40 protein-coding genes and 6 pseudogenes (1 of these 46 only partly in view) are annotated in these 44,969 nt (G+C 59.8%); 28 read left to right on the forward strand and 18 right to left on the reverse strand.

Annotated elements, in window-relative coordinates:
• Positions 1-2,067, reverse strand: the 5' portion of a protein-coding gene (locus NKI50_RS25480) for a TrlF family AAA-like ATPase (protein ID WP_352717993.1). The gene continues 930 nt to the left of window position 1, outside the view; 2,067 of the gene's 2,997 nt are visible here — the first part of the coding sequence; its start codon is at positions 2,065-2,067; its stop codon lies beyond the left edge, outside the window.
• Between the two features lie 361 nt (positions 2,068-2,428).
• Between NKI50_RS25480 and NKI50_RS25485 the strand changes: the two are divergent.
• Together NKI50_RS25485 and NKI50_RS25490 are read left to right on the forward strand one after the other, a co-directional pair.
• A pseudogene (locus NKI50_RS25485) lies at positions 2,429-2,695 on the forward strand (5-demethoxyubiquinol-8 5-hydroxylase UbiM); the annotation flags it as partial.
• Positions 2,696-2,920: 225 nt separating this feature from the next.
• Positions 2,921-4,828, forward strand: coding sequence for a putative bifunctional diguanylate cyclase/phosphodiesterase (locus tag NKI50_RS25490; RefSeq protein ID WP_352717935.1), 1,908 nt, complete (start codon positions 2,921-2,923; stop codon positions 4,826-4,828).
• Between the two features lie 95 nt (positions 4,829-4,923).
• Here NKI50_RS25490 and NKI50_RS25495 read toward each other — a convergent pair whose 3' ends face one another.
• Entirely contained in the window at positions 4,924-5,193 is a 270-nt protein-coding gene (locus tag NKI50_RS25495; RefSeq protein WP_023722036.1) for a DNA -binding domain-containing protein, read from the reverse strand.
• Between the two features lie 117 nt (positions 5,194-5,310).
• On the opposite strand from NKI50_RS25495, the gene NKI50_RS25500 reads away from it, so the two are divergent.
• The 15 genes from NKI50_RS25500 (at position 5,311) to NKI50_RS25570 (ending at position 17,860) form a co-directional block, all read left to right on the forward strand.
• Positions 5,311-5,544: a helix-turn-helix domain-containing protein gene (locus tag NKI50_RS25500; protein WP_023679646.1), complete on the forward strand. Its 234-nt coding sequence runs from the start codon at positions 5,311-5,313 to the stop codon at positions 5,542-5,544.
• 154 nt (positions 5,545-5,698) lie between these two features.
• Positions 5,699-5,926 (forward strand): hypothetical protein, encoded by a 228-nt coding sequence (locus tag NKI50_RS25505; RefSeq protein ID WP_352529541.1) that lies wholly within the window; start codon positions 5,699-5,701, stop codon positions 5,924-5,926.
• A 58-nt stretch (positions 5,927-5,984) separates the two neighbouring features.
• On the forward strand, positions 5,985-6,305 hold the full coding sequence (locus NKI50_RS25510; protein ID WP_352529543.1) for a sunset domain-containing protein: 321 nt from the start codon (positions 5,985-5,987) through the stop codon (positions 6,303-6,305).
• 487 nt (positions 6,306-6,792) lie between these two features.
• Positions 6,793-7,755 carry an ArdC family protein gene (locus NKI50_RS25515; RefSeq protein WP_352717938.1) on the forward strand — a complete coding sequence of 321 codons (963 nt, stop codon included), beginning with the start codon at positions 6,793-6,795 and terminating at the stop codon, positions 7,753-7,755.
• Positions 7,752-7,955, forward strand: coding sequence for a hypothetical protein (locus NKI50_RS25520; protein WP_352549568.1), 204 nt, complete (start codon positions 7,752-7,754; stop codon positions 7,953-7,955). The genes NKI50_RS25515 and NKI50_RS25520 overlap by 4 nt, the downstream gene beginning before the upstream one ends.
• A gap of 17 nt (positions 7,956-7,972) precedes the next feature.
• Positions 7,973-8,392, forward strand: coding sequence for a DUF2958 domain-containing protein (locus NKI50_RS25525; RefSeq protein ID WP_352717940.1), 420 nt, complete (start codon positions 7,973-7,975; stop codon positions 8,390-8,392).
• A 77-nt stretch (positions 8,393-8,469) separates the two neighbouring features.
• The gene (locus NKI50_RS25530; protein WP_352717942.1) at positions 8,470-10,191 is read left to right on the forward strand and encodes a ParB/RepB/Spo0J family partition protein; all 1,722 of its coding nucleotides are present in this window, start codon (positions 8,470-8,472) and stop codon (positions 10,189-10,191) included.
• Between the two features lie 543 nt (positions 10,192-10,734).
• The gene (locus NKI50_RS25535) at positions 10,735-11,058 is read left to right on the forward strand and encodes a DUF736 domain-containing protein (protein ID WP_023672372.1); all 324 of its coding nucleotides are present in this window, start codon (positions 10,735-10,737) and stop codon (positions 11,056-11,058) included.
• A 150-nt stretch (positions 11,059-11,208) separates the two neighbouring features.
• On the forward strand, positions 11,209-11,478 hold the full coding sequence (locus NKI50_RS25540) for a helix-turn-helix transcriptional regulator (RefSeq protein ID WP_352474127.1): 270 nt from the start codon (positions 11,209-11,211) through the stop codon (positions 11,476-11,478).
• On the forward strand, positions 11,475-12,023 hold the full coding sequence (gene lepB / locus NKI50_RS25545) for a signal peptidase I (protein ID WP_352717944.1): 549 nt from the start codon (positions 11,475-11,477) through the stop codon (positions 12,021-12,023). Before NKI50_RS25540 ends, lepB begins: the two co-directional genes overlap by 4 nt.
• Complete coding sequence (locus NKI50_RS25550) at positions 12,011-12,697, forward strand: lytic transglycosylase domain-containing protein (RefSeq protein WP_352717946.1); 687 nt, start codon at positions 12,011-12,013, stop codon at positions 12,695-12,697. The genes lepB and NKI50_RS25550 overlap by 13 nt, the downstream gene beginning before the upstream one ends.
• A gap of 184 nt (positions 12,698-12,881) precedes the next feature.
• Entirely contained in the window at positions 12,882-14,852 is a 1,971-nt protein-coding gene (rlxS, locus tag NKI50_RS25555; RefSeq protein WP_352717948.1) for a relaxase/mobilization nuclease RlxS, read from the forward strand.
• A 1,048-nt stretch (positions 14,853-15,900) separates the two neighbouring features.
• Complete coding sequence (locus tag NKI50_RS30585) at positions 15,901-16,158, forward strand: hypothetical protein (protein ID WP_031194954.1); 258 nt, start codon at positions 15,901-15,903, stop codon at positions 16,156-16,158.
• A 230-nt stretch (positions 16,159-16,388) separates the two neighbouring features.
• Complete coding sequence (locus tag NKI50_RS25565; protein ID WP_280940434.1) at positions 16,389-16,511, forward strand: hypothetical protein; 123 nt, start codon at positions 16,389-16,391, stop codon at positions 16,509-16,511.
• 830 nt (positions 16,512-17,341) lie between these two features.
• Positions 17,342-17,860: an acyltransferase family protein gene (locus NKI50_RS25570; RefSeq protein WP_352717995.1), complete on the forward strand. Its 519-nt coding sequence runs from the start codon at positions 17,342-17,344 to the stop codon at positions 17,858-17,860.
• A 350-nt stretch (positions 17,861-18,210) separates the two neighbouring features.
• Here the strand turns inward: NKI50_RS25570 and NKI50_RS25575 are convergent.
• Together NKI50_RS25575 and NKI50_RS25580 are read right to left on the reverse strand one after the other, a co-directional pair.
• A pseudogene (locus NKI50_RS25575) lies at positions 18,211-18,447 on the reverse strand (hypothetical protein); the annotation flags it as partial.
• A gap of 546 nt (positions 18,448-18,993) precedes the next feature.
• The gene (locus NKI50_RS25580) at positions 18,994-20,640 is read right to left on the reverse strand and encodes an MFS transporter (RefSeq protein WP_031194952.1); all 1,647 of its coding nucleotides are present in this window, start codon (positions 20,638-20,640) and stop codon (positions 18,994-18,996) included.
• Positions 20,641-21,118: 478 nt separating this feature from the next.
• Between NKI50_RS25580 and NKI50_RS25585 the strand changes: the two are divergent.
• Positions 21,119-22,140, forward strand: a pseudogene (locus NKI50_RS25585) (class I tRNA ligase family protein); the annotation flags it as partial.
• Positions 22,141-22,338: 198 nt separating this feature from the next.
• On the opposite strand, the gene NKI50_RS25590 reads toward NKI50_RS25585, so the two are convergent.
• On the reverse strand, positions 22,339-23,484 hold the full coding sequence (locus NKI50_RS25590; RefSeq protein WP_352717950.1) for a trans-sulfuration enzyme family protein: 1,146 nt from the start codon (positions 23,482-23,484) through the stop codon (positions 22,339-22,341).
• A 92-nt stretch (positions 23,485-23,576) separates the two neighbouring features.
• Here NKI50_RS25590 and NKI50_RS25595 point away from each other — a divergent pair, with 92 nt between their 5' ends.
• Genes NKI50_RS25595 through NKI50_RS25605 form a run of 3 tightly spaced genes read left to right on the forward strand, consistent with a single transcriptional unit; the run spans position 23,577 to position 24,911 of the window.
• Positions 23,577-24,239 (forward strand): helix-turn-helix domain-containing protein, encoded by a 663-nt coding sequence (locus tag NKI50_RS25595; RefSeq protein WP_023722008.1) that lies wholly within the window; start codon positions 23,577-23,579, stop codon positions 24,237-24,239.
• 31 nt (positions 24,240-24,270) lie between these two features.
• Positions 24,271-24,729, forward strand: a complete 459-nt coding sequence (locus tag NKI50_RS25600) for an FMN-binding negative transcriptional regulator (protein WP_352717952.1) — start codon at positions 24,271-24,273, stop codon at positions 24,727-24,729.
• The gene (locus NKI50_RS25605) at positions 24,726-24,911 is read left to right on the forward strand and encodes a hypothetical protein (RefSeq protein ID WP_023722005.1); all 186 of its coding nucleotides are present in this window, start codon (positions 24,726-24,728) and stop codon (positions 24,909-24,911) included. The genes NKI50_RS25600 and NKI50_RS25605 overlap by 4 nt, the downstream gene beginning before the upstream one ends.
• A gap of 584 nt (positions 24,912-25,495) precedes the next feature.
• Here the strand turns inward: NKI50_RS25605 and NKI50_RS25610 are convergent.
• Positions 25,496-25,930, reverse strand: a complete 435-nt coding sequence (locus tag NKI50_RS25610; RefSeq protein WP_023722004.1) for a hypothetical protein — start codon at positions 25,928-25,930, stop codon at positions 25,496-25,498.
• Positions 25,931-26,235: 305 nt separating this feature from the next.
• On the opposite strand from NKI50_RS25610, the pseudogene NKI50_RS25615 reads away from it, so the two are divergent.
• Positions 26,236-26,452: pseudogene (locus NKI50_RS25615) on the forward strand (transposase); the annotation flags it as partial.
• A 296-nt stretch (positions 26,453-26,748) separates the two neighbouring features.
• Positions 26,749-27,717, forward strand: a complete 969-nt coding sequence (locus NKI50_RS25620; protein WP_352717955.1) for a glycosyltransferase family 10 domain-containing protein — start codon at positions 26,749-26,751, stop codon at positions 27,715-27,717.
• A 137-nt stretch (positions 27,718-27,854) separates the two neighbouring features.
• On the opposite strand, the gene NKI50_RS25625 is transcribed toward NKI50_RS25620, so the two are convergent.
• The 5 genes and pseudogenes from NKI50_RS25625 to NKI50_RS25645 all read right to left on the reverse strand — a co-directional run bounded on the left by NKI50_RS25625 (position 27,855) and on the right by NKI50_RS25645 (position 33,212).
• Positions 27,855-28,211, reverse strand: coding sequence for a hypothetical protein (locus NKI50_RS25625; protein WP_023722001.1), 357 nt, complete (start codon positions 28,209-28,211; stop codon positions 27,855-27,857).
• An 83-nt stretch (positions 28,212-28,294) separates the two neighbouring features.
• Positions 28,295-30,361 carry a carbamoyltransferase family protein gene (locus NKI50_RS25630; protein WP_352717957.1) on the reverse strand — a complete coding sequence of 689 codons (2,067 nt, stop codon included), beginning with the start codon at positions 30,359-30,361 and terminating at the stop codon, positions 28,295-28,297.
• A gap of 1,044 nt (positions 30,362-31,405) precedes the next feature.
• A pseudogene (locus tag NKI50_RS25635) lies at positions 31,406-31,817 on the reverse strand (type II toxin-antitoxin system VapC family toxin); the annotation flags it as partial.
• Positions 31,814-32,098 carry a type II toxin-antitoxin system prevent-host-death family antitoxin gene (locus tag NKI50_RS25640; protein WP_502900382.1) on the reverse strand — a complete coding sequence of 95 codons (285 nt, stop codon included), beginning with the start codon at positions 32,096-32,098 and terminating at the stop codon, positions 31,814-31,816. The pseudogene NKI50_RS25635 and the gene NKI50_RS25640, both read right to left, overlap by 4 nt.
• A 64-nt stretch (positions 32,099-32,162) precedes the next feature.
• The gene (locus NKI50_RS25645; protein ID WP_502900383.1) at positions 32,163-33,212 is read right to left on the reverse strand and encodes a site-specific integrase; all 1,050 of its coding nucleotides are present in this window, start codon (positions 33,210-33,212) and stop codon (positions 32,163-32,165) included.
• Positions 33,213-33,594: 382 nt separating this feature from the next.
• Between NKI50_RS25645 and scpB the strand changes: the two are divergent.
• Positions 33,595-33,939, forward strand: a pseudogene (gene scpB / locus NKI50_RS25650) (SMC-Scp complex subunit ScpB); the annotation flags it as partial.
• A 311-nt stretch (positions 33,940-34,250) separates the two neighbouring features.
• Here scpB and NKI50_RS25655 read toward each other — a convergent pair.
• The 7 genes from NKI50_RS25655 to NKI50_RS25685 all read right to left on the reverse strand — a co-directional run bounded on the left by NKI50_RS25655 (position 34,251) and on the right by NKI50_RS25685 (position 39,427).
• Positions 34,251-35,024: a hypothetical protein gene (locus NKI50_RS25655; protein WP_352717961.1), complete on the reverse strand. Its 774-nt coding sequence runs from the start codon at positions 35,022-35,024 to the stop codon at positions 34,251-34,253.
• Positions 35,021-36,439, reverse strand: coding sequence for a dGTP triphosphohydrolase (dgt, locus tag NKI50_RS25660; protein ID WP_352717963.1), 1,419 nt, complete (start codon positions 36,437-36,439; stop codon positions 35,021-35,023). The genes NKI50_RS25655 and dgt overlap by 4 nt, the downstream gene beginning before the upstream one ends.
• 83 nt (positions 36,440-36,522) lie before the next feature.
• On the reverse strand, positions 36,523-36,645 hold the full coding sequence (locus tag NKI50_RS25665; protein ID WP_352717965.1) for an AbiH family protein: 123 nt from the start codon (positions 36,643-36,645) through the stop codon (positions 36,523-36,525).
• Positions 36,646-36,652: 7 nt separating this feature from the next.
• Positions 36,653-37,147 carry a hypothetical protein gene (locus NKI50_RS25670; RefSeq protein ID WP_352717967.1) on the reverse strand — a complete coding sequence of 165 codons (495 nt, stop codon included), beginning with the start codon at positions 37,145-37,147 and terminating at the stop codon, positions 36,653-36,655.
• Entirely contained in the window at positions 37,147-37,722 is a 576-nt protein-coding gene (locus NKI50_RS25675) for an AAA family ATPase (protein WP_352717969.1), read from the reverse strand. Before NKI50_RS25675 ends, NKI50_RS25670 begins: the two co-directional genes overlap by 1 nt.
• Positions 37,723-37,736: 14 nt before the next feature.
• Positions 37,737-38,327 carry a 3'-5' exonuclease gene (locus tag NKI50_RS25680; RefSeq protein WP_352717971.1) on the reverse strand — a complete coding sequence of 197 codons (591 nt, stop codon included), beginning with the start codon at positions 38,325-38,327 and terminating at the stop codon, positions 37,737-37,739.
• The gene (locus NKI50_RS25685) at positions 38,318-39,427 is read right to left on the reverse strand and encodes a radical SAM protein (protein ID WP_352717973.1); all 1,110 of its coding nucleotides are present in this window, start codon (positions 39,425-39,427) and stop codon (positions 38,318-38,320) included. Before NKI50_RS25685 ends, NKI50_RS25680 begins: the two co-directional genes overlap by 10 nt.
• 250 nt (positions 39,428-39,677) lie before the next feature.
• Here NKI50_RS25685 and NKI50_RS25690 point away from each other — a divergent pair, with 250 nt between their 5' ends.
• From NKI50_RS25690 to NKI50_RS25705, 4 genes are all read left to right on the forward strand, one after another.
• A complete protein-coding gene (locus NKI50_RS25690; RefSeq protein ID WP_352717975.1) occupies positions 39,678-40,370 on the forward strand; it encodes a hypothetical protein in 693 nt (230 codons plus the stop codon).
• 26 nt (positions 40,371-40,396) lie between these two features.
• Positions 40,397-42,340, forward strand: coding sequence for an ATP-binding protein (locus NKI50_RS25695; protein ID WP_352717977.1), 1,944 nt, complete (start codon positions 40,397-40,399; stop codon positions 42,338-42,340).
• 8 nt (positions 42,341-42,348) lie between these two features.
• The gene (locus tag NKI50_RS25700) at positions 42,349-44,274 is read left to right on the forward strand and encodes a hypothetical protein (RefSeq protein WP_352717979.1); all 1,926 of its coding nucleotides are present in this window, start codon (positions 42,349-42,351) and stop codon (positions 44,272-44,274) included.
• Positions 44,275-44,511: 237 nt separating this feature from the next.
• Positions 44,512-44,969: transposase (locus tag NKI50_RS25705; RefSeq protein WP_352717981.1), on the forward strand; the 458-nt coding region annotated here is incomplete at its 3' end.

The raw sequence follows: 44,969 nt of genomic DNA on the forward strand, positions 1-44,969 counted from the left end.
GGATATTTCGCGGACGGCCTGCACATACCTTTGATAACGCTGTTGAGGTGCCGAGAGAGCGGCGCGCGTCTCGGCAATGCGATCGGCAATATATTTCTGCGCAGCACGAAGCTCGGGTGCACTGGCGACTTTGGAAAGATCGGTCTTTGAATCGAAAACAATGGCGCTCTCGCGCTCAATCTGAGCGATTTCTTCGTTCGCATCCTCAATCTTCTTCGTGACTTCTTCGAGGTTAACGGTAATACGGATGACCTGATCAACATCTAAGCCGAGAGCGCTATACTTAGTTTTAAAAGCCTCCTTGTCGCCTTGCACACGGTTTTTCAGGGCATTTACGGCGTCCTTGAATTCACTGGCCTCTTGCAGGGTAGTCTTGTGCCAGCCGAGCCGCGTGACGGCGCTCTTTTCACGCGCAGAAAGGTCATCCAGCAACCGGGTTTGTGACGCGATTTCTTCTGTCGCCGCTTCCTGTTCCGCACTCTGAGCAGCCGGGGCAGCTTCCTCCGGAGGCTTCGACGCTTCGAGTGCGAACACCTGCTTCTGAAGGACCCCTAGTTCCGCCTGCAGTTTGGTCTTGAATGCAGGTTCGCTCTGGTCCTCGAGTTCGAGAATCCTGATGTTGAGTTCCCGCAGCTTCGTTTTGATCTGGCTAGCTTCCTGTCGACTGTTCAACGTCTTCCGTTCTTCGAGATCGCGGAAGCTCTTGGCGTCCATCTTGTCGCTGATGTCGACGTGTGAAAATACGACGTCTTCGATTTCCCGGCGCAGCGCCTGGACTTCGATTTCGTTCGTCAGGCTCTCGAAGTAGTTCTGTGGTAGGTATTTGACCGCCTCCGGCTCGAGTTCATCGACATCATCGCTCAGTGTCCGTTCAACAACGCTCCCACTCTTCCATACGAGACGACCCGAAAAATTCTCGGCGAAGCCGGGCCGCTTGAATTTCTTGTTCGTCTGACTGTCGGTTAGAAACGAGAAATATTTCGCTTGGCGAGTATTTCCGAGCAGCGCGACAATGTCCGCGACGGCGCTTTTGCCGCTTCCCTTGTTGCCGATTATGGCAGTCAGTTCAGGGTTGAACGGGATTTCGACGTTCCGAAACCAGGTGCCGTTATGATCGGCATAGGTGGCGAGGGCATTGATCTCCAGCCTGTCGATGAACTGCGTCGCCTCTCGCTCGAGCCGGACGAGAACGGTTGGACGGTCTCCAACAAAGACGCGATGTTCCGGTTCAAAGATCGTCTGCCGGAGACCTCGGAAAGTCAGATTGGCCTTGATCCAGGTCGATTGATAGCTCGGCTCGTCACCTGTCAAACGTCCGAGGTCCTCGAAGGAATGAGCGTCACTGGCGTCATAGAGGGGCTTAGGCTCGGACTTCGACCCGTCCTCGTACCGAGAGTCGCTCAGGAAGAATGCCGTGCTGTTCGACTTCCCAAAGAAGGCCCTACTGATCCTGTCGAGTTCATCGGAAATGGATTTGCTACGCTGGGAATTTTTGGCGGTACCGCGTAGGCCATCGTTTCCGGCGGCGGTGACGATAATGTATTGCTCCGGCGCGAAGCATCCTTTTAGCGAGTCCTTAACATCATGTATGCTGACGGTCGCCGCAGCGTAGTTCGCAGACGTCAGTTCACTGCAGCGTAACCGTCTGCCACCAACGGATATGTGCGTTTCGAGGTCGTTGAGGAATTTACTCAAGGCTTCGGCCGTCGCGACAGCCGGGTCTACCAGAACATGCGCGTTGACGTTTTTGCCGTCGATGCTGACCGTCTCGGTCAAACGCAGCTCTAGGTTCGGGATCACTAGCTTGGTCGAGTCCGGATACGATTGGCGATACCACTTGACGGTGTTCAGGTAGCCGTCGAATGAAAAATAGTCCGTTATGCCAAAGGCCTTGACCTCGGATTGTTCGAGAATAGCCACGAAGCGTTTCCACGTCGCGTCCTCCGGTTTGCCATATCCGCAAGAGAGCTTCGTACCGGGCGCGTGTAAATGCAGATCCCACTTAAGCCACTGCGACCCTCGATGAGCCTCTCGTTTGGCAGCACGCGGCGTTGAGGACACACTCATCCGAAGCACTCCAGGTGACGGGGTTTCCGATCCGAAAAAGCCTTGCCTGTCGTCCGGCAGGATCACGAATCGGCGCCCAGATGAACGCGCGGGTACAATCTAGTCGGATGAAAAAATCAATCAAGGCGTGTTCTCATGACCTTGGAGCACAAGTCACCGCCTGTCGCCGAAAGATAAAAGCAGTGCTAGAAACAAAAGGCGGGCATGCAGCCGCCGCTGCCTATCCAGGTCCAGAGGTTGCTAGGCGTGTTCTTGTGGTTTCCAACTTCCGCAAAAAAGCCGACTGACGGGGTGACATTCGGCTCCGAAACGCTGCCTCAGTTGAGCAATGGCACCGTTGCCGAAAAGCGTGACGTCCGTTATCGGCCTCAGCGGCCAGAAGCAACTCGCTCGTAAAATCCTGACAGCATGTCACGCCCGCCGCGACATTGCCGATCCCGACATGCTCGGCAGATACGAAAGCCGGCTGCGCCTGTCGGCGGCACCGCTCTATCATGCCACCAACATGCTTGTCGGTCTCTACTCAGGCGAGCACCCGGCGGCACGGCTTGCAAGACATGCGGGGCTCCGCTTTGCCCAATATCTTCCCTTTGTCCGCCATGGCATTTCGGCCATGCTCAGGCGGTGAATCGGCAGATAGCCCTGCCGCTCTGGAACGCTGTCTCGGCGCGGCTTCCTTTTGTCTCTGACGTTGCCGATCCTGGCATGATTCGGATCAAGAAACGCGCGCGGACCTGCGACCCGAAGCCATGGTGAGCGCACTGGCTACCCCTGCTGGATAGTTAACCCGTCCTTCAGTGGGCCTGCGTAAGCTTGTCCTCGCGAACAACGATGGGAGCAAGCTGGTCCGTCCATGGCCCCGAAGAATGAAGACACGCTGGAGGCCAAAATCCGTCAGGATCAGCTTGCTGACCTGAGGGCCGGCCTCTTCGTGTCGATGCCGATAAGCGCTATCCTGTCAGGCCTGATTTGGGCGGTGCACGCCCTTTCTGGCAGCGGCTTTGCAGCTGCAATCTGGTTCCTGGTCGTCAATGCGATAAATGCCGCCCGCCTTGCACTCGCGCGTTATCAGCTAAAGGAAACGGGGCGCCATGACGGATTAGTGGGGGGTTTGCCGCGGCTTCGCTGGTTTGGCATCCTTGCCCTTCTGGCAGGGTTTGCCTGGTCCTTCCTGGCCGTCCTGACTGGTGGATACACGACACCTCAAGCACCGCTGCATCTGGTCATTCTGGCGGGCATTTCAGCTGGTGCGGTTACATACGGCAGTTCGTATGCCGCGGCGGCGACCAACTTCATCACACCTCCGCTCCTCATCACGGTGGGTTGCCTTTTGGCGAAAGGCAATTTTGAAGACTACATTCTGGCTTTTACCGTTCTGCTCTTCATGGGCGGCTTGGTTCGAGCTTCGTTTGTTGGGCAAGCACGGTTCCGCGAAGCGAGCCGCCTGAGGCATGAGGCCGAGCGGCTTGCGGCGGAGATGAAGGCCAGTTCCAGGCAGAACCACCTGACGGCCCTTCTCAACAGGCGTGGCCTCGAAGACGCTATCGGACGGTTCGAGACCGCGGATAGCCCCTTCGTGGCAATGCTGATTGATCTGGACGGGTTCAAATCCGTCAACGATACCTACGGTCACAGGACCGGTGATGAACTGCTTGTCAGGATCGCCCGCCGCATAGAGGAGGAAGCACCGGAAGGCTCAACGCTCGCTCGTATCGGCGGCGATGAATTCGTGCTGTTTTTTCCCTCAACGAGGGTTTCGCTTTCTGCCAGTGATCTCGCCTCCAATATCATAGCCAAAATTGCCCGCCCCTATATCGAGGTCGCGTCCGTCCGGGTCGGGGCATCAATAGGAATATATCTGGCGGAAAGCCCGGGCCTGACCGAAATGTTGTTGCGGGCGGATATCGCCCTTTATACGGCCAAGCGTCGTGGCAGGAACGAATTTTGCCTGTTCGATGCCGAACTCGACAGGGAACTGCAACGCCGCCAGTCCGTCGAACGGGACCTTCATTCGGCGATAAAGACGAGAAGCTTGCAACCTTGGTTCCAGCCGATCGTGAAACTCGACACCGAGGCCGTGGTCGGCTTTGAAGCCTTGCTGAGGTGGTCCCATCCGACTCATGGTGCCATCTCTCCACCCGAAATCATCACAGCTGCACGCGAAACCGGAATGCTTCAGCTGCTGACGCAAACCGTATTCGCCGACTGTTGTGCTTTTATCGACGGCTTGGTGAAAGCTGACTGTCGTGATCTCCGTGTGGCGATGAATGTTTCACCGCGCGAACTGGAAGCCGGCGATATCGACGACATGGTTCTGGATGGTCTGGCGGCAAGAGGTCTCCCTGCAACGATGTTCGAGATCGAGATTACCGAAGAATCCCCGGTTGACCCGGACAGAGTGGATGAAAAGCTCGGACGGCTTTCACATGCCGGCATTTCCATCGCGCTCGATGACTTCGGCACCGGCTTTTCTACGTTGGCATCGCTCAAGGACAGTCGGATACGCAAGGTCAAAATAGACCAGGGCTTCATTCGCGGCTTGGCCAAGTCCCGAGAGGACCGACTGCTTGTCAAATCGGTCATCGATCTCGGTAACATGCTCGGGATCGAGGTCATGGCCGAGGGCGTCGAAACAGAGGCGGATCGGCAAACCCTGCACAAGCTTGGCTGCCGAACCGCTCAAGGCTTCCTGTTCTCCAAGGCTGTGCCTCTGAGCCAAGCACTGGAAATGGCAGTCAAACAGCACGCGAACCAGTTGTGACCGCTCCCGCCGCGCCGTCTCTCGCGGCCGTGCGCTCATGAGTGACGGGTATCTGAACTTCCTTGTTTGAAGAGCATGACAATCCGTGCTGTGCGTCAGCCGGCGAACAGTTCCTTGTAGCCGGTCGTCACCATCCAGTTCGCCCGGTCGATATGGCTGCGAAGAGCCTTGCGGGCGCGGACCGGTTCAAGGGCCGGGTCGATGCCGAGAATGAGATCGGCCATCTCCTCTTCGCTGGCATTGTCGGCGCAGGCATCCAGGATCCGCAGGTAGATCGTGAAATGCTCCCTGTCGTAGCTCGTGAGGTTCTCCGACCAGGGGACTTCGTCGCACAGAGTTGAGTTTCGAGTCTCATCTGTTCCCATTGATCGATTCATGCCTGCGAACCTCGCCTGTTGAGCGCCCGCAGCATATCCCAAAATGGGATAATCCGAAACCGGGATTAGTCGCTGATCCGGTCTTTACCCGACCGGTTCGCCTACATGCCCAAGTCTCTTCGATCGCCCCGCCACCAGCGGTTTCTGGCCCAGCTGGTTTCCCTGCGCAAGGCCAAAGGCCTGACTCAGGCGCAGGTGGCCGAGAAGCTTGATCGTCCCCAATCCTTCGTGGCCAAGTACGAGGGTGGAGAGCGTCGTCTCGACGTCATCGAGTTTCTCGACTTAACTGCGGCGCTTGACGCTGATCCGTGCGAGATTCTGTCCAGCCTGCGGTCCTAGCGGGCGCCCGCGCGCCTAACGGCTCGCGCCGGTGCCGTGAACCGAGCGCGCTTTTCTTCGGCAAGCTGCCATTCCGCTGCGGGTGGGTCTTTACCAGGCCATGCCGATATAGGATGATAATCCTAGGTGGGGCGATTCCTCAACGGAGATCGCAATGGCTAGGACCAAACTTTCCAGGCAGCTTTCACAGGCTGAAATCGAGCGCTTTCTGGCGGAGGCGGAACGGCTGCACAAGAGCATCGTCCAGCCGCTTCTATCACCTAGCAGCGACCATTACCGGGCTCTTCAACGCACCCATGACGCGCTGTTAAAGACGGTGAAGGATATCACGGGTAAGGATGCGCCGTTCATTCAATGGTTCGGAACAGGGCCGGTGAATTAGACCAGACTTATAGACTCCAGGCTGCAAACGTCGCATTCTCTCTTCGGGGAGAAGGGGCGTGGGCAACCATCGCTATCAAGACAATCGGTACAACCGTCGCAGGTATGGCGAGCGCCATCGTTCGAAGGACGTTCCGTTGTGGGCAAAGATCGTTGCTGGTGGAACAATCCTGGCTGGCTTTCTTGCCTTCGAAATCGGCCCTGCCGCTGTCGGCTGCAACATCAAAGCCAATATCAGCTACAACACGGGCGAGCGAATCTATCATGTTCCCGGACAGGAATATTACTGGGAGACGCGCATCAACCTGTTGAAAGGCGAGCGCTGGTTTTGTTCGGAGGAAGCCGCGCGCAAGGCTGGGTGGCGGAAGTCTCGGGTCTGAGCGTCCGTGGTAAATGCTTGCGAAAATGCTGCATCGCACATGTTTTCGGTGCAGCATTCATTTGAAGTATTTATCGCGATCCGTTCGAAAAATCTGTCCAGCCTGCCGTCCTGGCGGGCGCCCGCGCGCCTGACGACGCGCACCAGGTGCTCGTGAACCGAGCCCGCTTTTCTTCGGCAAGCTCAGGCGGTCTCGGCCATTCGGCTTCGCCCCTTGGCGTGGGCAGCCCTTCGGGCTGTGACGGCCGCCGCCCTTGCGGGCGGCGGGGTTTGTCTGTTGGCCTTTCCCGGTGGCGCGGGGTGGGCGGCACTCCCTTCTAGGCCCGCCGCGGCAGCCCGCAACCCTTCGCGTGCCGCTCAGGGTCCTCCTCTTCGTTCCGGTCCTTCGGATGCGGTCCGCCTCCCACGGCGGGCCTTTCCGGTCGCGACTCGCCGCCCACCCCGCTTCCGGGGAAAGGCGCGGCGATTGGCGAGCGGAGGATGAGACGATGCATGCAAACAGCAAGCGTTCCGCCAGCGGAGAGGCTGGCGCAGGCAAGGGCGGGCGCCCCAGCGCCAGCCTTTATCAGGAGATCACGGACCGCATCATTGCCGAGCTGGAGCGCGGCACCGTGCCATGGGTCAAGCCATGGGGCAGCGCAAAGGCAGGCCTTGGCCTGCCGAGGAATGCATCCTCTGGGCGCACCTATTCCGGCATCAATATCCTCATCCTGTGGGGCGCGGTCATCGAGCGCAGCTATCCCAGCCAGAACTGGCTCACCTTCCGGCAGGCGCTCGTCCTTGGCGGCAACGTCAGGAAGGGCGAGCGCGGCACGACCATCGTGCATGCCGACCGCTTTGTCCCCAAGGACGAGAAGGAGCGCGCACGCCACGAGGGCGATGAACCACAGGCCGTGCCTTTTTTGAAGCGCTTCACCGTCTTCAATGTCGCGCAGTGCGATAATCTTCCGGAAGACCTCTATGCCGCCGCCGAGCCGCTGCCTCAGTGCGAGATCGTGCCGCAGGCCGAGACGCTCATTCGCGCCAGCGGTGCGGATTTCAGAGTCGGCGGCGATCGCGCTTTCTACATGCCGGGCAGCGACCACATTCAGGTGCCGCCGCAGCGGGCGTTCCATCAGCAGATCGACTATTACCGGACCTGCTTTCACGAGCTTGGCCACTGGACCGGCCACCCGACGCGGCTTGCTCGCGACCTCTCCGGCTCGTTCGGCTCCAAGGCTTACGCGCGTGAAGAATTGGTCGCCGAAATCACTGCCGCCTTCGTCTGCAGCAATCTCGGTATCGAGCCGACCGTGCGTCATGCCGATTACATCGGCTCATGGCTGAAGGTGCTGCGCGAGGACAACCGCGCGATCTTCCGTGCCGCCAGTCTTGCCTCCAAGGCCGCCGATTTCCTGCTTGGCCTTCAGGCCGATGCCGAAGGCGAGGCGCAGGAAGGGATTGCGGCATGACGATGCGCGATCCTCAACTGACCGCGAGCGAGCCGACGCCGCAAGGCGAGCAGATGCTCATTCCCGGTGTCCGGCCGATCACCACGCGCGATCGGCTCACCCTCCTGATGGACGCGCCGATGTGTCCGCGCGCGGCGCAAAAGCCGCTCGATATCGGCCTCTTCGATGAAGCCAGCAGAAATCAACTCGACCTGTTCTGATGACAAGGAGTCTTTCCATGATCCTGATCACCGATCCACTGCGCGCACGACTGCTCGCCAATGGCGCCGCCGACGCCGAAACCGACCATTTTCCCGTTGTGAAACTGTTTAATCCCACAGGTGCCGCCACGTGGCTTCTGAGCGAACTCGACGCCGATGGCGACACGCTGTTCGGCCTTTGCGATCTCGGCTTCGGCTTCCCCGAACTCGGCAGCGTCAGTCTGGCCGAGCTTGCATCCGCAAAAGGTCCGCTTGGCCTCGGCATCGAGCGCGACCTGCATTTCCAGGCGCGCTATCCGCTCTCCGCCTATGCCGAAGCCGCCCGCATTTGCGGCCACATCACCGAGGCCGAGCGACTTCTGCGGCAGGCAGCAGACGCCCTTTCAAAGTCCCATTCCGAGCTTCCGCCCGACACGGCGGAACAGCAGCGCCGATAGGCGCAAAAACCGTCCCGCCGCGCCGGCCGTCGGCATCTGCGGCGGGGACAACCTCACCAAAGCGAAGGAGAGTAGCCATGCAGCTTGCCCACATCCCCTTGGATCACCTCAACATTTCCGCGCTCAACATGCGCCATGGAAGACGCGCGCCCGACATTTCCGACATCCTGCCCTCCGTGCGTGCGCGCGGCGTGCTGGTGCCTCTCCTTGTGCGACCGAACGGGCAACCGGAAAGCTTCGAGATCGTCGCCGGCAGGCGGCGCTATTTCGCCGCGAAATCGCTTGCCGACGAGCGCGGCGAAGGCGATCCCTTGCCCTGCGCCATCATGGAGGATGGCGACGACGCCGATGCGCTGGAAGCCTCGCTGATCGAAAACCTCGCCCGTCTCGATCCTGACGAAGTATCGCAATGGGAGACGTTTTCGCGGCTCGTCAGGCAAGGCCGCACCGTTCCCGATATCGCTGCGACCTTCGGCATCACTGACCTGAAGGTCAAACGCATTCTGGCGCTTGGCGACCTCTTGCCCAAAATCCGCGAAGCCTACCGGCGCGAGGAGATCGATACCGAGACGGTGCGCCATCTCACCATGGCGTCCAAGGCGCAGCAGAAGGACTGGCTGGCACTCTGTGCCGATCCCGATCAATACGCGCCGCGTGGCTATCAATTGAAGCAATGGCTGTTCGGCGGCCAGTCGATTTCCACCAAGGTGGCGCTGTTTGCCATCGACGAATATCCCGGCCTGATCACGTCGGACCTGTTCGGCGAGGACAGCTATTTCGCCGATGCCGACCTGTTCTGGCAAAAGCAGAACGAAGCGATTGCCACCAGACGCGACACCTATCTCAACGACGGCTGGAGCGAGGTGGTGCTGCTGGAACCGGGCCAATATTTCCACGCATGGGACCACGAGAAGACCCCGAAGAAGAAGGGCGGCAAGGTCTTCATCGCGGTCACGTATCGCGGCGAGGTCGAGTGTCACGAGGGCTGGCTGTCACACAAGCAAGTCCGCCGCGCCCGCGAGGGCGGCGAGCAAGAAGAAACAGCCGCCAAGCCGCCGCGCCCCGAACTCACCGGCCCGATGCAGAACTATGTCGATCTGCATCGCCATGCTGCCGTGCGTGCGGCCATGCTCGACCATCCCGCCGTGGCGCTGCGCCTCGTGGTGGCGCACGCCATCACCGGTTCCGGCCTGTGGCAGGTGCGCCGTGAACCACAGCGCGCAGTCAACGAGACGGTGACTGCCAGCCTTGCCGGCTGCAAGGCTGAAGCTGCATTCGGCAAAAAGCGGCGCGAGGTGTTGGCCCTGGTCGGATCACCGGATGAGGATGGAGTGGTGGCCGGCGGCAATGGCGACGCCTTTGCTATCGCCGGCGTGTTCGCGCGCCTCTTGGCGCTCTGCGACGACGATGTCATGCGCGTTCTCACCCTTGTCATGGCCGAGACGCTTGCAGCCGGCAGCGCTGTCATCGAGGCACTTGGCAATCATCTGAACGTGGATATGGGCGCATGGTGGGAACCGGACGATGCGTTCTTCGACCTCTTGCGCGACAAGGAAATCGCCAATTCGATGCTCGCCGATGTCGGCGGCAAGCTTGTTGCCGACGGCAATGTCGCCGAGAAGGTCAAGACGCAAAAGAAGATCATCCGCGACTTCCTGGCGGGCGAGAATGGCCGCCAGAAGATCGAGACCTGGCTGCCGCGCTGGATGAAATTCCCGGCCGAAAGCTACACCAGCCGCGGCGGCTTCGGCACCGCCGATCAGTGGGCACAAGTGCAGCCGCTGTTCGTCCGCAAATAGTCGATCAGGGCCCGAGCGGCGGTTCTCTCGATTACCGCCACTCAGGTCGCGCGCGCCGCTCCGGGTCGCGCCGGCTGCCGATTGGGCGTCTTGTCGAGCCAGTGCCGCGCGCGAGAAATCCCGACGCCAATTCGCGCCCGTTTCGGCAGCCCTGCACCGCGCCGGGTTGCTTGCCGAGGCGCCAGGCGCATGGGGCCAATTGTCCGATCCGGTTGCCGACAGAGCCCGCGCAGCCAGCCCCCTGCATTGCCGCCCGCTCTTGTGCCACCGATCGCGCCACCTGTCTCCATGTGTCTCAGGGACCATTCCCCTGCGGCTGGCTTGACGACCTATGGGCGGATCCGGCCCGCCCGAAACCCTCGCCAGCAGCTTTTTTCCCCGCCGCCTGCGGCGGCTTCCTCGCGCCGCTTCGCTTCAAAAAAGCTGTCCGCTCGGGTCCTCCGCTATCGCTGCGGCCGTCCCGGTTCCGGCGGTCCGGACGCGCCCATCACGGTCCGCCATCGCAGGGGAATGGTCCCCGGCGAGCACCAAAAGGAGACTAAAATGACCGCGATCGGATACGTCACCAAACAGGAAAACGGCGGCTACAAGGGCCAGCTCAAGACGCTCAGCGTCCGCGCCGACATCGACATCGTGCCCAATCAGGCAAAGAGCGCCGACACCCATCCCGACTTTCGGGTGCTGACGCAAGGGGTCGAAGTAGGGGCCGGCTGGATCCGCACCGGCGAGACCTCCGGCAAGGACTATGTGAGCCTGTCGATTGCCGCCCCGGAGTTCGGTCCGCGCAAGCTCTACGCCAATCTCGGCCGCGCCGCCGGCCAGGACGACGACGACACATACGCCATCATCTGGAACCCCGTCGACTGAACCGCCAGCCTCGAGCCCCGCGCCGCAACCGGCGCGGGCTCTTCTCAAGAAGGGGCGGCGAAAACTCGCCCCCCACTCTTCGCCCGTCCCCGAAACGATCTCGCTCGCCGATCCTCGCCTTCGCTTGTCCGTAGCGAAACGAGGATCATCATGGACGACGAAAACGAACGCGCGGCCCGCGCGAAGAAGGGCAGTCCGTTTCTCAACACCGCGCAGGCCGCCTTCTATATCGGGCTGTCCCAGCGCACGCTGGAGAAGATGCGGCTCAAGGGCGGCGGCCCGCAATTTCGCAAGCACGGCCGCTATGTCCGCTATCACATCGACGAGCTCGACGACTGGTCGAAGGGACGCGCGCAGGCGACCAGGCCCGAGGATGGCGGGCACAATTCCGGCTCGGCCGGTGAGGGAGGCCGCTCATGAGCCGGCGTCCCACTATCCGTCTGATCGGCAGCCATGTGCGGCGCATTCGGGCGCGCAAGACGATCGCCGTGGCCACAATAGGCCTCGGCCTGATCGGCTTCGCCGCTTTCGACAACCCATCGCCCTGGCTGGTCTGGAATGCCTCGGCCAGTGCGCCGGTCGGCCTCTATCGCCTCGCGTCCGGATCACCGGCTCGTGGCGATCTGGTGCTCGTGCGCCCGCCAAAACCGGTCGCCGATCTCGCCGCCGAACGCTTCTATCTGCCCAGCAATGTGCCGCTGGTCAAGCGCCTTGCCGCGCTGCCTGGCGAGCATGTCTGCGCCTTCGGCGACGCCATCATCATCGGCGGCGAGATTGTCGCGCGCCGGCTGGCAACCGACACGCAGCACCGTCCGCTGCCTTGGTGGAATGCCTGCCGCAAGCTCGCCGCCGACGAGTTTTTCCTGCTCGGCAACGATAGAAACCGCTCCTTCGACAGCCGCTATTTCGGGCCGGTGCCGGCCGAAAATATTGCCGGGAGGCTCGTGCCGCTATGGACCGAGTAACCCTCCTGATGCTGGGCATGGTCGCGATAGCGCCATGCGCCTGTTCCGCCGCGACCGACGCTCAGCCGGCCGCCATCTCCCGTGGTCCGCAGCTGGCAAGATGGCAGCACTACGTAGCTGAGGCAAGCCGGCGTTTCAGCATTCCACAGCCCTGGATTTATGCCGTCATGGATGCCGAAAGCCGGGGGCAGACAAGGCTGGACGGACGGCCGATCGCCTCACACGCCGGCGCCATTGGCCTCATGCAGGTGATGCCCGGCACCTACGAGGAGATGCGCGCAGAGCTTGGCCTGGGAGCCGATCCGCACGACCCTCGCGACAACATTCTGGCAGGCACTGCCTATCTGCGCGCCATGTATGACCGCTTCGGCTTTCCCGGCCTGTTTGCCGCGTATAACGCTGGGCCGGACCGCTACGAACAGCATTTGCAGCGTGGGCGACCGCTGCCCAGCGAGACGGTTTCGTATCTGGAAGAGCTCAAGGCGGCGGGGATCTCGGCCGCCGACATGGACGCGTTCACCGGCAAATCCCGTTCCGGAAAAGCGCCGGAAATCCCGTCCGGGCAGTCGCTGTTTATCCTGCGAAACGGTGTTTCCGCGACCGATCCGAATGGCCAAATTGTGGTGCCGCTCGGATCGGAGCGAGCAAGGTCAGGCCGGCCGGATCGCAGGTGAGGGCAGGGGTACCGTGGGTCGGGCGGGGCAGGGATGCAGGTCCGGGAAGGCAAGATAAAGGCATCGCCTCCTGGAGGCGGCGAAGTCTTTGTCTGCACATCGTTTTTCATGGAGGCTGCCTTCAGCGTCAGGAGAGCTTCTGCCGACAAAGCTTTGATTCTGCTCAAGATTGCTAGGAGGCTCAATGCAGGATGAAGAGTTCAAGCCGAGCCTGGGCAAAATCGGATCGCGCGGCTCGAAGGCAGGCAAGCGTTTCGCCGGCCAGATCCGCGCCGCGATCAACCGAGCCGGCGGCGGCAGCGGTCGCCGTGGCCGCTTCATCGGAAGCCGGGCGGGGCGCGGCGGGGCTGCTGCCGCCGTTCTCAGAGCGCGCGACCCCCACGCGGCGTTTCGGCAGCGGCGCACCGTCGTCAAGGCGCGTATCGTCAAGCTGGCCGGCAAGGGTGTTGACGGGGCACGTGCACACCTTCGCTACCTCCAGCGCGACGGCGTCACCCGCGAAGGCGAGCCTGGCGAGCTCTATAGCGCCGACAGCGACCGCGTTGATGGCAAGGCCTTCATCGATCGTGCCGATGGCGACCGGCATCAGTTCCGCTTCATCGTCGCCCCTGAAGACGGCATCGAGTATGACGACGTCAAGCCGCTCACGCGGCGCCTCATGGCGCAGATGCAAGAAGACCTCGGCACAAAGCTCGACTGGGTCGCTGTCGATCATTTCAACACTGGTCATCCGCATACCCATATTATCGTCCGCGGCAGGGACGACCGCGGCGAAAATCTTGTCATCGCGCGAGACTACATCTCGTCTGGAATCCGTGAACGGGCGGCCGAGCTGGTCAGCCTCGACCTTGGCCCGAGAACGGACCGCGAGATCGAGCAACGCCTGCGCCAGGAAATGGAGCGGGAACGCTTCACCAGCATCGATCGGCAGCTGCTCCGCATCCGCGACCATGAGGGGCATGTCTCACCGGCCCGCCGAAACACGTTTCGCCAGACGCTGCACCAGGGCCGCCTGCGCAAGCTCGAGCGGATGGGTCTGGCTGAGGAAATCGGCTCGGGCCGCTGGCGCCTTGATGGCGAGCTTGAAGCGACGCTGCGCCGCACAGGCGAGCGGGGCGACATCATCAAGACCATGCACCGCGAACTGACCGGCAAGGGGCTCGCCCGCAGTGCCGCCGACTATGTTGTCCATGATCGATCTGCAGAGCAGATGCAGCCTGTCGTCGGCCGCATCGTTGCGCGCGGCCTGGCCGACGAAATCACTGACCGCCATTACCTCGTCGTCGACGGCGTGGACGGCAAAAGCCACTATGTTGATATCGGCAAAGGCGAGGCCACCCAACCGACGCCAGAGGGCTGCATAGTGCGGGTCACGCCGAGGGACACCGGGCCAAGGCAAGTCGACCGCACAATTGCCGAGATCGCCACGGCCCATGACGGGCGCTACAGCATCGATATCCATCTCAAGCATGACCCGTCGGCCACCGAACGCTTTGCCGAAACGCACGTGCGGCGACTGGAGGCGATCCGCCGGGCGACCGGTCGTGTCGAGCGCGAGCCGGACGGCACCTGGATCGTCGCACCGGATCATCTCGACCGTGTGTCTGACTACGAGCGTCAGCGGGCCGGGGCCGAGCCTGTCACGGTTGACAAGCTCCCATCGACGCCGCTGGAACAACAAGTCAGCTTCGACGGCGCCACCTGGCTCGATCGAGAGCTGGTTTCCGACATACCGGAGGCCTTGCACAGCTCTGGTTTCGGCCGCGATGTCCGAGAGGCGCAAGGCCGCCGACGGCAGTGGCTGATTGCGCAAGGTCTTGCTCGGGAAGAGCAGGACCGGATCGTCTATCGCGCCAACATGCTTTCGATGCTGCGCCAACGCGAGTTGAACCGCGTGGCCGGCCAGTTGTCGAACGAACTCGGTCTGCCCTATTCTGAAGCCCAGAGTGGAGATCGAATAGAAGGCACGCTCCGCCGCTCCGTCGAGCTCGCCGGCGGAAAATACGCTGTCATCGAGAAATCGCGCGAGTTCACGCTGGTGCCATGGCGGCCGGTGCTTGAGCATCATATCGGCAAGGAGGTTTCCGGCGTCGTGCGTGCAGAGGGGATTTCATGGACCATCGGCCGGCAGAGAAGCGGACCAAGCATTTCGTGACATGGCTACACAACTTCTTTTGCCCGCGTTGAAACAGGTACTCAGTCCGGACGGAGTTCGCCTGCTAATTGCCCGCGGCATTTGATCTCGCGAGGGATAAATGGCTGGTCGTGCAAGACTTATCGTTCGCTCTACAAAAAGCGCCGCGATGATTCATCGTGTTCCATGATTCTGAGCCAAAACCCTCCTGCGCCACCACGGCACTCTTCCCGGTGCCACGGAAGCCGCGCCGACGCGGCGGTGCCGGCCTGGTTGCGCAGGGCTGCCCCCGACCCAAACAGTTGCGGCGCATTGAGGACATTGCAATCACTGACGGTGCGGCCATCGGCGCGCTCGATGAGATGGTCCGCCAGCTAGAGAGGTGGGCTGGCGCCTGGTGACAGCGCCTAGGGCTTTCGGCGGCCGTGGTACGGCGAAGCAGGCTCGCGGCGTCGAGGATGAAGCCGCACTTCGCGATGTTCTTCTGCTCACACGACCGGGAGACAAGGTCGACCCGCGGGCCGGATGCTGTTGACCGGGCGTGAACTGGCAGCCCATCCCGCTGAGGATCTTCTAACGGGAGAAACCTCGCTGCGGTGGGGAAGATTTCGGTCGTCGCCCGCGACGACGAGGCGGTCAGCGACCTGGCCAGACGAGCTTCGGCAGCTTTCGGCTGCGGCATGTTGACGTGCGCGATCATGGCCGCCGAATGAGATCGCTTCGAACGCACCGTCGGATGCTGGCTCGCCGACGCTTTACTGGCGCAGCGCCTGGGTGGGGCCATGCGGTGCCGCTACTGGGCACCGAGGCAGCTTTGGGCATGAGACCCGATCAATCGCGCCGGGCCGCGACGGTCATTGCGGCATCTGGAGTCGAGGCCGGGTCAGACCGGGGGAAAAAACTGCTCGTCGCGTAGGAGCCCCCGCGTTGCGCGCCGTCGATCTTTCCGCCCAACTCGGCGCCGCGCGGACCGGGGCTTGCCATTGCCCCGAAACTGAGGCCAAGGCGACGGACCCGCCCTGCGTATACCGACGCCCGCCGCGCCGCCGTCGGCGGAAACGAGCGAGCCGTGGGCCTCACACAATCTGAGGTGCTGGTGACGATGTGCATCGCCTACTTCCATCCGCACTCCTACCCACGAGCTCACCCGTGCGCCCGCGGTGCTGCGAACCCGCCGACGAATATTTGGCAGAAGCCGGAGTGGGCGCTCAGCCGCGACGATTTTTTTGGCCTTGACCGGGCCGGGCGGCGCGACCCGAGCGTCGGGACAAAAAGCCGGGAAGGGGAGGGCACCAGCCCGGTTGAAGCCAAGGGCATGATGATGTGAGGACGATCTGCTGGCAAGAATTTGCGGAGATCGATGCTGTCCTGGCGCGCTCGTCGAAGATTCTGAGCGGCGCCGACGTGGCTGCTCGAGGGAGAACAGTTCACTGCGTGACCGGCCGGACCTGATTGCGATCTCGATTGGAATAAAGAAGACGACGGGCCGAATGGCAGGATTGATCGCCAAGATGCGCGATCTGCCGGCTGTCCTGCGCGCGTGCGGGAGTCGCCACCATGAACTTTACGACAAAATTGCCGGCACAGGCCGATTTCAAGAAGGTGTTGCTCGATGCCATCAGGAGGCGATCGCACGCAGCGCAAGGGCGGATGCTGGCCAAGCTGACCGGCGCGTCGTGAGATGTTGCCCGTCGGATGGTGACGCTTTAGATCAGGCGGATCTCCACCCAGTCGCCGCGCAGGTCGAACCCAGCGATTTTGTGGCACGCGCTCGAAAGGTGCTGCGCCGCGGGAATTGCCGCCTCATCCATGCACTGCAAGAGTCGCGAAAGGACGGTGACCCCCGAAGCAAAGTCCTATCCGTGGGCAGTCACGTGCCTGATGCGCATGTATTCATCGTGCGCATGCTTTCCATAAACACAATCGATTTTACCGACCAAAGAGAATAGCGGATACCATCCGTTTTCTTGAGGAAGGCTTATGGACCGACCGGCGCCGCTTGACCATTCGAAACCAATCGAAGTTGGCCGGCGCGAGCCTGAGTTCCGGTTGATCCACATTCCAGGCGGCGGCACTGCCGCTATTTAGGCGATGAGGACGAAGTTCAATGGAAATATTGCGGCCTTCTAGCCCAGAACAGGCCTGTTCCGCTTGTGTCGTGCTGCGGCCCTCCATCCTCTCCATTACCGGCTGGATTGGGATGCGACAATCCAGAATGGGATCCGAAGATGCCCTGCGTGAACCACTCTAGAAGCAAAGTGGGAGCAGTAACGGCAGGATATCGGCTGGAGGTCTGATGCTTAATCACAAAACAGTCGGTTCGAAGGGGCGAGACTCGCGCCCAGAAGCGGCAAAGGCCCGAGACCTAAGCTTCGATTTCGCCAAAGGCGTACTCATTATCTTGGTGATAGTTGGGCATCTATTGCAATATGTTGTCTATCGAGGCACTGACGCCTTTTGGCTGTCGCCCATATTTTAAGTCAATCTACATGTTTCATATGCCTCTCTTTATGGCGATAAGTGGATATCTTTCTTCGGGAGCGATTCTGCGCAAATCGTTCCATCAAGGCGTCAGTGATCGAGCAATGCAACTAGTATTGCCCATGCTTTTTTGGTGTGCGTTGATTTGGATATCGAAGGCCGCCGTAATGTCTTCGGCGAACAGTTTAACCAGTGGAATGTTGGATTTTTTTAGGGAGTTCATTGGCACATACTGGTTCATCTGGGCAGCTTTCGCGTCCTTCGTCCTTATTAAGTTGCTCACGACTTTCAATGGCTCGTCGGTGTGGATCATAGGCGCATCTGCAATTGCGATCGCATTCGCGCCCGTCCCGTGGTCAATAACCCCGTTGGTACGATACGCATACCCATTCTTTTGTTTGGGGTTCTTGTTTGCGCAGCCGATCGGATGGCAGCAGCTAGCATCAGGCGCTACAAGGCTATTTTTGTGGTGTTACTTTCTATGGCTGAGTTCATGTGCTTTCTTGCTTGGGGAAAGGAGACGTACGTCTACAACAATCTCGTTTTGATCTGCGATGCACAGTCGGCAAAACAAGTGTTGCTGATGTTCGCTGGCTCGGTAGCAACTTCTGCAGTGGCGATGCAGCTTATATTCCTATGCTGGAGAGTTGGCTATTCAACTCGCGTAGCTCGCTTTGTCGCGGTGGAGCTTGGTCAGAGCACACTGCTGCTTTACCTGCTTCAGGGTGCCGTGTTTCGCTTCATGGATCTAATACCGTTCGGAGAGCTTTGGGATCTCACGAGCAGAATCGAGTTCGCCACTTTGCTTGGTGCGGCGATTGTTGTCACAGCGATGACAATTCGCAGGATTGTGCGCCACCTTGGATATGTGTCGCGGAGCTATGCATAATTTATGATGTGACTGCCGACAGTTGGCATTGAAATCATTGGCGAGCCATGCCGGCGTGGCGTTCCCCTCACGGATCACTTGATCCGCCGCCCGAAGTAAGGCGTGCCTGTAGGCCGGGATCGGTCCCGAATGCTCGTAGGACGGCAATTCGCTCGGGAGCCCGATCAGATTTGAAGCTCCGCGACCGTCTGGCGCCGAGCGCAGCCAATAGAAGCGCTTCTGACCAATCGTCGCGTTCATCTCCAGGAAGCCCGCCTAGCAGGTTGTGACCACTGCTGTGGCAATGCAGCAGTCCTGGATGGCTGCATCAAATAATGCCCCGGGTGCGCTTCCACCGCACCACCGGGACCTTCGCTGCAGCTAAACGCAGAAAATTCAGGCGCGTGCTGAAGCATCGTGAAAAATTCATGGATTATGTCAGCTGATAAAATGACCCGATCCAATTTCAGTCGATCAATCAGCGCCCTTCGTCGGGGCTGTCGGTCCGCATCGCGCCTGACGGCGGCGCTATGCTGGTGCCCCTACGGCCGCCCTGTTGAACCGCTTTCTCCAGCACCGAACCGCTCGCCGCGATGCAGGGGGACAGGCGACCTGAACCCCTGCCCAAGCCGATCTGATGCCAGAGGCGGTGGGGCTGGACATGGGCCCGTGGTGGACATACGTGCCACACAAATCCTCATGCTCGCCTAACCGGCCGCAACGTATGGCGATCCGGGCAGACCCGACGAAAGAAGGAGTAGGTCTCGGCCATTCCCGTGTCCGAACCCGAACCCAGAAAAGTTACTGGTTTCCTTACGGGCGCGATACAAAGGGGACAGGCTGGACTTGGCTGCCGGGGGCGGGGCTTGTCGACCGCTCGATCGAAAGTGAGAGACGAGGAGGAGAATCACCGACCTGCAGAGCGGCAAGGCGCTCGCCTACCTCCCTGTCAGTCACCGTTAGCCGATGGTTTAGACGAAGATAGTCCGTCCATGTCGGCGTGCGGAATGTCTCGGTCCAAAGAGTCGAGTTCTGAAGATCGCGCTGGAGGGTCCAGTCCCGCGCACCGGCACGGCTCTGTACGCGCCGCCTTTCGCGCATGCAGCTCAGAAATTCCTCGATATTCTCCTCCGGTATCGAGTACTCCACCTTGATCACGATCGGGCCGCTCCTGGGCTTCAAATCGAGGGCCAGTTCTGGTGGCCTGAAGTCGAAGGCCCCTTGATCCGATTCCTCCCATAGCCGTACCGGCAATAGCTTTCCCACAGCTGCAACCAGCAACAGCGCCGCTGCAGCACCTTCCAAAGCCCACGTCAGGGAATAGTACTGCGCGACAGCACCCCAGATCCAGCTGCCCGCTGCCATGCCGCCGTAGGTCAGGGCGTAATAGATCGACAGGGTGCGACCAACGACCCACCTTGGGCTTGCCAACTGCACACACACGTCGGTTCCGGTCCAGGTGACAACCCAGCCTGCGCCAGCGATTGCAAGCGCGATCGCTGCTACAGCCACCGATGATGTGAGAGCCAGTAAAAGGCAACACGTTGCGCAAGCAACGGACGCGAGCGTGATCAATCGATTTTGGGACGTGATGCGTCTCAAGTAGCTATTGCCAATGCCCGCGATGAAGGCGCCTGTGCCGAAGCCGGCCAACAGGACGCCGTAAACAATTGGCCCCCCCGCCAGTTGGTCGCGAACTAGGAGGGGGAGCAGAGCAAGGATCGAGATGCTTGACAGCCCGAACAGGGTTGCACGCACGATCGCCACTCTGATCTCCGAGGAGATTGCCGTGAAGCGCATGCCATCATGAATGGCCGTCGTCATCCGCTCGCGCGGAAGAGGCGAAGAGCGAACTTGCCACTTGGAGCGCAGCACAGCGCTCAACGGGACCAGGTCGGTCAGCGCAGCGAAGGCGAAAGCCGTAAGGGGGCCCAGCAAAGCCAAAATTACACCGCCCAGCGCCGGTCCTATGCTCCGAACCACGTTGTACCCCACCGACATCAGCGTCACTGCAGCGGGTATGTCGCGCTTTTCCAGGATGTCGCCGACCGAGGCGTGCCAGGCTGGATCATTCAAGGCAAAGCCGCATCCCGCCAAGAAACTCAGTCCCAAGATCAGCCATGGACTGACAAAGCCCAGTCCAACAGAGAGAGCCAGCGCCGTGGATGCCAGTGCGATCAGGCAATGTCCGGCAAGCATCACGCCGCGGCGGCTGAAGCTGTCTGCAATCGCTCCAGCAAGGATCGACAAGAAGAAGGCGGGCAGTGTCGATGCAGCCTGCACGAGCGCAACCATCAGATCGGAGGCTGAAATCGTTGCCATAAGCCAGCTTATAGCCACGCTCTGCACCAGCCAGCCAAGGCTGGATATCTGCGTGGCTGTCCAGATCGAACGAAAGACCGGATTCTGAAGAGGAATCAGTGTGTTTGCTGCAAAGGGCGGGGAATCTTGACGCCGCATGACTTCTCACCTCCACCACGTAGTTCTTTCGCTCACTCACTTGCTGACAGCGGTGCGCTTACGCACAGCTGCGTCACAACCAAGTTCCGATATCGCGCTCGCAACAAAGTAAACAAAGTAGATGTCGCATCCACGGTGCTGATGCGCGATGAGTGTGCCAGTTGGGCGTCAGCTGGTCTGGGTCGCGCAGCCCGATGGGGTGCGGTCTGCCCTGCGACTCTTGGCCTTGTACGGTGCTACCGCCCCGATGGCCGGGTTGTCAAACTGCCACGGTGCTAGCAGCGCCCATCGATCCTGACAGGCATGAGCATACGACGCAGCGCATCGCTGGTATCGGAGGCGGGTGCAAGATCAAGGGTGGCATCGTCTTGACAAGCACGAGCTGGTGGACGCCTTTGCCCGACCTATCTCATCGGCGATTTATGGGGCCGCCGTTCAACTCGTTGGTCTATGCACAAAAAAACATAATACGCTTGAAAAGACGTTTCGGGCCGGTGCCGGGGCCGAGGAAGGGGCTGAAGCCTTCACCATCGTCATCCCGCCGCCGAACGTCACCGGCTCGCTGCATATGGGCCACGCGCTCAACAACACGCTGCAGGACATTCTGGTGCGCTTCGAGCGCATGCGCGGCAAGAACGTTCTTTGGCAACCAGGCATGGACCATGCCGGCATCGCCACGCAGATGGTGGTCGAGCGCCAGCTTATAGAAAAGCAGATTCACCGCCGCGACCTGACGCGCGATGAGTTCATCGACAAGGTGTGGGAATGGAAGGCAGAATCCGGCGGCGCCATCCTCAACCAGCTGAAGCGGCTCGGGGCCTCGGCCGACTGGAGCGGAGAACGTTTCACCATGGACGAGGGCCTATCCAAGGCGGTGCTCGAAGTGTTCGTGACGCTCTACAAGGAAGGGCTGATCTACAAGGACAAGCGCTTGTCAACTGGGACCCGAAGCTCTTGACCGCGATTTCCGACCTGGAGGTCGAACAGCAGGAGGTCAACGGCAACCTCTGGCATTTCCGCTACCCCGTCGAGGGCGAGGTTTTCGATCCGGAAAATCCTAAAACGTTCATCACCATGGCGACGACACGCCCCGAGACGATGCTGGGCGATACGGCGGTGGCGGTGCATCCCGACGACGAGCGTTTCCGGCATCTTGTCGGCAAGAACCTCATCCTGCCGATCGTCGGCCGCAAGATCCCGGTGGTGGCGGACGAGTATTCCGATCCCGAAAAAGGCAGCGGTGCGGTCAAGATCACGCCGGCGCATGACTTCAACGATTTCGAGGTCGGCAAGCGCCACCGGCTGCCGGCGGTCAACATCCTCACCGTCAATGCGGCGGTGAGCCTCAAGGACAATGAGGACTTTCTGGCCGGACTGGAGGTGACGCCGTAGCGCCATGCGGTCCGGGACGAGCTCGACGGTCTCGACCGTTTCGTCGCGCGCAAGAAGATCGCCGAGCTGATGCAGACCGGCGGTTTCCTCGAAAAGGTCGAGCCGCATCGCCAGACCTGAAGCGGCGGTTACGGCGATCCTGAACAAGGTGCGGTCTCTCCGCGCCAACGCATCCGACACGGAGATTTTCGATCGAAATCTAAGCATGGTCGAAGATGCTTTGCCTGATCTAGGCGCCCAACCGTAGCAGGCCGCATTGCTGCGCCAGCCGCCACGTAAAGCGCTGCCAGAGTTCTTGCACCCGCGTCATTCGGCTGCCGCTTTGAAGGTTCCGCCTAGGGCCTGCATCAGATCATCGACAATGTCCTGAGGATGCTCAAGTCCCACTGACATTCGCAGTAATCCGCCTGGCGCCTTGGACTTGGCACCCTCGACGGATGCGCGATGCTCAATCAGAGAGTGCGTCCCGCCAAGGCTTGTCGCCCGGGCAACAACCTCGAGGCGGCCGGCCACGGCCATCGCAGCATCGGCTCCGCCTTTGACGATAAAGGATAGCATCGCTCCGTAATGGCTCATTTGCCGCTTAGCGAGATCGTGTCCCGGATCATTTTGCAGGCCCGGAAAAAGTACTTTTTCGACACGCGGATGAGACGCCAAAGCCTCAGCAACCTTCTGCGCGCCTTCGCAATGCGCGCGCATGCGTACCGACAATGTCTGCAGGCCCCGCAATGCCAGCCAACAGTCGAATGGCGCTGCGACGCTGCCCTTGTGTCTCTGGACCATCCGCAGTGGGCGACCGAGGGGTGACGAGTGCGGGACAATGACGACGCCCGCCATCAAGTCCGAGTGGCCGCCGATGTACTTTGTCGCCGAGTGCATGACCGCGTCCGCCCCAACTTCGAGGGGCCGTTGAAGCACTGGAGTTGCCCACGTGTTGTCCACTACTGCCAAGGCGCCAGCCTCGTGCGCGATTTTGCAGATGGCCGAAATGTCGACAACGCGGATCATCGGGTTTGACGGCGTCTCAACCCAGACGAGGCCAGTCCGCTTCGATGTGACCGCGGCGCGCACGGCATCCAGATCGCGCATGTCGACGGCCGCAAAGTCGAAGCGAGACCCAATGTCGGTCTCGTCAATCAGCGAACGAATGCCGAAATACATGTCATCCGGCAGAACGATCCGACCCGTCGACGGATGGCTCTCAAAGACTGCAGCGATTGCAGCCATGCCCGACGCGAAGGCAATGCCATCTTCTCCGCCCTCGAGCGCGGCCATGGCCATTTCGAACGCGTTGCGTGTCGGATTTCCATCCCGGGTGTATTCGAATCCGGAAGGAAACGAGCCGTCGACGCTACGTTGGAACGTCGTGCTGGTGTTCAGCGGCAGGGACACCGCCCCCGTGGAAGCGTCGACAGCTCGGCCGCAATGGATCGCCTTTGTTTCAAAACGCATCGGTCATTTCCTCGCTAACGGGGCAGTTGCACAATTTCAGGCCGGTCATTATATTGACCGTAATAAGTGAGCCGAGGCACTAAGTCAATATAATGACCGATGTTACGACAGCGTTGGACCCCGAGCGGGTGCTTGGCCAAGCGATAGCGGTTCGGATCCGACAATTGAGGCGCGACCAAAACCTGACCCTGGATCGACTGGCAAAACTGAGCGGCTTATCCAAGGGAACCGTCGTCACGCTGGAGCAAGGCAAGGCGAACCCCAGCATCGGCATACTTTGCCGACTGGCGGCGGCGTTTTCGCTTTCGGTGGCCGATTTGTTGAATGACCATCCTTCCACAGTTCGCCTTCCTATTGAGCGGACAGAGACGAGGACGCTTTGGACAAGCGCTAAAGGAAGCTTTGCACAACTTCATTCATCGATCTCGGGACGAACGATGTTCGAACTGTGGAGCTGGGCCATTATGCCGGGCGACGTGTTTTCCGCAGATGCTCATAGTCCGGATACGCGCGAGCTGATCTCGGTGACTCAGGGGTCCCTAAGTGTCGTGGTGGGTACCCACGCAGTAATTTTGAGCCAAGGCGAGAGTGTGCGGCTTGTCACTGACCAACCGCACTCATACGCGGCGGCATCTGATCTGCCTGCCCACTTCTCGATGGCAGTCCTTGAGCGTGGTGGACAGCGAGATCCGGGGCCCTCTTCGCCGGCAACGAAGATGCCCGGGCCCGTTCCGCAAGACACCGCCGCTCGCTAACGACCGCCCATTCGCGACAGGAGATCCACCATTGTACGTTCCGCCCCATTTTGCCGTCCCCGATCGCAACACCCTGCTTGACCTAATCGAGAGACATCCGCTCGGTATCCTGGTCACCCACAGCAAAGGCACACTCGACGCGAACCACATTCCCTTCGAGCTTGACCGCTCGAAGGGAGACAAAGGCGTCCTCAATTGCCATGTTGCACGCAAAAATCGAGTCTGGGAGGAAGTTGCCAATGGCGATGAAGTCCTCGTTATCTTCCGTGCGGCCGACGCTTACATCTCGCCGAACTGGTATCCAAGCAAGCATGAATTCCATAAGCAGGTGCCGACATGGAACTATCTCGTCGTCCACGCCCACGGACGCATCACTGTCCGGGATGATGAGCGCCATGTGCGCCGCAACGTGGCGAAGCTCACTCACATGCATGAAGCCTCGCAGCCTGGCCCCGTGGAAGATGGGCGACGCGCCGAAGGACTTCATTGACACGATGGTTAAACGCGATCGTCGCCCTGGAAATCGAGATCACCGGCCTGGTTGGTAAATCAAAACTCAGCCAGAACAAAGAGGTGCGCGACATTCAGAACGCTGGTGAAATGCTGAATGCCCGAGGCGTCAATGGGATGGGAGAAGCGATGCTCGTGGCTGCGGCGGCCAAATCCCAATAGCATCTATCTTGTCCCGACAAGCCGCTGGTGCTGGATTTCCAAGGGGTGACCTTGAGAGACAAATGCTTCGGCTCGCCGGAAACGCGACCAGCACCTGACCACCCGCTATGCGGCAGATGGACAAGAACTCAGGCCGCCATCGCCAGCCAGATCCGCAATGCCGCCGGATCAATGGAAGCTGCTTACCCCGCCAGCCTTTCCGGTCACGTCGCCTGCGTCGTCAATACCTCGAACAGCAGCCTGGCGCTTAAACCGAGTTGCGTGTTCGGTATGGCGGCATAGCGGTTTCGAGATCGGAGCCGACTGGCAGCGAACGCCACGCCCCACGGTGGCGATGCCTCGCAGCCAGGTTGGATGACCAAGCAGCCGGGATGTTCAGCAGGCTTGCACCCGCTTCAGATGCGAGACGGGTCAGACGATCATCCTGCACAACGTCACGCGGCGGTGGGCCGGTTCCGAAAAGGGCCGGCCCCGGCCGTTCATACAAGTGGAGTTGGGGGCGCGGGGCCGGGTCAAGCCTATCGGGTCGGACCCGCCGGGACAGCGCGTACATCATCCTGGCAACGCCAGGCGCTCGTCCGGCGTCATGCGGGCTTCGGCTTGGCGCGCCGAATGTCTGGACCGGCATCGCGGAGCATGGCGCACCCCATGCTGCCCCTGGCCAGATCGCAAATGACGCACGGCTTGTTCGTAACCGTTCGGCCAAGGCCGCGGTGGCTATGATTTCGGGCGATGGTTTCTGCAGTAGGTTTGGGCGGTGCGTGGCCCGCAGCCCTGCGCTCGTCGACGATATGCCGAAGGTTGTTGATGCCGTCTTCGGTGAAGACGACGGTAGGTTCGCTTAATTCGGATGCGGGATAGTCGTCGTAGCGGCCTGGTGACGTCTCGTGGACGGATGGCCTCAGGACTTCTCGCGCGTCGGTACTTCTCGGCTTCTCGCCCGCAATCGCCATTGCCGCAATCCAGAGCAAGGTGGCTTTGGTCAGCTCCGGCGGATCAATACGGCTTAGGACGCGCATGTGTTTTTTAGCGGCCGGATGAGCGGCTCCAGAAGCGAAGTCGCTGCCATGACTGTCGCCGGAAGCCCCGGCTATGCCGAACCCTGATGAACATCTGACGCGATGGCGACTTTCGAGCCGTCACGCCACAAAGGAGGAACGGCTATGGAGGCTGGGCGGCGGCACTTTCATTCTCAGGCGCCGCTCTATGCCACCTGCCGGCCAAGCGCAGTTTGCACAAATCTTGAACCTCTCTTTGCGCGGCGGCAGGAGCTGCAATCGCACGTTCGGCCTCACGCAATGAAAGACCGGTCACGATTGCCATGATGCACAGGCTTGCCATGCGCTTCCGCTGCATTTTGCGGGGCCGTGAATTGGACAAGCTCGACCACCTGGATCGACGATGCCGTCAACGCCGGGCTCGTCGCCATCACGCGTTTCGCTCGGGTCCTACGCCGTGACATTGACGCCGTTCGCAATGCCATTGAATTTCCGTGGAGCAACGGCCAGGCGGAAAGGCAGATCAACCGCCTGAAGACGATCAACGATCACCACACAAAGTGAGGAAGAACCTCGTTAAGTGCAAAGCGACATTGCCTCGACAGCGGGTCCCGGAAGGTTTATGCTGCCCAGTGTTACCGCAATCCGGAATGGCGATGAGTACCTTCACGAGTGAAGGGATTCCCGCGGTCTTAGAGATGAGTTGTCGAATGGCGCGAAGTCGCACAGAATCGTGTGTTTGATATCGATCAGGATCGCGAGCTATTTCAGGCGCAGAGAGGTCTTGCGCCCGAACAAGTTGCTCCCGGTCCAACGGAAGTGAATGGGGTGGAACTGCTTTGTCGGCCAAATTGTTGACGGAACGTCCGGCGCCCATTGTTGCTACATGTCTGGATTCTTGGGGCAATTTGGATGATGCAATCCACCATCTCACTCCAAAGGGGACTGGAATCTGGAACAATGTCGCTTTTGTACGCACGACATCCTTCGCGCCCGATTGGCATATTGTCTTTAACTCTGCTTCTCTTTTTGGGCTCCCTGTTGATATCGAGGCGAGCCCAAACAGGATAATTTTTGCAATCGGCGAACCGCCGACGAAAGCTCATCGCGCATTTCATGAAGGGCAGGGGAAAAATACTATCATCCTGACGTCTGACGCAGAGCTGGCTGCTCGGCAGAATGCAGGGCGCCGATTCGTATTGTCTCCACCTATCACTCGGTCTTGGTCTGTAAACAAGACATATGACCAACTTCTGGTCAGCGAAGTCGTGGACAAGCCGCTTCGGCTCTCATGGATTACCAGTAACATCGCCCTGCTTAAAGGGCATCGATATCGGCTGGCGTTTCTGGAACGGCTGAGAGAGGAGCTCGATTTTGACCTGTTCGGCCGAGGTTTTCGGCTGATTGGAGATAAATGGAACGCACTCGCACCTTACCGTTACAGTATAGCTTTCGAGAATACTCGTGCTGATTACTATTTTACAGAGAAGCTTATGGACTGCTTCGTTGCTGAAACAATGCCGATCTATTACGGCAGCCCGGCAATCACGAGGTTCTTCCCTTCGGACTCAATGGTTCTGATTGACCCAGAGGACAAGAACGTAATCCAAAAAATTCAAGGAATCATTAACTCGGACCTGTGGAAGGAGCGTCGCGGCGCAATACTAGAGGCGAAGCGGTTGGTTCTCGAGAAATACAATACGTTTGCTTATCTCGCGGGCTTCATCGAAAGCGTTCAGGATAAACCGTTACCGCCGGAAGTTATACACATCGGTTCGCCTGCGGTCGATTTTGGGAGAGACGCATGAAGTACTCCAACGCTCGCTTCGTGTGCCCGGCGGTTGGTGGTCTGGCGAGATCGGTACGGAACGCTCGGCGGAGAATGCCTACCTGCGCAGACGGGCCGGCAGGGCGCACGAGGTCATGCGCCCCCGGCCGCCGCTGATCAGACGAACTGGGGAAGGCCAGGAACGGAATTGAGGACCTCGTCCACGAGTTCGTCGCCGGCATGTTCCTTGGCGAAGGCGATCGTCTCGTTGGCGAGGGCGGCGATGTTTAGAATGCTGAGACCCTCACTCATCAATTGCTGGCCGAGCCCAATGAGGCCGCCTCCGTCGTCTGGGTCGTCGCCATGATACTTCGCCACTAATTCCGAAGCTCCGGGAATGGCCTCGATCATGCGCGCAACGGGACCGTCGGCCGCGTGGCGTTGCAGGAAACCCAGCATTAACCCAACGGCCTTCTCTGCGAGAGCCGGGCCGATGCCGGCACCAGTGGCGATGCGCGATAAGAATTCTTCCATGGCAGGGTTCCTCTCTCTTTAATGAGGTTTACACGGGGCCGGGCCGGCGCCCAAAGCGCCGAGCTTGGATAGCGGCATCGCTATCACGCTGAGAGCCCGTTATGCTGGTCCAGCGTTTGATCGCAGTCTTGATCCATGCGAGCAGCTTGTGAGGGATGCAACCGAACGAGGCGCTGCTCCCACAGTCGTCGCAGGCCCTCCATCAAAGCGTCACGCTTAGCCTGATCCGGCGCAATTGTATTGAGGAGATCTCCCAACATGGCTTCGCCCTCAATCCGCATCAGCAGATTAAACAAGTCGTGTGAAATTCGCACACTGTCACTGCTGAAGTGGGTCGTGCTGATCTCGCAGTGAGTCTCCCGACGATCTGGCGCTTTGTAAGCGCGGGTTTGATGGAGGGACACATAGGGCGGCAACGAAACCGCAAGCGCAGTCCAATCCTGCAGCGTTGCAGCCCGCTTTTTTACCAGGAAGGGCCCGACCACAAGTCCATCCAGCTCTGTCGTCAGAAAGGTGGCAATCGCGTCTGCAACCGAATCCACGATCGGTTCGGCATTGTTGTTAAAGGAGGTATTGAGCAGAATTGGAGTGCCTGTGCGCTTCTTGAACGCATTGATGACCTCCCAGTACGCGGGACTGGCGTTGCGCGATACTGTTTGCAGGCGAGCGGTACCGTCGACGTGCGTGATGGCACCGAGCAAGGCGCGCTTTGAGTCACGCACGCGAACGACGAAATTCATGAATGGAAATTCGTGCCTACCGTCCGGGAGGTCGAAAAATTCGCTCGCATCCTCCTCCAGCACAGATGGCGCGAAGGGCCGATAGCCTTCGCGCTTCTTGACCATCGCATTGATCCGGTCCTTGTTTGCGGCGGGCCGAGGGTCGGCAAGAATGCTGCGGTTGCCCAGCGCACGTGGCCCAAACTCCGAACGACCCTGCACCCAGCCGATCACGGCGCCGTTGGCGATCCAGTCGGCTGCACTGCTTGCCACGTCATCAGAGCGTTCAACCTCGAGATGTCCGGCCCATGCATTCAGTTCCTGTTGCACGGCGCGCTCGCTCCCGAGATCAGGACCCCAATAGACCTCCTGCAGTCGCTCACACGGCGCGGGGCGGCCCATCTCGTTAGAGACTATCAGCGCAGCTCCCAATGCGCAGCCAGCGTCGTGAGACGCGGGTTGCACGAAGATGTCTTCGAAAAGCCCTGAATACAGCAGCTTACCGTTCATCGTGCAGTTGTGGGCCACCCCCCCCGCCAGGCACAACCGCTTCATGCCGGTGGCCTCACGGTGATGCCGGAGAATGTGGAACACGATCCGCTCAAGCGCTTCCTGCAGTGACGCACTCACATCTCGATGCTGCTGGGTGAAGGGCATTCCCTTTCGCCTGACCTCGATATTGCGGAGCAACGCCGGACCGATGCGGTCGAGGTGAACACGGTAGCCACCGCCGTTGGCGGAGAGCTCGTAAAACTGCTCGAAGAGCTCGCGATAGGGAGCGGGGTCGCCGTAGGGCGCGAGTCCCATTACCTTATACTCGTCGAACAAGCCGTAGCCGAGATAGCGGATCGTCTCGAGATAAAACAGCCCAAGAGAATTGTTCTCGGGAAAAGCCTCGAGTTGCGTAATTTCTGTGCCAGACCCTACCGCCACGAGGCCCGATAGGAAATCACCAGAGCCATCAATCGCTAGAATGAGACTTTGTTCGAAGCCCGACATTGCAAAGGCGCTCACGGCGTGCGCCTGATGATGACTTACGAATGAAATACGCGAACTGTTCAACTTAGTGCCGAACTCACGCGTTAACAGATCCTGCACCAACGTTTTAGCACCCAACGGAATGGAGAGAATGTCCGGGTGGGATGCGGACATACCTTCAAGCATGGCGTTGGCATAGGGCTCGCTGGCGTAGAGCGCGACACGATCAATGTCGTTGAGCTGAACCCCCGCCGCTGACAGACAGTATTGAATCGAACGAATTGGGAGCTTGTTGGAGTGTTTCATCCGATTGAGGCGTTCCTCTTCGACGGCTGCTATCACCCGTCCGTCTCGGACGAGCACCGCGGCGCCATCGTGCATAAAGGCGTTCCGAAGCTCGAATCGGTTTTCATGGATTTGGTCAAGTCCGCCGCTAATTCCTAGACACAGCATTTCTTTCTCCACATAGTGACGGGCAAGCCAAATTGGCCTGCCTCCGTTTCCAACTAAATAGGCCGCATTGTCGCTTGCAGCTGCAACCGCCTGTCAGGCATCACCGGCATCAAAGAACGCCTCATAAGGGGTCCGCCTGAATCAACATGAGATGCTTCGATCGTGGCGCCTGCCGTTCCATGACGCCGAGAGTTTGGCTGGATCCGAATCTTGAGCGGCTGCTGACTTGCATGCCGGCGATGCCGTTTTCATCTGCAGCACGAACGTGTGACGCGGAGTGCCTGTATCCTGCGAAGGGGCGGCTGTTGACGAATAATACCGCGCCGTGAACTGGCCCGATTTCATTCCCCGAAAGACCGTCGCACAGGCGAGTGACACGTGCTGCACTGTCCGCCTGCTTCCCGGTCGCACATCCGATAACGCCTTCGCTTGTGCAGGAGGCCGCATCGCGTCATGCGTCGGCCAAACATGGCACCGACTGGAAGCACGGCAATACCGCGTAGATGTAAAGTGCGCTGATGTTGTATGGTAGCGCTGCCGGCCGGGTCTCCAATCCGCTGCCCAGACGAGCCGACCATCTGCCTGCGGCAATAAGCCTGTCACAAGCAGAAACGCGCTGGGCAGCTGGCTCCCTGCAAGACTTCGCAGCTCAGGAACATTGAGGGACGACTAGCGTCGAACCGCCGACATGGTCGGCCAGTTGCAACTCATTTCTCGGCACGACCTCCACTGCACGTCAGGGCGCATGGAAGATTTTCTCCTTTGGATGGGTGATCGGTGCGGGATGTGCTTCTGTCCATGCAAGATTTCCGAAGAGTTATGAAATCGTTTGTTTCGATCAAAGTCATCCACGCTATGAATAGCTGCCGGACATGCGCTTCGAAGGGCTTCAGGCTTCCCGGATGGCTACTCCGATTTGAAGCGCGTGGCATTCCATGCGCTCTGTCACAACATTTTTCAGCAAAGGGTATGAGAGCAAACCCACACTTCTTGTTCGAAAGTCGCTTCGCGCATTCGGGATGTGGTGCTGGGCGATTCACGCATCCACGAATCGAAGAGCTCTATTCCGAAGCCTTCGAAATCCTTCGGATTACGCGTTACCAGAGTGAGCCCTGGGCAATGGCTGTGGCTGCGATCAATCCGTCCATTGACGTCAGCACGCGGCCGCGGCGCTTCGCAAGACCAATCAGATCGCGCAGGCCAGGGCAACCGGCTCGTCGACGGGGAGGACTCTCTGCTCTAAAACGCTAAGGCAGGTCTCGGGCAAGCCATTCGGCCAGCGCCTCACGCTTCCGACCTCGCCCATGAGAGCAACGCCGCGCCGGATTTCGGCGATCGAGACCACGCTGATGAACGAGCGATCCTCGTCGAGCTTGTCCAGCCATTCCAGAACGCGTGCGTCCGGCGCCGGCCTTGTCACCTCGGACAGGATATTCGTGTCCAGCAGTAGCCTCACAGCGGCAGATCACGCGGTTCATCGCGTTGAGGCTCAAGGTCGAGTTCCGCGCCGCGTAGTGGCGACTCCAGCAGAAACTCCTCAAGCGTACCCTTGCGCACCGTCTTGCGTTGCCATTCCTCGGCGGAGACGACAACGAGGCTTGGCCTACCGTTGCGCGTAATCGTTTGCGGCGCCGCCTGCGCACGCTCGATGATTTCCCACAGCCGCGCCTTGGCCCGAGCGACGGACCAGTTGGCATCCTCTTTTGGAGCAGACTGCATTCTGGCCTCCGTGACCATTGTGACTATCGTGACTACATAAAAATGACTTAGTGACCGTGACAGGGGAGGGGGGGACTTTTTTCTAGAGCCCGGACGCCTTAGTGAGATTGACGCGAAAGCGATCGCGCCGACGCTGGTATTTACGCGTCATTTCCGCTGAGGTATGGCCGAGCTGCTTTTGCACATAGCGCTCATCGACTTCGGCTGAGGAGGCCAGGCCTGCGCGCAACGGATGGCCCGCGAACTTTTGCTGTCGTTCGCCTTCCGACAAGTCGCCGCGGACGCCGGTGGCCAGCGCGGCACGCTTGACCAAGCGGGCCACCTCCTGATCGTTCAATCGCTCCGCGCCGACTGCTTTGCCCTGTCCTGTGACACGCCGAAACAGCGGCCCGTGGGCAATGCGGGCCAGCTTGAGCCAGGTCTGCAGCGCAACCACGGGGCAGGTGGCGTTGGCGGAGCCGCGGCCGATTTCGACCTCGCGCCAGCCCGTCTTGCCACGTAAGGTTACCAGAGCGCCTTTGTCGAGAATCTCGACCCAGCCACGGCCGTCATCCGTCTGATCCCTGCCGACGTCGAGGCCGACAATTTCGGAGCGACGCAGGCCGCCCGCAAAGCCGAGAAGCAGCATGGCGCGGTCGCGCAAGCCGCGCAGGGTGCCCCGGTCGAGCGTCTGCAGCATGGCGATCAGGTCTTCGGGAAGTATGGCCTCCTTCTGCACAGACGGTTTTGCGTGGCTCTTACGGATGCCGGCGAGCACGGTGGCGATATGGCGGTCCTTTCGATCGAGCGGCTCGCCACGCTGCGTATAATTCCAGGCCAGGGAGGAGAGACGGCGCTCGATCGTCGCCACAGAGTTTGGTTTCTTGTCTCCTGTGACCTTTCCGGATGCACAGGCGGTGATGTAGAGGCCGACGATCTGCGGATCAGGTGGCAACACCTCGAGATGCTGCCGGCGCGCCCAGGCGCAAAAATGCTTCCAGTCGGATGCGTAGGCGCGCCGCGTGTTGGCCGAGCTCGCCGCGTCCACATAATCACGCGCGCGATCGGCAAGACGCTCCAAGTGGGCCGGCAGGCCGGGTGCGGGCCGAAGGGCATGGAAAGGCGCCTCGTCCGACGCTTCGCCGCGGCCCATCTCGGTGCTGATGATGTCGACGACGTCGACTATGTCAGGCATATCGTCGGTGTTAGGCACAGCAAGCCCAGTCGACGGCTGCGTGGACGAAACCTCCTCTTCCGGCCTCCTGCTGTGGGACGGTCCGGAGGCTCGCCGGGCGCGATTTTTCGGCTCCTGCTCGACGAAAACGGTCATTCCTCTAGAAACAGCAAAACGAATGATAATGCAAGATTATCGTTCGTTTTGTATTTTCGACAGGCGCAGCGCTTTCTATCTTTCTATGCAATTCGATTGCTAAAGCGCCGCCATGATTCATCGTGCTTTCGACGATTCTGCGTCCCAAGCCCTCCCCGCGCCACCACGCCGCGCTTGCCGCTGCCTCTTCGATCGCGCCGATGACTCCGAGGTGCTCGTGCTGATGTGCATCGGACACTTCCAGCCGATCACCCGCGCCGAGTTGTCGTCTTTCTTCGGCAAGGAGATCAGTCGCGATTTTATTGATCATCTGCGCGGTGCCGGCCTGATCGCTTCCGGTCCGCGTAGCCCGACGCCGGGCGCGCCCTACACATACGTGACGACAAAAGAATTCCTGCTGGAGTTTGGGCTCGATACGCTGCGCGATTTGCCGGATTTTGAGGCGCTCGAAGATGCCGGGTTGCTGTCGAAGGAGAAGCTGTTTGCTGGTGACATCATGCCGGACTTTGCTGGCCTCCCAGAGGATATCGGAGTCGAACTCGACGAATAGTCCCGGCGTCGTGTGTGTACGCGTTGTCCGAAATAGAACCTCAGATTTCGGACAAAGCCCTCCGGCATCAGCCCATCAATTCGCCGATCTGCGGTCTTCGCACGAAGTGTCGACTCCAAAAGGCGATATCGGCCTCTAAACTGTCGCGCCGGCAGGATGGCGCGCGGGCGTTCGTTTGAGAACACATCGGGCGAAGCATTCGAAAAAAAAGGCGCTTTCGCTGCAGATCCCCAGACGGAATATCATGGAGTGTACCGAGGCCGCCTGCACTCACCGTGTGAAATGAAAGCGTCAGGCCAGGCTGCCGCTATTCAGTGGGCGGTTCCTGAAGCTGAGGCACCATATCCTTGAGCGATCTTGCTCCTGACGTCCTCCTTCGAAAGGCAGTAACGAAGCACGTCGGCGCCTCTGAAAGAGGTAAGCAGCCCATCGCCATCTTTGCGGTTCTCTTCCCGGACGAGGCTGTCGAAGCCTTGGTCAGTCAGGTGACGCTCGATGAATGACCTCAGCCTCGGCCCCGCCTCTACGTTCCACAGCAGCAGACGGCGTACTGCCCGGTATAAACTGCCCGTAACGGACGGATTTGGCTCCAAGCTGATTTCTATCCGCCCGCTGCGCAGGTGGTCGAGATAACTGTCGGAGCATATGACCTTGCGCTCCTTCAGATCGTAAAGGATCGCGTCACAGTCGAAGAAGGTGCAGTGGGCGATGTCTTCGAGTTTGTGAACACGGGCGTGCCCCGCTCTTGAAGCCCAAGTCGTCCCTAGAGCCCAGAAATCTAGTTTCCAGCCTTCGGCGTAAAACGAGAAGCCACCATACTTGTTGGGTTCTGCGCCGCATTGCCGGGCGAAACTGGCCACGGCTCCGACATCACCTTCGATTACCAAGTCCACGTCGGAGTGGAAACCATCCCGGCCAGCGCGCGCTAAATCCCTTACCATGCCGCCTACGATGGCAACCCGCTCGAACTGAAAGAAGAACTCCGTCAGAACTCTTCGCAGCCTTACGTTCGATTCCGACTCTTCCCTCCACAGGAAATCGTCCAGCCGCCGCTTGATCGCTCGCTTGTTCGTGGCGACCTTCACCCTGGTATTTGCCTTACCTGCGCCCATAGCTTCAACGCAAAGGAATTCGTCATACCCGACACCATGTCCGTTAGGAGCCTAAGCTCCCTGTACCGGACGGCAGCCGAATCCTTTGTATCATATTTCGGTCGGCATGCCTCCTCGATATAATTCGGACTCACAAGGGACCACCCGTATTTCGCAACCGCGCTCGTGCGACGTGACGAAATGTCTTGAAAGTCTTTTCTTTCAGAGATCGCGCGCCAAAAGAACGACATTAAGCCGTCTAGAGCCGAAGCGCCGATGGCTTCCATCTTCAAAACCGCCGTGTTGCTAAACGCGTGCTTCCTGGCAACGCTCTTAAGCGCTTCGCAAAGAGGGATCGCGTCCATCAGAGGCTTCTCGTGGGTGAAGGAAAAAATTGCTTCAGACGCGTCGCGGAAAGCAGCGCTCGCGCCTTGGATCAGCTCCTCGATGAGGAAGGCCCGAAGATAGCCGATCTTGATATCGCGAGCCACGTCAGCGTCACGGCCGCTGTCATGGACTTTAGTGAATCGAATGCCCGCTTCGACGACCGCCTGTGAGGTGCTGCTCCTGGGATCGTGCATGAGGATAGTCAAAACGTCGTCCGGCGAGATTATCTTCTTCTTCATGACGTCGTCTACGTCGAGAATGCTGTAGGCGATGTCGTCGCAGGCCTCCATAATCCAAGTGAGAGGATGCCGCTGCCCTTCGGACAGCCCGGCCTTCGCCCGCACTCCCTCAACGATGGCGCTCTCCGATTCGAAGTATCCCACCTTCTTGTTGGACGCATGGCTCTCGTCGAGGTTCCGGGCACCGACCGGATACTTCAAGAGCGCCGCCAGCGTTCCCGCGGTTAGGTCGAGTCCGACGCGGTCCACGTGGGTCTGAAGCCTGGTCACAAGTCGAAACCCTTGAGGGTTCCCGTCGAACTTCAGAAACTCAGTGCGTAGGGCTTCTGCTACTTTTTCCTTGTCGAGCTTCTTGGGCCTTTGCTCGGAACCGTGAGAGTCAAAAATCCAGTCTTCCCGGACCTTGAACCAGTAGCCGATGGCGGCCTCACCCTGATGTCCGAATGGAGGATTGCCGAGATCATGTGCAAGGCCGATCGAAGACAGGATTGGTTCGACGACCGCATGCAAATCCGCGCCGAAGATGTCCGTCGTGCTCGCATGTGCAATCCGCGAGCCAATAGACCGCGCGAGGTTCGCGACTTCATGCGAATGCGTGAGCCGGGTGCGGACGCCATCGTTTTCGTCCATCGGCCAGACCTGGGTCTTGTCCGCCAGCCGCCGCACCGGCGTGGAGAACAGAAGGCGGTCGTAATCCTGCTGGAAATATGACCTCCAGCCGCGGGGATCTCCGTCTGACAAATCCTTCTCGCGAAGGCGGCGCGCTGACCAGATTGTGTTCATCGTGGACCTCCCGGTTTCTGAAGGCAATAGACGTAGGCGCGGACGAATGAAAGCTCGACACACCACGATGTGGCTGATCCTACCTATCGGGGGGACGAGGTCTGCGACGACCATGGATCGGTTTTAGGGCCGAAGGCCAAGTAGCTGGACTTGATGCCATGATGCAGATCGAAGCCGTTGCCGACGATGTAGAGGCGGTTTGGCATCCTGGGCCTATCCCTCGGACAAGTCTCGGCGCCTCTTTTCAGCTATCAACGCGCCGATGGTATTTTCCTTCGCACCGCCGACCTTCCTGGCATCGTCGAGCAACTTGCGCATGCCCGCGAACTTTCCGGGAGGGTTGGCGCGAGCCTGGGTGTGCTCCGTCAGCCAAGCCTCTAACTCGGCTGCCGTCGCTTCCTCAATGGCCTTGCGCGTGAACGTGACTTTTCCATCTGTCCCGGCGCCCTTGACGACGATGGTCTGGCGAATGCCGCTGTAACCGCTAAAAAGCTCGGCTTGCCCAGGAAGACTCGAGCCGCTGCGGCGCGCTGCAACGTCGTTGACGACTTTGGTCAGCGCCATGTTCTCGAGTTCGACGCTTGCTGCTGCGATTATGTCGGCGTGGTCCCGTCGCAGTGTTTCGATCAGGGCCTTCGTCCTGATATCCTTGCCATCCACGGCTTTAATGATCCTGTCGATGGTGTCACGAACATCGATTAAGGACATCAGGCATCTCCCGTTCTACAGTGGACGAGGGCGGCTCCGACAGCGTCCCTCAAGATCTCGTCAGCGTTCCCAGAAGTTAGTTTGAGGGCAAGCGGTCGGTGACGGTCGATGATGGCGGTTACGTGGCGCGCAGCGGCCAAGCGGAAGTAGGCATCCGGGTCACGGTTTGGATCCAACGGGATGGCCTGGTCGAGTACGGTGACGATCAGCAGGTCGTAGCGCGTGACATGCGCGGCGGTGATTTCGTTCAACTCGGCGAGCCTGACTCCGTCCATCTCTCTCCTCGATACCTCTAGTGCGGCGTTCAAGTAACCAAGGGCATCTGGTACCGGTCGGTCGACGAGGACAACGTCATTGCGCAGTAGCGCCTCGGTCTCCTGGCGTATTCCTTCGGTCATGATCCAAAGGGTGCTCTCGTAAGTATGCCCGGTGAGAATCGGAAAACCCAGGTTTCTGGCCTTAGTGGCAAGGTCGCCGATCCTGCCCACTAGGAGCCCCCTCGCTTCGATCGCTTCGGCGGCCCTGGAGACGAAGGTCGATTTGCCGGTCGAGTGCGTACCGGCGATGCCGATCATGAAAGGTAGTGTGCTCAAAACAACGCTCCTTGTCGCTTATCTAGGATGTCGGCGTCCATCAGCACGCGTTCGCGGTCTTTCTCGGACACGGAGGTGATGAGCTCGATGAAGAGGAGGGCCGTCAGTACCGTGTCGAACAGAGCCGAGTGGTGTCGTCGATCGGTCAGTCGCTCCGCCTCCGCCGAGAGTCCCGTCGCCCGCCCCAAGCTCTCCAAACCATACGACACCAAGCCAGGGCGAATGATCTTTGCGAGCCGGAGCGTGTCCACCGCCATCGCCGGTTGCCAGCAAGGGATCGAGCGCGAGATGATCTCGAGCTCCACCCTCACATTGTGGCCAATGATTCTGCGCTGATCGGTCCAGGTCACGATGTCGGGGGCGATATCCTCGATAGTGGGCGCGTCAACGACATCTTCATCCGTGATTCCGTGGATGCGGGTTGCGCTGGGGGCGATCGGTTCCTTCGGCTGGACACGCCATTCCCATCGCCTTGGACCAAGCTGGAGATCGGCGATCGACGCGATCGCGAGCTCGATTATTTCTGGCGGTTGACCACCGTTGCCTTCGACATCGATTGCGTAGAACGCCTCGTGCTCTAGTCCCATCCCACATTCGCCCTTCCATGCCAGCCAAGGTGATGAGGCTGGGCCCGATCGTGAACCTGATAATTGAGCGAGTGCTGCATAAAATAGCGTTGCTGCTCGACGCTGCCCGCAACCTCGATCTTCCGCTCGTCAATCTGGATGGTGGACGCGTCCAAACCGGCGGCTGCGGCGAGCGCGGCCACGAAGTTCGCTTCGGGTCGTATGTGCGATCTGCCGCAAATGGCCGCCTGCGCGGCCGGGCAGATGTCGCAGATCTCGCGGATGCCGTAGTGGCCGTTGTAGTCGGCCATGCCGTGGGCGAACGCGACGGCGCACGATGTCTTGCGAAACAAGGGCCGAGACCCGAAGGCGTCGATGATCTTGCGCTCCAGTTCGCGGGGCATGATTTTCCTTCGGGCAACCGTGTCGTACATCTCTGGCACCCCGGCCGCCTCGAAATGCGCCTTGATCTGAGCCCGGTAGAAAAGCCCCGTAAAAGCGGTGGCGTCAGCTAACGCCGCCAGCTCAACAGCACGACGCAGGAGTGGATCGGTGTCGTTGACACCCGCTATCAATGGTCTCCAGTACAGGACAGTTTTCGTGCGCATCTTGTGTTGAGCAAGTGTGGCAAGCGATCTCTCCGCAATCCCGCTATCCACTGGCTCGATGCGCCCGTCGCCGATCCCCGACCAAGTAATCAAGACGGTGAGGCGAAGGTTTGATAGCCGCTCGAGGCGAGCAACGTCCTTATCGGTTACGTGCCAGCGCGTTATCACCAGCACTGGGTTGGTTAGCCCTTTCGCGTCCAACGCCTCAAGGCAGGCGAAAAGGTGATCCTTGACGCCCGGCAAGAACGGATCTGTCGCTCGGTTGAACAACTGCAGCGGCGTGTTGTGGCTACGGAATGCCCAGTGACCGAGCAAGGTCTCCACCGCCTCCTTGTCCGACATGACCAAATGCGGCTTCTTCATATCATAGTTGTCGAACAGATGTCGCACACAGTAGCCGCAGTCCAATGGGCAACCCACCACGTGGTTTAGGCTTAGACCGGATTTTCTGTAATCGACAACTTCTCGAAGTATTTCTGGCAGAGACTCGCCGGCCATACGCAGTTTTACCAATTAAGCCTCCACCCGAGTCGTCGAACTGTGAGATTGTGCCGAAGGGGTTGCAACGTACACTACTGCTTAGAAAATAGGCAATGATTCCGATACATTTGCGCCGCACATCCATCGCTTTTTAGGGCAAGGTCCTGTGCACGAGCATGGATCAAACGTTTCGCCCTGAGTGGACACTGGATTCTGAAGAAAAGAAAGAAATTGTTGTTCAGTCAGGGTATCGTTGGTTCGGTTGATTTCGAGGGGCGAAACTGTGACCGATCTAGCTGCCGAGGGGGACGTGGACGATGCACCGACCGGGCCGTCCTCGTCGATTGTTTCTGGCACACGACACCGCGATGCGCTGCGACTGCTCTTTATTCTCGCAGGCGGCGGTCATGAGACGACGACCGCGATCGATGCTGAGGTCACGCACGTCTTTCAGAGCGAAAAACGGCTGATGGCGATCGATTTCCTGGTGAGATATCCCGACTACCTAGCCGATGCCCTCCTTGATCAGTTCGAGGCGTCGGGAAACTCCGATCTCATCGACGCCGCTGACAGGATATTCATCGACGACGAGCCTTCAGTAAGGACGGTCAGCATGGTGCGCTGGCACTTCGGTGCCTACCAGAAGATCGAATCCGCGCTTGCGACGCTGCATGCATACGGCTTCGTCCGGCCGATGAAGCTTGTGAAGGACGGCGAAAACAGGCGGTACGACTACTACCTCTACCCCAAGGCCTTCGCGTTCCTCGAAACCGCCGTGATACAGGTACCTGCGCTGGCCTGGTACCGTGACAGGGTTGCCCTCGCTATACGCGTGGCCGCGGCAAAGAGTGGATCCGAGCTCAAAGGGTGGCAGTATGACCACGAGGAATACAGCAATACCCCTCGCGGCGGCGTCATACCCAGCATCGCCGTCAAGGTTAAGGCGCGACTGGACAAACTGAAAGAGGCCCGATGATGAGCGCGTCTGCAAAATCGGCCCCAATGGCCACCGAAGGCGAGTGGCTGGACAGCATAGCTGCCGCTGCTTCATGCGAGCGGCAGGGTGTTGAAGACGTGCTTCGGCAGCATGGCATCAAGGCACAGTCCAGCGTTCCGCGTGCGCGTCAGGTGTCGTTCACTTCCGTGTCTTTCGCCGGCGTGAAGGAAGAGACCGACGCCGACGGTCCCTTCTCATTTGACTGGTCAAATCTAGGACAGGGGCTATGGGCGGTCATGTCCGATCTCAACCTCCGGGGGAAGTCATCGGTAATGAACATCCTCCAGGCGGCGCTGCGGGGCGATTTTCCCAGCGACATCAAGCCTGACGTCTGGCGATGGCTGTCGCGTGTAACAGTCGGATTGATGATGGATAGCGTTCACTACCGGGTGAGCGTAGAAAAGCTTAGCGGTGGCGAAGATCCGGATGGAGCGAAAGCTGCTCTGTCACGACTGAACCGCGACGAGTGGGTACCCCTGTATGAAGGTGGCATCGCGGGCCTAAAGGGTCACGTGGAAGCTCTGTTCATGGAGGAACTTGGCTTTTCCAGGCTTCAGGCAGTCAATGAGGCCGGAACGCGTTACGAACATAGCTGGCCCGCAGTCGCCGCCTGCCTGTCGATCGGCGGAAACGCCGAAAGCAAGGCGCTTTTCGGCGAGATAATATACGACGCGCTTCCCCAACGGCTCCTGCAGCTCTTTATCGGCATGCCCTGGATCTCGACCCTGACGGCGATCTCTGCAGCCAAGAAGGTGATGACTTCCAGCACGCCCCGTGGTTTCAGCGACCCGTTTGCGCCGCTGAAAGCTCGTATAAAGACGGCAGACCAGGAACTGGCAGCTGCGAGGAAGGAGACGCCGGCTGCCGCTGGCCGTACGGACGTCCGCAAGCGGATGGCCACGTTGGACGCGGAGCTGGTCGCGAAACAGGAGACTTTGTCGGCAGATCGATCGAAACTGCAGGAACTGGAAGAGCGGTACGAACGCACCCGGACGGAGAAGCTTGCCCAAGCGCGACTGGTACAGGAACTTCGGGACGAGAAGGATGCAGGCTACGTGTTCCGCAATCTCCGGCCCGAACGCTGCCCCGCATGCGAGGCGGATTTTCACGATCACTACGTCCATGCCGATGACGGTAACTGTCCATTGTGCAAGACGACCATCGTCCTCGAGGACGGCGCAGCGGACGACCGGTTGACTGAGGCCGACAACAACCTCAAGGACATAACGACCGCTCTGCAGATCGTTGCCGCCGAATGGAAAGCCGCTCGACGATCCGTTAAAGATTCCGAGAAAGCCCGAGACGCTGTCGCCTCAGAGCTCTCGGTGGTTCAGGGTCAATTTCGTGACCGGCGCGACGATGTGGAATTGCGGATTGCAGAGCTGGAAGCCACCATCAGGGAACTGAAGGCGCTGGTCGGCGAGGAACCCCAATCGCAGGATGCAGGTGGTGGCTTAGACAAGGCAATCCTTGACGCCGCTGAAAAGAAGACGAAAGCCATCATTGAAGACTTTCAGAACGAAGTGCTGGCGGATGTTTCCAAGGCCGTCATGCGCCTGTCGACGCGGTTCGGCGTCGGGAACCTCACCGACGCGAAGCTCAATGGCGCCGGTCACCTGAAATTGATTCAGGGCGGCGCCGAGACTTCTTTTTCCAAGCTGACGAAAGGTGAGCGCCTTCGCGTAAAAATCGCCGCCGCGCTCGCTGCGGTGGAAGTCGCCAGGGAACGAGGGCTCGGTCGCCACCCGGGCCTTCTGCTTCTGGACTCCCCCAGAGCTGAAGAGGTCGTGGATACCGACTTCCTGGAGATGTTGAAGAGCGTGTCCAAGGTTGCGACCGAAATGGGCGGAGTTCAGGTCATCATGGGGACGATACATCGACCGGATCTCGATGATGTTGTACCTGGCTCACATCGGCGGCATGCCGTCGGCAGCGCATACCTTTTCTAGGCGACGCCATGTCTGATGCAGATCATCTGTCCGCCGCCGTGAGGCAGGCGAGCGAGTTCGCTTCGCTCGGTTTCGACCAGGAGCAACTTCTGTCACTGGTCCGGCGGGCCAGCGACGGACCGGAAGCGAGCGCCTTGTTCTTTTGGCTATGTGCGCAACAAAGCCACGCGCCGGCAGCGAAGGCTGCAGCGGAGTTTGCATCCGCGACCCGCGACCCCGCGACGATCGCAGATATTCTCGATCAAATGAAACCGGCGGCTTTGGGTGATGACCTGCGCCGAAGTCTGTGGCACGCCTTTATGGTTCGAGCAGAAGATCGGCTCTCCAGTTACGGACTTCGCGGCCAGGCCCTGCACGGCGCATTGCTACTGGCACAGGATCACAAGGCGCTTTTGCTTCGCCTCAAAGGATCACTGGCCGACTTAAGCCTGGACGATGACCCGCATTTCCTCCGCCATGCGGCCAGAATTTTGGGGGTGGTACTTGCCCACTCCCCAGAAAACGAGTTTCGGGAAAAGCTGGCTGGCCTAATTGACGTGGAAGAGGCGTCGGACGAGGCCGCCATGGAGTTGGGTCTGGACGCGTTGCGTCGGGGGCTGGATTCAACGACTTCTGAAGCCGCCGGGCTCGCCTTTGAGGAGGGGGTGGCCTGGTTCCGAAAAGCGATTGCCGCGAGCGAGGATCGCGCGGATGCCGAGCTTTATGTCAGGTGTACCGAAATCCTGGTCTCGGTGCATCTGAATGGGTTTGACGGGTCCCACAGTGCCGAAATTCCCGAACTCATCGAAGCCGCATTCCGCTATTCAGCGGTTCTTGGGGAAGAACAAGAGCACGCGAAACCCTCCTGGCTTGGGTCCCAGTCGGCCGAACGTCTCCATTGGACCTTGCTGGCCGCCAAGCTCGGCACCTTGGATGCCACGTTGAATAAGAAGGTCTGGATGAATGTGGCGCGGGTGGTCGAAGACGAACTGCTGGCGCTCTACCGATCCAGCCGCTCGATCCTGCTGGCAGACAAGGACGGCGGTCTGGATCTCATCGTAAGGCCCGAAATCTCCGCCGCCCTGTGGACGCACCGTCGCCACTTGGATGGTCTGGACCAATGGGTCGAGGAAAACGAGGGCACACCCGATCTGCCCGACGCGGTAGCCATGAGGGCGGCGGTAAATCGGTCCAAGGAGACCGGCCTTCTACACCGCCCTTTTCACGCGGAGAGTGACGGCCGTGAGCTCACCGCGATTCTGGACGCCGGCCAGGTGCCGTTGGGAGCCCGTTCCGGCATAGCCGAACGCCTTCAGGCCGCCGTGCGCGACTTGTCGGGCGATGAAAATCCTATCGTGGGTCAGGTCGTGAATGGCATACTTTCCGATATGGTGCGGAACCCACATTATTCCGGGTTTGCCGCCGCCAGATCCCTTTTTACGGCCGTGCTCATCATGACGGTATTTTTCCTGCTGCACCGCCAAGAAACCGGACTTTCCAGCGATCCCGATGCGGAATACCTGTTCGTGAGGCGTCCAAAAACGCTGCCCCTCGAGAACGCAATCCAACGGGATTACTTTCGGTTTTTGCGCGGCTCCAGCCTTCGTGATCATGTGAATATGGAAGTGCGCGATTCAGGATCCGGGCGCGCTGACGTCTATTTTTCCGCCCGCGGCCTGCACACCGTCACCGAGGTCAAGCGCAGTCTGACAAACCGTGACCTCCCGGGTCTGTTAAAAGACCATGGTTTCCAGACTGCTGCGTATCAGACGACCAACGTCTCGTTCGCATTCCTTCTCGTCCTCGATCTCTTCGATCGATCCAAGGGCCTTCAACCTCACCTAGAAAAGCAGATTTCGCTCGGATCGAAGACGCCTCAAGGGCAGGACACGTCGTACGATGTTGTGGTCATGCGCGTTCAAGGGCAACGCAAGGTACCCTCCGCGATGGGATAATGATCACCCAAACGGCTTCATCCCCACATCTGTCTCGCTGGTGCAGGCACACCAATCAACGTGCTACGGAACCTTTCGACCTCCTCCAACGTCAGCTAATCATCAAGCAAATGCCGATAGTGTGCTGAAGGTTCTGCAAAAAGTTTTGGAGAGAGAACGGGGCTTGCTCTGAGGGGCGAGCGGCCATGGCACGGTGGTGACGTTGCGATCACCGATTCCCGTGGAAGGGGAAGTGCCATGACCAATCGAGACGTTAGACTGAGCAGAGGCGAGTTGAAAGCGTTGCTGTTGTCGGATGAGGACGGCTTTCGCCAGGCATTGCAGAGTGTCGTGCAGGAGGTTCTTGAAGCCGAGATGACGGAGGCGATCGGGGCCGAGAAAGGCGAGCGGACGGCGGAGCGGACGAGTTACCGGTCCGGCTATTACGAGCGCAAGCTGGTGACGCGGGTCGGGGTGCTGGAGCTTCGCGTTCCGCAGGATCGGGCTGGCCGGTTCTCGACGGAGTTGTTTGAGCGCTACCAGCGTTCGGAGAAGGCATTGGTGTCGGCGCTGGTCGAGATGTACGTGCAGGGCGTCTCGACCCGCAAGGTGAAGGCGGTGACGGAGGAACTGTGCGGCCACTCTTTCTCGGCCTCGACGGTGAGCGAGGCGACGATGCGGCTGGATGAGGCGCTCAAGGCGTTCTTCACGCAGCG

It is taken from the genome of Mesorhizobium sp. M0563, assembly GCF_040321065.1.
GTDB lineage: Bacteria > Pseudomonadota > Alphaproteobacteria > Rhizobiales > Rhizobiaceae > Mesorhizobium.

Coding starts and splice junctions, on each gene's coding strand:
- NKI50_RS25490 (WP_352717935.1), top strand. CDS start 2,921: ATGGCCCCGAAGAATGAAGACACGCTGGAGGCCAAAATCCGTCAGGAT.
- NKI50_RS25495 (WP_023722036.1), bottom strand. CDS start 5,193: ATGGGAACAGATGAGACTCGAAACTCAACTCTGTGCGACGAAGTCCCC.
- NKI50_RS25500 (WP_023679646.1), top strand. CDS start 5,311: ATGCCCAAGTCTCTTCGATCGCCCCGCCACCAGCGGTTTCTGGCCCAG.
- NKI50_RS25505 (WP_352529541.1), top strand. CDS start 5,699: ATGGCTAGGACCAAACTTTCCAGGCAGCTTTCACAGGCTGAAATCGAG.
- NKI50_RS25515 (WP_352717938.1), top strand. CDS start 6,793: ATGCATGCAAACAGCAAGCGTTCCGCCAGCGGAGAGGCTGGCGCAGGC.
- NKI50_RS25520 (WP_352549568.1), top strand. CDS start 7,752: ATGACGATGCGCGATCCTCAACTGACCGCGAGCGAGCCGACGCCGCAA.
- NKI50_RS25525 (WP_352717940.1), top strand. CDS start 7,973: ATGATCCTGATCACCGATCCACTGCGCGCACGACTGCTCGCCAATGGC.
- NKI50_RS25530 (WP_352717942.1), top strand. CDS start 8,470: ATGCAGCTTGCCCACATCCCCTTGGATCACCTCAACATTTCCGCGCTC.
- NKI50_RS25535 (WP_023672372.1), top strand. CDS start 10,735: ATGACCGCGATCGGATACGTCACCAAACAGGAAAACGGCGGCTACAAG.
- NKI50_RS25540 (WP_352474127.1), top strand. CDS start 11,209: ATGGACGACGAAAACGAACGCGCGGCCCGCGCGAAGAAGGGCAGTCCG.
- lepB (WP_352717944.1), top strand. CDS start 11,475: ATGAGCCGGCGTCCCACTATCCGTCTGATCGGCAGCCATGTGCGGCGC.
- NKI50_RS25550 (WP_352717946.1), top strand. CDS start 12,011: ATGGACCGAGTAACCCTCCTGATGCTGGGCATGGTCGCGATAGCGCCA.
- rlxS (WP_352717948.1), top strand. CDS start 12,882: ATGCAGGATGAAGAGTTCAAGCCGAGCCTGGGCAAAATCGGATCGCGC.
- NKI50_RS25565 (WP_280940434.1), top strand. CDS start 16,389: ATGAACTTTACGACAAAATTGCCGGCACAGGCCGATTTCAAGAAGGTG.
- NKI50_RS25570 (WP_352717995.1), top strand. CDS start 17,342: ATGGCGATAAGTGGATATCTTTCTTCGGGAGCGATTCTGCGCAAATCG.
- NKI50_RS25580 (WP_031194952.1), bottom strand. CDS start 20,640: ATGCGGCGTCAAGATTCCCCGCCCTTTGCAGCAAACACACTGATTCCT.
- NKI50_RS25590 (WP_352717950.1), bottom strand. CDS start 23,484: ATGCGTTTTGAAACAAAGGCGATCCATTGCGGCCGAGCTGTCGACGCT.
- NKI50_RS25595 (WP_023722008.1), top strand. CDS start 23,577: ATGACCGATGTTACGACAGCGTTGGACCCCGAGCGGGTGCTTGGCCAA.
- NKI50_RS25610 (WP_023722004.1), bottom strand. CDS start 25,930: ATGCGCGTCCTAAGCCGTATTGATCCGCCGGAGCTGACCAAAGCCACC.
- NKI50_RS25625 (WP_023722001.1), bottom strand. CDS start 28,211: ATGGAAGAATTCTTATCGCGCATCGCCACTGGTGCCGGCATCGGCCCG.
- NKI50_RS25630 (WP_352717957.1), bottom strand. CDS start 30,361: ATGCTGTGTCTAGGAATTAGCGGCGGACTTGACCAAATCCATGAAAAC.
- NKI50_RS25640 (WP_502900382.1), bottom strand. CDS start 32,098: ATGGTCACGGAGGCCAGAATGCAGTCTGCTCCAAAAGAGGATGCCAAC.
- NKI50_RS25645 (WP_502900383.1), bottom strand. CDS start 33,212: ATGGGCCGCGGCGAAGCGTCGGACGAGGCGCCTTTCCATGCCCTTCGG.
- dgt (WP_352717963.1), bottom strand. CDS start 36,439: ATGAACACAATCTGGTCAGCGCGCCGCCTTCGCGAGAAGGATTTGTCA.
- NKI50_RS25665 (WP_352717965.1), bottom strand. CDS start 36,645: ATGCCAAACCGCCTCTACATCGTCGGCAACGGCTTCGATCTGCATCAT.
- NKI50_RS25670 (WP_352717967.1), bottom strand. CDS start 37,147: ATGTCCTTAATCGATGTTCGTGACACCATCGACAGGATCATTAAAGCC.
- NKI50_RS25675 (WP_352717969.1), bottom strand. CDS start 37,722: ATGATCGGCATCGCCGGTACGCACTCGACCGGCAAATCGACCTTCGTC.
- NKI50_RS25680 (WP_352717971.1), bottom strand. CDS start 38,327: ATGGGACTAGAGCACGAGGCGTTCTACGCAATCGATGTCGAAGGCAAC.
- NKI50_RS25695 (WP_352717977.1), top strand. CDS start 40,397: ATGGCCACCGAAGGCGAGTGGCTGGACAGCATAGCTGCCGCTGCTTCA.
- NKI50_RS25700 (WP_352717979.1), top strand. CDS start 42,349: ATGTCTGATGCAGATCATCTGTCCGCCGCCGTGAGGCAGGCGAGCGAG.